The 56401-nt window shown below is 70.1% G+C and carries 49 protein-coding genes (2 of these 49 only partly in view); 18 read left to right on the top strand and 31 right to left on the bottom strand.

Annotation, left to right across the window (positions count from 1 at the left end):
- The 5 genes from ABDW61_RS02515 to ABDW61_RS02495 all read right to left on the bottom strand — a co-directional run.
- Positions 1–489: the 5' portion of a hypothetical protein gene (locus ABDW61_RS02515; RefSeq protein ID WP_343635872.1), read on the bottom strand. It extends 204 nt beyond the left edge of the window; 489 of the gene's 693 nt are visible here — the first part of the coding sequence; it begins with the start codon at positions 487–489; the stop codon falls past the left edge of the window.
- Between the two features lie 59 nt (positions 490–548).
- A complete protein-coding gene (locus tag ABDW61_RS02510; protein WP_343635870.1) occupies positions 549–995 on the bottom strand; it encodes a methylglyoxal synthase in 447 nt (148 codons plus the stop codon).
- Positions 996–1030: 35 nt separating this feature from the next.
- On the bottom strand, positions 1031–2410 hold the full coding sequence (locus ABDW61_RS02505) for a glycoside hydrolase family 18 protein (protein ID WP_343635868.1): 1380 nt from the start codon (positions 2408–2410) through the stop codon (positions 1031–1033).
- A 109-nt stretch (positions 2411–2519) separates the two neighbouring features.
- On the bottom strand, positions 2520–3230 hold the full coding sequence (locus ABDW61_RS02500) for a hypothetical protein (protein ID WP_343635866.1): 711 nt from the start codon (positions 3228–3230) through the stop codon (positions 2520–2522).
- Positions 3231–3264: 34 nt separating this feature from the next.
- Positions 3265–4149: an EamA family transporter gene (locus ABDW61_RS02495; RefSeq protein WP_343635864.1), complete on the bottom strand. Its 885-nt coding sequence runs from the start codon at positions 4147–4149 to the stop codon at positions 3265–3267.
- 225 nt (positions 4150–4374) lie between these two features.
- Between ABDW61_RS02495 and ABDW61_RS02490 the strand changes: the two genes are divergently transcribed.
- A complete protein-coding gene (locus ABDW61_RS02490) occupies positions 4375–4560 on the top strand; it encodes a hypothetical protein (RefSeq protein WP_343635862.1) in 186 nt (61 codons plus the stop codon).
- A 5-nt stretch (positions 4561–4565) separates the two neighbouring features.
- Here the strand turns inward: ABDW61_RS02490 and ABDW61_RS02485 are convergent, their stop codons facing one another.
- On the bottom strand, positions 4566–5111 hold the full coding sequence (locus ABDW61_RS02485) for an Lrp/AsnC family transcriptional regulator (protein ID WP_343635860.1): 546 nt from the start codon (positions 5109–5111) through the stop codon (positions 4566–4568).
- A 242-nt stretch (positions 5112–5353) separates the two neighbouring features.
- Between ABDW61_RS02485 and ABDW61_RS02480 the strand changes: the two genes are divergently transcribed.
- From ABDW61_RS02480 to ABDW61_RS02470, 3 genes are all read left to right on the top strand, one after another.
- Positions 5354–8914, top strand: a complete 3561-nt coding sequence (locus ABDW61_RS02480) for an indolepyruvate ferredoxin oxidoreductase family protein (protein WP_343635858.1) — start codon at positions 5354–5356, stop codon at positions 8912–8914.
- Between the two features lie 205 nt (positions 8915–9119).
- A complete protein-coding gene (locus tag ABDW61_RS02475) occupies positions 9120–10034 on the top strand; it encodes a DUF2167 domain-containing protein (protein WP_343635856.1) in 915 nt (304 codons plus the stop codon).
- Between the two features lie 4 nt (positions 10035–10038).
- Positions 10039–10776 carry a site-2 protease family protein gene (locus tag ABDW61_RS02470; protein ID WP_343635854.1) on the top strand — a complete coding sequence of 246 codons (738 nt, stop codon included), beginning with the start codon at positions 10039–10041 and terminating at the stop codon, positions 10774–10776.
- A gap of 58 nt (positions 10777–10834) precedes the next feature.
- On the opposite strand, the gene ABDW61_RS02465 is transcribed toward ABDW61_RS02470, so the two are convergent.
- Together ABDW61_RS02465 and ABDW61_RS02460 are read right to left on the bottom strand one after the other, a co-directional pair.
- Complete coding sequence (locus ABDW61_RS02465; RefSeq protein ID WP_343635852.1) at positions 10835–11389, bottom strand: hypothetical protein; 555 nt, start codon at positions 11387–11389, stop codon at positions 10835–10837.
- Between the two features lie 95 nt (positions 11390–11484).
- On the bottom strand, positions 11485–13077 hold the full coding sequence (locus ABDW61_RS02460) for a CYTH domain-containing protein (RefSeq protein ID WP_343635850.1): 1593 nt from the start codon (positions 13075–13077) through the stop codon (positions 11485–11487).
- 133 nt (positions 13078–13210) lie between these two features.
- On the opposite strand from ABDW61_RS02460, the gene ABDW61_RS02455 reads away from it, so the two are divergent.
- Positions 13211–13396, top strand: coding sequence for a hypothetical protein (locus tag ABDW61_RS02455; protein ID WP_343635848.1), 186 nt, complete (start codon positions 13211–13213; stop codon positions 13394–13396).
- A 162-nt stretch (positions 13397–13558) separates the two neighbouring features.
- Here ABDW61_RS02455 and ABDW61_RS02450 read toward each other — a convergent pair whose 3' ends face one another.
- The 4 genes from ABDW61_RS02450 to ABDW61_RS02435 all read right to left on the bottom strand — a co-directional run bounded on the left by ABDW61_RS02450 (position 13559) and on the right by ABDW61_RS02435 (position 22026).
- Positions 13559–15256, bottom strand: coding sequence for an alkaline phosphatase D family protein (locus ABDW61_RS02450; protein ID WP_343635846.1), 1698 nt, complete (start codon positions 15254–15256; stop codon positions 13559–13561).
- Positions 15253–19194, bottom strand: coding sequence for an alpha/beta fold hydrolase (locus tag ABDW61_RS02445; RefSeq protein WP_343635844.1), 3942 nt, complete (start codon positions 19192–19194; stop codon positions 15253–15255). Before ABDW61_RS02445 ends, ABDW61_RS02450 begins: the two co-directional genes overlap by 4 nt.
- A gap of 67 nt (positions 19195–19261) precedes the next feature.
- A complete protein-coding gene (locus ABDW61_RS02440) occupies positions 19262–21076 on the bottom strand; it encodes a hybrid sensor histidine kinase/response regulator (protein ID WP_343635842.1) in 1815 nt (604 codons plus the stop codon).
- A gap of 371 nt (positions 21077–21447) precedes the next feature.
- A complete protein-coding gene (locus tag ABDW61_RS02435) occupies positions 21448–22026 on the bottom strand; it encodes an HD domain-containing protein (RefSeq protein WP_343635840.1) in 579 nt (192 codons plus the stop codon).
- Between the two features lie 306 nt (positions 22027–22332).
- Here ABDW61_RS02435 and ABDW61_RS02430 point away from each other — a divergent pair, with 306 nt between their 5' ends.
- The 6 genes from ABDW61_RS02430 to ABDW61_RS02405 all read left to right on the top strand — a co-directional run bounded on the left by ABDW61_RS02430 (position 22333) and on the right by ABDW61_RS02405 (position 27244).
- Positions 22333–22878 (top strand): cytochrome b, encoded by a 546-nt coding sequence (locus ABDW61_RS02430; RefSeq protein ID WP_343635975.1) that lies wholly within the window; start codon positions 22333–22335, stop codon positions 22876–22878.
- 61 nt (positions 22879–22939) lie between these two features.
- A complete protein-coding gene (locus ABDW61_RS02425; protein WP_343635838.1) occupies positions 22940–23569 on the top strand; it encodes a YceI family protein in 630 nt (209 codons plus the stop codon).
- Positions 23570–23665: 96 nt separating this feature from the next.
- Positions 23666–24235 (top strand): YceI family protein, encoded by a 570-nt coding sequence (locus ABDW61_RS02420; RefSeq protein WP_343635973.1) that lies wholly within the window; start codon positions 23666–23668, stop codon positions 24233–24235.
- A 186-nt stretch (positions 24236–24421) separates the two neighbouring features.
- Entirely contained in the window at positions 24422–25957 is a 1536-nt protein-coding gene (locus tag ABDW61_RS02415; protein WP_343635836.1) for a histidine kinase, read from the top strand.
- Positions 25954–26403 (top strand): hypothetical protein, encoded by a 450-nt coding sequence (locus tag ABDW61_RS02410; protein ID WP_343635834.1) that lies wholly within the window; start codon positions 25954–25956, stop codon positions 26401–26403. Before ABDW61_RS02415 ends, ABDW61_RS02410 begins: the two co-directional genes overlap by 4 nt.
- 16 nt (positions 26404–26419) lie before the next feature.
- Positions 26420–27244 (top strand): LytTR family DNA-binding domain-containing protein, encoded by an 825-nt coding sequence (locus ABDW61_RS02405; RefSeq protein ID WP_343635832.1) that lies wholly within the window; start codon positions 26420–26422, stop codon positions 27242–27244.
- A 100-nt stretch (positions 27245–27344) separates the two neighbouring features.
- On the opposite strand, the gene ABDW61_RS02400 is transcribed toward ABDW61_RS02405, so the two are convergent.
- The 4 genes from ABDW61_RS02400 to ABDW61_RS02385 form a co-directional block, all read right to left on the bottom strand.
- Positions 27345–29996, bottom strand: a complete 2652-nt coding sequence (locus tag ABDW61_RS02400) for a hypothetical protein (RefSeq protein WP_343635830.1) — start codon at positions 29994–29996, stop codon at positions 27345–27347.
- Positions 29993–30679, bottom strand: a complete 687-nt coding sequence (locus ABDW61_RS02395; protein ID WP_343635828.1) for a lysoplasmalogenase — start codon at positions 30677–30679, stop codon at positions 29993–29995. The genes ABDW61_RS02400 and ABDW61_RS02395 overlap by 4 nt, the downstream gene beginning before the upstream one ends.
- A 96-nt stretch (positions 30680–30775) precedes the next feature.
- On the bottom strand, positions 30776–31378 hold the full coding sequence (locus ABDW61_RS02390; protein WP_343635826.1) for an ImmA/IrrE family metallo-endopeptidase: 603 nt from the start codon (positions 31376–31378) through the stop codon (positions 30776–30778).
- A gap of 148 nt (positions 31379–31526) precedes the next feature.
- Complete coding sequence (locus ABDW61_RS02385; protein ID WP_343635824.1) at positions 31527–33593, bottom strand: UvrD-helicase domain-containing protein; 2067 nt, start codon at positions 33591–33593, stop codon at positions 31527–31529.
- 64 nt (positions 33594–33657) lie between these two features.
- On the opposite strand from ABDW61_RS02385, the gene ABDW61_RS02380 reads away from it, so the two are divergent.
- Positions 33658–34023, top strand: coding sequence for a DUF1304 domain-containing protein (locus ABDW61_RS02380; RefSeq protein WP_343635822.1), 366 nt, complete (start codon positions 33658–33660; stop codon positions 34021–34023).
- A gap of 7 nt (positions 34024–34030) precedes the next feature.
- Here ABDW61_RS02380 and ABDW61_RS02375 read toward each other — a convergent pair whose 3' ends face one another.
- From ABDW61_RS02375 to ABDW61_RS02365, 3 genes are all read right to left on the bottom strand, one after another.
- Positions 34031–34852, bottom strand: coding sequence for a transporter substrate-binding domain-containing protein (locus ABDW61_RS02375; protein WP_343635819.1), 822 nt, complete (start codon positions 34850–34852; stop codon positions 34031–34033).
- Between the two features lie 68 nt (positions 34853–34920).
- On the bottom strand, positions 34921–35400 hold the full coding sequence (locus tag ABDW61_RS02370) for a hypothetical protein (RefSeq protein ID WP_343635817.1): 480 nt from the start codon (positions 35398–35400) through the stop codon (positions 34921–34923).
- A gap of 242 nt (positions 35401–35642) precedes the next feature.
- Positions 35643–36764 (bottom strand): hypothetical protein, encoded by a 1122-nt coding sequence (locus ABDW61_RS02365; RefSeq protein ID WP_343635815.1) that lies wholly within the window; start codon positions 36762–36764, stop codon positions 35643–35645.
- A gap of 35 nt (positions 36765–36799) precedes the next feature.
- Between ABDW61_RS02365 and ABDW61_RS02360 the strand changes: the two genes are divergently transcribed.
- The gene (locus tag ABDW61_RS02360) at positions 36800–39250 is read left to right on the top strand and encodes a prolyl oligopeptidase family serine peptidase (protein WP_343635813.1); all 2451 of its coding nucleotides are present in this window, start codon (positions 36800–36802) and stop codon (positions 39248–39250) included.
- A 180-nt stretch (positions 39251–39430) separates the two neighbouring features.
- Here the strand turns inward: ABDW61_RS02360 and ABDW61_RS02355 are convergent, their stop codons facing one another.
- The 3 genes from ABDW61_RS02355 to ABDW61_RS02345 form a co-directional block, all read right to left on the bottom strand.
- On the bottom strand, positions 39431–40321 hold the full coding sequence (locus ABDW61_RS02355; protein ID WP_343635811.1) for a neutral zinc metallopeptidase: 891 nt from the start codon (positions 40319–40321) through the stop codon (positions 39431–39433).
- An 85-nt stretch (positions 40322–40406) separates the two neighbouring features.
- On the bottom strand, positions 40407–42578 hold the full coding sequence (locus ABDW61_RS02350) for an ATP-binding protein (RefSeq protein ID WP_343635809.1): 2172 nt from the start codon (positions 42576–42578) through the stop codon (positions 40407–40409).
- Positions 42579–42593: 15 nt separating this feature from the next.
- Positions 42594–43295 carry an ABC transporter substrate-binding protein gene (locus ABDW61_RS02345; RefSeq protein ID WP_343635971.1) on the bottom strand — a complete coding sequence of 234 codons (702 nt, stop codon included), beginning with the start codon at positions 43293–43295 and terminating at the stop codon, positions 42594–42596.
- 330 nt (positions 43296–43625) lie between these two features.
- Here ABDW61_RS02345 and ABDW61_RS02340 point away from each other — a divergent pair, with 330 nt between their 5' ends.
- Together ABDW61_RS02340 and ABDW61_RS02335 are read left to right on the top strand one after the other, a co-directional pair.
- Entirely contained in the window at positions 43626–44243 is a 618-nt protein-coding gene (locus ABDW61_RS02340; RefSeq protein WP_343635807.1) for a helix-turn-helix domain-containing protein, read from the top strand.
- A gap of 16 nt (positions 44244–44259) precedes the next feature.
- Positions 44260–44979 (top strand): response regulator, encoded by a 720-nt coding sequence (locus tag ABDW61_RS02335; protein ID WP_343635805.1) that lies wholly within the window; start codon positions 44260–44262, stop codon positions 44977–44979.
- A 12-nt stretch (positions 44980–44991) separates the two neighbouring features.
- Here the strand turns inward: ABDW61_RS02335 and ABDW61_RS02330 are convergent, their stop codons facing one another.
- The gene (locus ABDW61_RS02330) at positions 44992–47097 is read right to left on the bottom strand and encodes a primosomal protein N' (RefSeq protein WP_343635969.1); all 2106 of its coding nucleotides are present in this window, start codon (positions 47095–47097) and stop codon (positions 44992–44994) included.
- A gap of 362 nt (positions 47098–47459) precedes the next feature.
- A complete protein-coding gene (hemE, locus tag ABDW61_RS02325) occupies positions 47460–48566 on the bottom strand; it encodes a uroporphyrinogen decarboxylase (protein ID WP_343635803.1) in 1107 nt (368 codons plus the stop codon).
- 84 nt (positions 48567–48650) lie between these two features.
- Here hemE and ABDW61_RS02320 point away from each other — a divergent pair, with 84 nt between their 5' ends.
- From ABDW61_RS02320 to ABDW61_RS02310, 3 genes are read left to right on the top strand one after another with little or no spacing between them, the layout of a single operon-like run.
- A complete protein-coding gene (locus tag ABDW61_RS02320) occupies positions 48651–49337 on the top strand; it encodes a LemA family protein (RefSeq protein WP_343635801.1) in 687 nt (228 codons plus the stop codon).
- Positions 49338–49347: 10 nt separating this feature from the next.
- Positions 49348–50349: a TPM domain-containing protein gene (locus tag ABDW61_RS02315; protein ID WP_343635799.1), complete on the top strand. Its 1002-nt coding sequence runs from the start codon at positions 49348–49350 to the stop codon at positions 50347–50349.
- The gene (locus ABDW61_RS02310; RefSeq protein WP_343635797.1) at positions 50349–50897 is read left to right on the top strand and encodes a TPM domain-containing protein; all 549 of its coding nucleotides are present in this window, start codon (positions 50349–50351) and stop codon (positions 50895–50897) included. The genes ABDW61_RS02315 and ABDW61_RS02310 overlap by 1 nt, the downstream gene beginning before the upstream one ends.
- A gap of 6 nt (positions 50898–50903) precedes the next feature.
- Here the strand turns inward: ABDW61_RS02310 and ppk2 are convergent, their stop codons facing one another.
- The 7 genes from ppk2 to atpD all read right to left on the bottom strand — a co-directional run.
- Positions 50904–51791: a polyphosphate kinase 2 gene (ppk2, locus tag ABDW61_RS02305; protein ID WP_343635795.1), complete on the bottom strand. Its 888-nt coding sequence runs from the start codon at positions 51789–51791 to the stop codon at positions 50904–50906.
- A gap of 46 nt (positions 51792–51837) precedes the next feature.
- Entirely contained in the window at positions 51838–52683 is an 846-nt protein-coding gene (locus tag ABDW61_RS02300) for a D-hexose-6-phosphate mutarotase (RefSeq protein WP_343635793.1), read from the bottom strand.
- A gap of 98 nt (positions 52684–52781) precedes the next feature.
- A complete protein-coding gene (locus ABDW61_RS02295) occupies positions 52782–53444 on the bottom strand; it encodes a DUF799 domain-containing protein (RefSeq protein ID WP_343635791.1) in 663 nt (220 codons plus the stop codon).
- Between the two features lie 22 nt (positions 53445–53466).
- Positions 53467–53889: a DUF4810 domain-containing protein gene (locus ABDW61_RS02290; RefSeq protein ID WP_343635789.1), complete on the bottom strand. Its 423-nt coding sequence runs from the start codon at positions 53887–53889 to the stop codon at positions 53467–53469.
- Positions 53890–53903: 14 nt separating this feature from the next.
- Positions 53904–54590 carry a CsgG/HfaB family protein gene (locus ABDW61_RS02285; RefSeq protein WP_343635787.1) on the bottom strand — a complete coding sequence of 229 codons (687 nt, stop codon included), beginning with the start codon at positions 54588–54590 and terminating at the stop codon, positions 53904–53906.
- A 191-nt stretch (positions 54591–54781) separates the two neighbouring features.
- The gene (locus ABDW61_RS02280; protein WP_091728389.1) at positions 54782–55198 is read right to left on the bottom strand and encodes a F0F1 ATP synthase subunit epsilon; all 417 of its coding nucleotides are present in this window, start codon (positions 55196–55198) and stop codon (positions 54782–54784) included.
- Positions 55199–55350: 152 nt separating this feature from the next.
- On the bottom strand, positions 55351–56401 hold the 3' portion of the coding sequence (atpD, locus tag ABDW61_RS02275; RefSeq protein ID WP_343635785.1) for a F0F1 ATP synthase subunit beta. 362 nt of this gene lie beyond the right edge of the window; only the last 1051 of its 1413 coding nucleotides appear in the window; the start codon falls outside the window, past its right edge; the stop codon is at positions 55351–55353.

Raw genomic sequence — 56401 nt, 5'->3', positions numbered from 1 at the left:
CGGCACCGCGTCCTTGTCCTTGGGCTCGGCGCGGCTCAGCAGCACGATGCGGTTCTCCTCGATCCCGTCGGGATCGATCCCCGTGTGGTGCAGCGCCTGGTGCACCGTCGCCATCTGCGCGTTCACCGTCATGTAGCCCTCGCGCACGTACGCGTCGGGCTCGAAGTACTGCCTCAGGATCTGGCGGTTGGGCGCCTTGACGACCACGATGCCGCGCTTCTCCCGCGACGGATCGCGCAGCGGCCCGGCCGCGAAGAGCTTGCCTTCGGCGAACAGCCGCTTGAAGTTGTCGAGGTGGCCGCGCTGCATCGCCTCGACGGCGGCCTTGTCATCGGGCACCGGGCGGCCGGTCTCGAGGAAGATGAACCACATCTGCTCGGCCGCGAAGATCGTGGCCGGGGCGCCGCCGGCCTGGGCCCGCGCCGTCGGCGCGACGGTCGACAGCGCGCTCAGCGCCGCGGCCCCCGCGATCAGGGAACGTCGTTGCATCGGAGTCTCCTTGCCGTTCACCGGACGATCGACGGATCAACCGGTGTCGGCGGACGACTCTACTCCCGCGGCCGCGTGCCCGGGACCGCCGCCCGCAGCGAGTTCAGCATCAGCCGCGCGCTGGACAGGTTGGTGGCGCAGGCCACGTCGTGCACGTCGCAGGCGCGCACCAGCGCGTTGATGTCGGGTTCATGCGGCTGTGGCGTCATCGGATCGCGCAGGAAGACCACCGCGTCGACCAGACCCACCGCCAGCCGCGCGCCGATCTGCAGGTCGCCGCCCAGCGGGCCCGACAACATGCGCTCCACCGTCAATCCGACTTCCGCGGCCAGGCGCGTGCCGGTGGTGCCGGTGGCGATCAGCTCGCAGCCGCCGAGGAAGTCCGCGAACTCGGTCGCGAGCATCACCATCTCGTCCTTCTTGCCGTCGTGGGCGATCAGGGCGAGGCGCAGGCGCGCGGGCGCGGTGGTCGGCGCCGCGGCGCCGGTGGGAAGGGAGGCGGTCATGGGCGCGATCGTAGGTCCGCCAGACGGCGCGCGAGTTACCGGCGCGGTTCTTTCTGCGCGGGCGCCTTTGTTGTCGCCACCGCCGCAGCAGCCGCCGCTGCCGCTGCAGCCTTCGCCGGTGTTGCCGCGACGCCCGCCAGCGGCAGGTTGCCCACGCCGCGGTTCATCGCGTTGAGCAGGTCGCCGTTGTCCTGGCTCAGCTCCCACGCGAACACGCCGGCGAGCCCGAGCTCACGCGCGTAGCGGCCCTTCGCCAGCACGGCGCGCGGATCGTCGTAGCCCATCCAGAGCTTGAGCGCCGGGTGGTACAGCGACCACGACTGCGTCACCGGATCCCAGACCGACTGGTAGCCCGCACGGCCCTTGCCCGCCGCATCGAGGATCCGCCCGGCGATCTCGCGATAGCCTTGCGCGCCCTCTCCGCCCGGATAGGCGCCGGTCTTGGCCGTGCCCGCCCGGGTCTCGCTCACCCCAGTGAAGCCGCGGCCATACATCGCGACGCCGGCCACCAGCTTCGCGCGCGGCACGCCGGCGGTCTCCAGGTTGCGCACGGCGCGCTCCAGGCTGTCGTCCGCCTCCGGCCTCGAGGCGCGCAGCGCCGTGTGATGGCCCGCCACCGGCGACCAGATCCCGTAGAAGTCGTAGCTCATCATGAAGACGAGATCGAGCGGCTTGGCCGCGTCCTTGAAGTTGATCCTGCCGACGATCGACGCCATCGGATTCACCGCCGTCGTCAGCAGATAGGGACGGCCGGTCTCGGCGGTGAGCGCGTCCAGCGCCTGGCGCAGGTCGGCCATCAGCTCCGCGTAGGACTGGCCGTCCCGTGGACTGCCGAGCTGCACGCCGTTCGCCGCGCCGTTGTTGCCCGGGTGCTCCCAGTCGATGTCGATGCCGTCGAAGGCCGGATGCTCGCGCAGGAAGCGCTGCGCCGAGGCGGCGAAGACGGCGCGCCTCGCCGGGTCGCCGGCCAGGTGGAAGATCGGATCGGACCCTCCCCAGCCGCCGACCGACGCGACGATCTTCAGATGCGGCGCGCGCTGCTTGTAGCGCAGGAAGGCGGCGTTGAAGCGCTCGTCGACGGGGCCGGTGCCGATCTCGAAGTCCTTCTTGCCGGCGCACTTCGCGGCGTCCTTCTCCAGTTGGCCGGGGCCGCACAGGCGCAGGAAGGCGTAAAGCACATGGGTCAGGTTCTGCGGGGGAACGCGCTCGATCAGCTCGACGGGCTCCCAATTCGGCACGTACACGCCGACGACCTTGCCTCCGGTGCGTTCGAACTCGACCGGCTTGCCGCCGAAGAGCGCGTAGCCCGGCGCGTCGGCCTTGGGCTCGGGCGCCGGCGCCGCGGCGACGGCGCCTGCCGCGATCAGCGCGGCGCTCAGGGGGATCAGGACGCGGGACAGGACTCGAGGGGACATGCGGGCCTCCAATGGACGCCGCAGCTTAGCGGATCGCGCGAGAAAATAACACCAGTCAAATACCAATTTGCCGAAACAAGGCGATTCGAAGAAACCTCCATGGAGCCAGTCAGGGCGCCACGTCGATGCGCAGCTGGAGCTCGCGCAGCTTCTGCACTTCCGCGTCGCGGGTGCTGTAGACGTTGCGGCTGGCGCTGGTCGCGACGCTGCCGGTGCGCGCGATCGTGACCCAGATGCCGAGCGGCGCCTGCACGGTGCTGAGGACATCGGTGCTGGGGCGCTGCTGCGCGTCGGGGAGTGAGCTGCCGTAGGCGCCCCCCTGCGGCATCTGCGCCTGGTCCGTCGCGCGGACCTCGACGCTGACGGGCCCTCGACCGCCCGGCCAGCTCGGCTTGACCACGATGCCCCGTACCCGCTCCGCCATCCCCTGGCGCGGAATGACGACCACGCGGTCACGCGGCTCGCCCTGCTGGCGGTCGAGCGCCACGTCGACCCACTGGATCGGCGTCGACTCGGTCATCGTGAACGAGGCCTGCGAGCCGTTGAGCACCGTCAGCCGCGGAAAGAGCTGCTGGCGCTGCTCGCGGTTCTCGGTGGAGAGCGTCACGCCGCCGCGCGGTGACACGCTGCCGCCGGTGCTGACGACCGTGCTGCCATCGCGGATGCCTGCGACCGTGGAGCCGCTGAGCTCCGATTCAACCCAGCGCAGCTCGACCTGCAGGTTCTGTTGCGAGCCCGGCGCGGCGCGGGCGGGCAGGCCCATGGCGAAGGCGAGCGCGTTGAGCGCGGCGAGGGCAGCGAGGCGGCGATGCGGGTTCATCGGGCCAGCATACGCCCGCGCGGCGTCAGCATCGTCAGGCGGCCTTGAGCACGCCACGCACGCGCGGCCAGAGCAGGTTGACGGCCAGGCCGCTGATCACGAGCGCGGCAGCCATCAGCTTCCATGGCGGCAGGCCTTCGCCGAGCAGCAGCGCGGAGCAGCTCATGCCGAACACCGGCACGAGCAGCGCCATCGGCACGATGGTCGCGGCGGGGTGGCGCGAGAGCAGCCAGCTCCAGGCCCCGTAGCCGAACAGCGTGTTGCCCACCGATTGCCAGAGCACAGCGGCCCAGGCGCCGAGGCCGGCGTGGGCCAGGGCCTGGCCGATCTGGGCGGGGCCCTCGACCACCAGCGACAGCGCGAACAGCGGCGGCGCGGCGAAGGCGCTGCTCCAGATGACATAGGCCAGCATGTTCACGGCGCCGGCGCGCTTGCCGACGATGTTGCCGCTGGACCAGCTGAAGGCCGCGACCAGCACCATCGCCAGGCCGAGCACGGTGGTCGAGCCATCGGTATGCGAGGCGATGACGCCGATGCCCGCGGCGGCCATCGCCAGCGCGACCCACTGGAAGCCCTGGACGCGTTCGCCGCTCATGCGCATCGCGAGCAGCAGGGTGAAGAACACCTGGGTCTGGATGACGAGCGAGGCGAGCCCCGGCGAGATCTGGGAGCGCATCGCCAGATAGAGCAGCCCGAACTGCCCCACGCCGACGAAGGCGCCATAGGCGGCGAGGTTGCGCCAGCCGACCTTGGGACGAGGGAGCAGGAACATCGCCGGCACGGCGGCGAGCGTGAAACGCAGCGCAGCAAACAGCAGCGGCGGGAACGCGTTCAGGCCCCAGCGGATCACGACGAAATTGCTTCCCCAGATGGCCACGACGGACAGCGCGAGCAGGAAATGGCGGAGCGGTAGCGTCATGGCGGCCGAGGCGAGCGAGCGGATCGCCGACTATGCCAGCGCGCTCTCCGGCCGATCCGGTACACGGACCCACGAATATGACCAGTACAGCCCACTTCGATAGGTCATCTCTTCTTCATCTTCAGCACATTTCCATGATCGAGATTCTCCCAATTAGAGAAATGGGCCAGGGTGATTAATGTTGACCCGTGGCTTTCGCCGCCCAGTCCCATCAGGAGTTAATCGATGTCCAAATCTTCGACCAGGGAATGGGTCATCTGCACCACCGTCCTGTCGGCGTTGCTCTGGCCCTCTCTCTATTGGAATTTCAGCGGAAACTGGCCCGAGCCCCGCGCCTGGCTCGTCTTCGGTCTCGTGCTCTTGCCGGTGCTGGCCGTGGCCGCGTGGATCTGTCGCCGTGACAGATCCTGAGAATCTCAGGTCTTGGGCCGAAGATGCCCCAGCGGCAACGCGCCCCCCGCCTTCACTTCCCCGAGCGAGAAACTCGTGTGGATATCCTTCACGTTCGGCAGGTTCAGCAGCGTGTCGATCGAGAACCGGCTGAACGCATCCAGGTCGGTGGCCATGACCTCCAGCTCGAAGGTGCCCGCACCGCTGATGTAGTGGCAGGCGATCACCTCCGGCAGTTGCCGGATCGCCTCCTCCAGCTCTTTCGTCGCGGCGCCGTTGTTGCGATCCGCATCCACCCGCACGAAGGCCAGCACCCCTAGTCCCAGCCGGCGCCGGTCGATCTCCGCGCGATAGCCGGTGATGAAGCCCTGCTCCTCCAGCCAGCGCACCCGCCGCCACGTCGGCGCCGGCGACAACCCGATGCGCGCCGCCAGCTCCGCGTTCGACAGCCGGGCCTCCCGCTGCAGCTCCCCCAGGATGGCCACGTGATACCGGTCCAGCTCCCCGCTCGCGGGGCCCCCCGGCGCTCCGGCGTCCTCGTGCTCCTCGGCGCCCGCGGACGCCGCCGTCATCCTCATGGTTTTCCCTGATGAGCCAGTTTTCGATGCCATACGAATCCCTTTCGCCATTTCGGGAAAGATTCTTGCTCAAGCAGCGCCTCACGGCGCAGAACGAGCAAACACTCGCCGGGCAATGTTTCCTACACTGATCGCTGCGTTTTGCGCACGCCAACATACTCGGCGTGACGGCAGCCCAGGCTCGCGGTCCGCCACAAGCGGGACCAAGGTCAGCCCCCCATCAGGAGACTCCCCCCATGAACGCCCCCTTGCCCGAACACATCCTGCGTGCGCTAGAAAAGGTCACGCTGGACGACAAGTACGCCCTCGATGAAGGGCGCGCCTTCATGAGCGGGGTCCAGGCCCTGGTCCGCCTGCCGATGCTGCAGCGCACCCGCGACGCCATCGCCGGCCTGAACACCGCCGGCTTCATCTCCGGCTACCGCGGCTCCCCGCTGGGCGGCTACGACCAGGCCCTGATGGCCGCCAAGAAGCACCTGGCCAAGCAGAACATCGTCTTCCAGCCCGGCGTCAACGAGGAACTCGGCGCCACCGCCGTCTGGGGCACCCAGCAGATGGCCCTGTTCCCCGAGAAGGCCAGGTTCGATGGCGTCTTCGGCATGTGGTACGGCAAGGGCCCCGGCGTCGACCGCTGCATCGACGTCTTCAAGCACGCCAACATGGCCGGCACTTCCGCGCATGGCGGCGTCATCGCCATCGCCGGCGACGACCACATCGCCAAGAGCTCCACCGCCGCCCACCAGAGCGACCACGTCTTCAAGGCCGTCGGCTTCCCCGTCTTCTTCCCGTCCAGCGTCCAGGACATCCTCGACATGGGTCTGCACGCGTTCGCCATGAGCCGCTTCTCGGGCCTGTGGTCGGGCATGAAGACGATCCAGGAGATCGTCGAGTCCTCCAGCAGCGTCAGCGTCGATCCCGACCGCGTCGAGATCCTGATGCCCGAGGACTTCCAGATGCCCCCGGGCGGCCTGCACATCCGCTGGCCCGATCCGCCGCTGGATCAGGAAGCCCGGATGATGGACTTCAAGTGGTACGCCGCCCTCGCCTACGTCCGCGCGAACAAGCTCAACCACAACGTCATCAGCACGCCCCATGACCGCATCGGCCTGATCGCCTCCGGCAAGGCCTGGAACGACACCCGCCAGGCGCTGCACGACCTGGGCCTGGACGACGACACCTGCCGCCGCCTGGGCATCCGGCTGCACAAGGTCAACGTCGTGTGGCCGCTGGAGGCCACCATCACCCGCGACTTCGCCACCGGCCTGCAGGAGATCCTCGTCATCGAGGAGAAGCGCCAGATGATCGAGTACCAGCTCAAGGAAGAGCTGTACAACTGGCGCCCGGACGTGCGCCCGAACGTGCTCGGCAAGTTCGACGAGACCGAAGGCGACATGAGCGGTGGCGAGTGGTCGCGCCCCAACCCCAGCAGCAACTGGCTGCTGCGCCCGCAGGCCGACCTGACGCCGGCCATCATTGCCCGCGCCATCGCCAAGCGCCTGAAGAAGCTGGGCGTGGACGCCGACACCGCCGCGCGCCTGGACACGCGCGTCGCGCTGATCGACGCCAAGGAGCAGTCGCTCAAAAGCGAGGAGAAGACCGCCGGCGGCGCCGACCGCACGCCCTGGTTCTGCTCCGGCTGCCCGCACAACACCAGCACCCGCGTGCCGGACGGCTCGCGCGCCGTCGGCGGCATCGGCTGCCACTACATGGTCACGTGGATGCCGGGCCGCAACACCGCGACCTTCACCCAGATGGGCGGCGAGGGCGTGCCCTGGGTCGGCCAGGCCCCGTTCACCGACGAGAAGCACATCTTCAGCAACCTCGGCGACGGCACCTACTTCCACAGCGGCATCCTGGCGATCCGCCAGTCCATCGCCGCCGGCGTGAACATCACCTACAAGGTGCTCTACAACGACGCCGTCGCCATGACCGGCGGCCAGCAGGTCGGCGAGCGCCCCGAGGGCCACAGCGTCACGCAGATCATGAACAGCCTGATCAGCGAAGGCGTCGCCAAGCTGGTCATCGTCACCGACGAGCCGGAGAAGTACGACGGCAAGCCGCTCGCCGCCGGCGTGACCGTGCATCACCGCGACGAACTCGACGCCATCCAGCGCCAGTTCCGCGAGATCCCCGGCACCACGGTCATCATCTACGACCAGACCTGCGCCACCGAGAAGCGCCGCCGCCGCAAGCGCGGCAAGCTGGCCGACCCGGCCAAGCGCACCGTCATCAACGAGCTCGTCTGCGAAGGCTGCGGCGACTGCTCGGTGCAATCGAACTGCCTGTCGGTCGAGCCGCTCGAGACCGAGTTCGGCCGCAAGCGCCAGATCAACCAGAACACCTGCAACAAGGACTTCTCCTGCGTGAAGGGTTTCTGCCCGAGCTTCGTCACCATCGAGGGCGGCGAGCTCAGGAAGCCGAAGAAGGACAAGCGCGTCAGCCCCTTCGACGCCTCGCTGCCGGCGATCCCGCAGCCGGTGGTGCCCAACGCGTCCGAGGCCTGGGGCATCGTCGTGGCCGGCGTCGGCGGCACCGGCGTGATCACCATCGGTCAACTGCTGGGCATGGCCGCGCACCTGGAGGGCAAGGGCGTCGTCACGCAGGACGCGGCCGGCCTGGCGCAGAAGGGCGGCGCGACCTGGAGCCACATCCAGATCGCCAACTCGCCGGACGCGATCTACTGCACGAAGGTCGGCACCGCCGAGGCCGACCTCGTCATCGCCTGCGATTCCATCGTCGCCGCCAACAAGACCACGCTGGCCGTGATGCGCGAGGGCCGCAGCTTCGTCGCGCTGAACACCCACGGCTCGCCCACCGCCACGCTGGTCAACAACGCGGACTGGTCCTTCCCCGGCGCGGCCTGCGAGGCCGCGGTGCAGAAGGCCGTCGGCGCGTCGCATCTGGGCATGTTCGACGCGGAAGAGGTCGCGGTGAAGCTGCTGGGCGACTCGCTCTACACCAATCCGCTGATGCTGGGCTATGCGTGGCAGAAGGGCCGCGTGCCGCTGAGCCACGCCGCGCTGATGCGCGCCATCGAGCTCAACGGCGTGCAGGTCGACAACAACAAGGCCGCCTTCGAATGGGGCCGCCGCTGCGCCCATGACCTGGCGGCGGTGCAATCACTGTTCGCGGCGCAGCAGGTGATCAATTTCGTCAAGCGCCAGGGCGTCGACGAGTTGATCGCCAAGCGCGTCGAGTTCCTGACCGACTACCAGAACGCCGCCTACGCCGAGCAGTACCGCGCCTTCGTCGAGAAGGTCCGTCAAGCGGAGCAGCCGGTGGGCGGCACGCGGTTGACCGAGGCCGTCGCGCGCTATCTGTTCAAGCTGATGGCCTACAAGGACGAGTACGAGGTCGCCCGCCTGCACATGGACACCAAGTTCCTGGACAAGATCCAGGCCCAGTTCGAGGGCGACTTCAAGGTCGTGCACCACCTCGCGCCGCCGATGCTCGCCAAGAAGAACGACAAGGGCGAGCTGCAGAAGCGCGCCTTCGGCGGCTGGGTGCGTCCGGCGATGGGCGTGCTGGCGAAGATGAAGGGCCTGCGCGGCACCGCCTTCGATCCGTTCGGTCACACCGAGGAACGCAAGATGGAGCGCCAGCTGATCGCCGACTACCGCGCCACGATCGAGGCCATCCTGGCCAAGGGCCTGACCGCCGAGCGCCTGCCGGTGGCCGTCGACCTGGCCCGCATCCCGGAGGACATCCGCGGCTACGGCCACGTCAAGGAGCGCCACGTCAAGGCCGCCCGCCTGAAGTGGGACCAGCTCAGCAAGCGCTGGCAGGAAGCGGCGTAAGGCTGCTGCACGCGCTTGGCGGACGCGGCCCGTCCGGGGAAACCCGGACGGGCCGCGTGTCTTTCGTCATCTTGGGCGTTTGGCGACGCCCTCTCATGGGGGAAGTGCGGTTTTACCGACAGGGAGCATCGATAGACTCGCACCCTTTCGGCCCGTCAGAGGCCATGCACTTTCCGGCCCGCGGGCCGTTTCGAGGGAGATTCCCATGACCACCCTGTCCCGCTGGATGCGGACCCTGGCCGGCGCCGTCGCGCTCGGCGCCTCTTTCCTCGCCACGTCGGCCGCCTCGGCGCAGACCGCTGAAAACGAGTTCGACCAGGTCTTCGCGGCCGCCCAGAAGGACATCGTTCAAGGTCCGAGGGACGTCAAGCTGTCCAGCCAGGCCGTGCTGCACCTGCCGGACGGCAAGCTCTACATCCCGCAGCCGTACGCCGCGAAGCTGATGCACGCGATGGGCAACCCGGGCGACTACAGCGACCTGGAAGGCGTGGTCTTCCAGCGCGGCGACGACGGCTGGTTCGCGACGCTGCGCTTCGAGAAGTCGGGCTACATCAAGGACGACGACGCCAAGCACTGGGACGCCGCCGACATGCTCAAGAGCTTCAAGGAAGGCACCGAGGCCAGCAACGAGGAGCGCAAGAAGATGGGCGGCCGCGCGCTGGAGATCACCGGCTGGGCGCAGGAGCCGACCTACGCGGCGGACACGCACCGGCTCGTGTGGGCGATGAAGTCCCGCGAGGTCGGCGCGCCGGCCAATGAGCCGCAGGGCGTCAACTACAACACCTATGCGCTGGGCCGCGAGGGCTACATGTCGCTGAACCTGGTCACCGGCCTGGACGACCTGCCCAAGTACAAGGGCGAGGCGCAGCAGTTGCTGGGCGCGCTCGAGTTCAACGACGGCAAGCGCTACGCCGACTTCAACAGCAGCACCGACAAGGTCGCCGAGTACGGCCTGGCCGCGCTGGTGCTGGGCGTGGGCGCGAAGAAGCTGGGCCTGCTGGCGGTGATCGGCGCGTTCTTCCTGAAGTTCGCCAAGATCATCCTGCTGGCGGTGGTCGGCTTCGGCGGCGCGATCATGAAGCTGTTCGGCCGCAAGAAGAGCGAGACCGCGGAGTCCTGATCCCATGACCAAGCTGCTCCTGCTGCTGTTCTCGGGCGCCAAGTTCGGCAAGCTGCTGCTCAGCGGCGGGACCATGCTGCTGTCGGTGCTGATGTACGCGTGGATCTATGGCTGGCGCTACGCGGTGGGCTTCATCGGCCTGCTGGTGGTGCACGAGATGGGCCACTACATCGCTGCGCGGCAGAAGGGGCTGGATGTCGGCCTGCCGACCTTCATCCCCTTCGTCGGCGCCTGGATCGAACTCAAGGACCTGCCGCACAACGCGCAGACCGAGGCCTATGTGGGCCTCGGCGGACCGCTGCTGGGCACGGTGGGCGCGACCGTCTGCTATCTGCTGGCGCGCAGCTGGAACCTGGACTGGCTGCTGGCCGTGTCCTACGCCGGCTTCTTCCTGAACCTGTTCAACCTGATCCCGCTGTCGCCGTTCGACGGCGGCCGCATCACGGCGGTGCTGTCGCCGCGGATCTGGTTCGCCGGCGTGCCGGTGCTGATCGCGCTGTTCCTGTACCGGCCCAGCCCGATGCTGCTGCTGATCGCGCTCATGGCGGGGCCGCAGCTGATCAAGGCGTGGAAGTACCGCGCCGACTCGGAAGAGGCGCTGACCTACTACGCGGTGCCGGCGCGCGTGAAGTGGGAGTACGCGGCGTACTACATCGGGCTCGCGGCCTTCCTCGCGGTCATGACGCACGACGTGCACGAGATGCTCGGCGCGGCGCGCCAAGTGGGCGGCAGAGCCGTCTGACGGCGCCGCGCGAACGGCGCGCCGGGGGCGCCTGGTGCGATCGGTCTCGCTGGCGCGCTCAGGCCGTCGGGTCGGGCGCGCGATAGAACATCGTCGTCGGCGTCTTGCCGCCCTGCCCGCTCGCCCAGCGGAAATGCGGGCTGGCGGCCTGGTTGTCGACGACGATCATCTCGTCCTCGTTCACCGCCCGCAGCACCAGATAGACATGGTCCTCGCCATGGTGCCGCTCCGCGCGGCAGGTGCTGCCGATGTCGCCGGCCCGCTGGCTGCCCGGTGTGACCTCGGCCCAGCCGCGGGCCAGCAGCATGGCTGGCACGTCCAGGGCCCAGAAGAGGTCGGGCACGTCGAACCCCGCCCCCTGCATCAACACGGACAAGGTGATCGCGCAGCCATCGGCGGGATAGACCGTCCCGTCCTCTCTGAGCAGCTTGCGCGCGGCCAGGGCCTGCGCGGCGCGCAGTTGTTCGGGATCGAGCGCATGCGCCAGCAGCGCGATGACCTTGTCGTGGTCCGGCGTCGCGTCGGCATCGGCGCCGGCGGGCTGGGCGCCGCTGGCGCCGCTCGCGGAGCGATCGGCGTTCGGGGAGGGGTGGGAAGAGAAGCTGGTGGACATGTCGGCCTCGAAGCAAGAGGAAGGGAAGGTCGTCCGCCAGCCCCGATCAGAGGCGGGCGGCGCCTGCTTCAGTGACCTCGGCCGACCGGCCCGCTTCAGCCGGCCTTGCCGCCCTTCGATGTCTTCGATGCCTTCGCCGGTTTCAGCGCCGGGATTGCGCGAGCGGCCTTGGCCGCCTTCTCCAACGCCTGCTTCTGGCGCGGCCGCAGCCAGCCGAGCGAGAACCCGGCTCTCGCGGCGGCCGGCACGTCGCTGCTGGCCATCGCCAGCGCCAGCTCCTCCCGGGCCTGGGACAGGCCGATCTCGAGATCGTTCAGGCTGCCGAGCTTCTGCGCCGCCTCGTGAACGCGCTCAAGGAACTTGCCGCGGGCCTCCAGCGCCTTCTTCGACAACCGGCGGCCCTCCGAGCCGCCCGGCACCGCGAAGGCGAGTTCCATCGCCAGCCGCAGACGGCGCAAGCGCCGGCGCAGGTGATGGCGGCCTTCGGCGTCGAGCCGGTCGAAGCGCTTGAGCTGCTTGTCCGCCGCGGCGCGCCACAGCGCGATGCGCTCATGCACGAGGGACAGGTCCTGCTCCGACTCGGGCGCGTGCTCCGGCTCCGGGCGCGCGAGCCAGCCGATGATCGCGAGCATCCAGCCCTGGACCTCGCGGGTGTGGATCAGGCCGGCCACGTCGACGCGCGGCGAGACGGCGGGCTCCGGAGCGGCGGACGGACGCTCGGCGCGCCAGGCGGCGAGCATCGCGGCGCGCCAGGGCGCCTGGGCCTGCGCGTCCGCGTCGCGCGCGGCGGTGAGGCGCCGCGACAACTGTCCCGCGCCATCGGCGAGCGCATGGAGTGCGACATCGTCCTCGCCGGCCAGCAGCCGCAGGCCGGTGCGCAGGCGGCGCAGGGCGACGCGGAGCTGGTGCAGATGTTCGGGCTGATGCCGCCCGCTGACGATCTGCGAAGCGTTGCCCAGGACGGGCTCCAAGCAGTCGCGCAGCAGCACGTGCAGCGCGTCGTCGCGGCTCATGTCGCCGGTCCAGTGGATGCCATGCGACTCGGCGACCGGCGCGCAGTCCAGGTTGCGCGCGAGCAGATCGCCGCGCAGTGCCTTCGTGCGCAGTTCCAGCGACAGCCCGAAACGTTCGACGGCCCACTGGCGCGCGACCTCCAGGACCGCGCGCGCCTGGCCGCTCTTGAGCTCGATCTCGAGTTCGGCCACGGCGGTCGAGCGCAGCGTCTCGCCCTCGCCGGCGAGCAGCGCGCCGCGGTCGAGCGCGAGTTCGACCAGCCCGTAACGCGTGCGCAGCGGCCGTGTCAGGCGGGTGATGTCGGTGCGGAACAGCGCCTGCAGCGCACCCTCGGGCAGCGTCGCGAGCAAGGCCTGGAGCGCCTGGCCGGCGGGGTGATCGGCATGCCGCGCGACATCCAGCGTGGGGGTCTCGGCGCCGAGCGGCACGTTGTGTTCGAGCCGGGTCATGCCATCGGGCGCGGCGCCCTTGAGCGTCTGCACCCAGACCTCGCCTTCCCGGCGCAGGCGCAGCGCGAAGCCGGCGCGCGCGAGGTCGCGCTCGGCGGTGTCGAAGTAGGCGGCCTGCAGGCGTTCCTCCGCGGCGGCGGCTGACTTGCCGGTCCCCGCGACCCAGCGGTGCACCGCGGTCCATTGCGATTCGGGGATCTGGAAACGGAGCTCGATTTCGGTCATGGGGCAGTGTCGCATGCGAGGGATGACAGCAAGGCGGGAGGCGGATGGCATCGGGGAGTCAGCCGACCTTGCAACGCTACTCGTCGGAGGTCGCCGCGACGCGACGCGACGCGACGCGGGGAGCAAGAACTGCTTGCCACCCCACTATGTGGTGTTCTTTGAGCTCAGCAGGGATACCAAGCGCAAGCGCCGCCTCGTGCTGAAGGTGCAGTCGGCCTATCTGAAGGAACCCTTTGATCCGGCGCTGTCCAAGGGGAGGAAAGTGAGCTTCGCCAAGCTGCTGAAAGCCACTTTCCTGCGGCACCGTCTTCGGGCCTGAAAAAACAGACGGCCACCCGAAGGTGACCGTCGCACGCAGAGCTCTCTATCGCGTCACCGCGAACTCCCATTCCAGCTGGGACCCGATCACTCGGGCGGCGCTACCTCTTTCACTCTGCAAACGGGTAGATCTTGAAGGCACGCAGTCTAGGCGCATGCCCGATCACGCGTCAAGATTTCCGCCCGACAACATCGCGATGGTCTCCTCGCCGGTTTGCCCGGCGCGATCGAACCACAGCTCGGTCCCCGCGCCGGTCACTCGCAGCACGGCGAAGCCGTCGCCGGGGTGGTCCACCCACGCGCCGACAACGCATCTCAGGCGTTGACCGTCCGGGCCGTCGAACTCGAAGGCTTCCGGTGCGGCGAGTTCCTCCTCGGCGGTGATCGCGAACGGCCACGGCGCGTACAGCGCCGAGCTGTGCACCGAATGCACATGCACCCGCGAGGAGTCATCGCCTCCAACCGCCGAGATCTCCACGCTCGCCCAGCCCGAGCGGTGCTCATCGCCCGACAGGAACACCAGCCCCGACGCGCGATGCCGCCACACCTGGCCGAGCAGCTCATGCAGGCTGTGCGGATAGCCATCCCAGGCGTCCGAGCGCAGGCAGCTGGATGCGTGCTCCGCCGTCATCCGCTTGCGCGGCAGCGGCAGCGAACCGCTCATCACGAAACGCGGCCGGCCCGCGCTGCGCGCCAGCCACTCGCCGAAGGCATCCCGCTGCGCGACGGACCAGATCCGCGCCGTCGACCAGTTCGCGACGCGCCGGGCCTCGCGCTCGCAGCGCGCATCGGCGATGAAGAACGCCGCTCCGCGCCAGTCGAAGTCGTGCCACAACAGCCCGGGTCCGCCCACGCGCGCTCCGGCTTCCCATCGATGCTCCCAGGCCGCCTGCCGGGCCACCTCGAACCACGGCCCGTGGCCGTCATGACTCGCACCCGGGCTCGGCTCCCAGTTGTCGACGATCTCGTGGTCATCGACGCCATGGACGACGCGCGCCACCGTCGGCGGCAGCAGCCGCGCGGGGCCCGCCTTGAATTCGCCATAGCCGCGCGCGTAGCGCTCGACGCCGCTGCGCGAATCCGCCAGGCCGCCGCTCGCATCCGCGTAGATCTGGTCGCCGGCGAAGAGCACGAGCGAGCACGCCCGCCCCCGCGCCGTCGAGCGCGTGAATCGATGCAGCCGCGCCAGCGACGCGAGCGCGGGCCCCGCTTGCGAGGCGTCGAGCTCCCAGCCGGGGCTCACATCGAGCAGGCCCGGCGGATATTGGCAGGCGGCCAGGGCGAAGCAGACGCCGCCCGTGTCGGCCGCCGCGGCCTGCGCCTCTCCTGGCGCGGGCACGAACCCATGGGCCCAGCGATGCGGCGGCAGGTCGAGCAGCTCGTCGAGCGCGCCTTCCACTTGCGCGCGCAGTTCCTCCTCGCCGAGTTCATGCATCACGCCGTGATGCTCGCCCTCCATCGCGAGCGCGCGCGGCTCCAGGTACAGCGCCAGCAGCAGCAGACCGTCCATCGCGATGGCGGGGAGGTCATCGCCCCCGTCCTCCGCGACCGGCATGCTCGCCGCCGGCGCGGGAAAGGCCTCCACCGCCTGCGAGCCTCGCCACGGCGCGCCGGGCTGGCCAACGCCCGGCGGCACGAATGCCTCGATGCGCCAGGGCAGCGGCAGGCGCTCGTAGTCCCATCCGCCGCGCCAGCGCATCGGCACCCACAGCAGCCAGTGCGGCCAGCCGCGTTCCGGTCTCAGCGCCGTCAGCACCGGCACGCGGTCGCCTTCGGGCGCGCCATGCTCGACACGATGACCCGGCGCCTCCGCGCTGATCAGCAGCGCGCTCGGCGCCAGCCTGCGGAAGATCGCGCTCATGGCTGCACCTCCTCGGCCAGGAAGGCCAGCACGTGCGGGAACACCTGCGTCGCGACATGGCGCCCGATCAGGCAGTCCTGATGGCCATGCCCCGCGATCACCCGGTAGCGGTAGCGCCCCGGCGCCGCCTGGTCGTAGTAGTCCTTCAGCAGCTCCGCGCTGTCGGCGCTGCACAGGCCGTTGTCCTCGCCGTGCAGCGACAACACCGGGAAGGCCTTCAGCAGCGCCAGGCTCTTGGCCAGGCTGTCCAGGTAGACGCTCGCGCCCTGCCAGTCGGTGATCTCGTGGCAGCGCGCGAAGTGGATCGCCTGCGCGACCGTGTCCATGTTCAGCGGCCCGAAGTGGTCGTCGATGAAGTCGAACACCGCCTGGTCCACATTGCCAATCGCGAAGTCGCGCCCGTAGAGCAGGTCCATCCGGTGCCGCGTCGCCGTCCACGGCGTGCGCCGCATGCGCCATGGCGGCCAGGGCGGCGGGTTTTCCAGGTCGAACTCGTCGTCCGGGTACGGCAGGCTCGACAGCAGCCGGTCCAGGAGCTGATCGGCCAGCGCCGGCGCGCCCGCGGGCCGGAAGCTGAAGTCGCTCATCGGCAGGTAGGGCCGCACGTATTGCATCAACACGCCGCGCAGGCTGTTCGTCGGCGACATCACCATCAGCGGCGTCACCTGCGAGATCACCAGCTTCTCGATGCGGTCGCGCAGCTTCGCGCGCAGCGCATAAAAGCGTTCCCATGGCTGCTCGCGCGGCTCCAGCAGCGCCATGTGCAGCATCACCGAGCCCATGCAGTGCGCGAACACGGCCAGCCGCTCGCGGCCGGTCTCGCGCAGCACGCGGTCCACGGCCAGCGGGATGTCGTTGAACGCCGCCTCCTCGAAGGTCCAGGGCAGCTTCGCGGTGGGCTGGCCGGCGCTGGTGCGCATGTCCACGATCCAGACGTCGTAGCCGGCATCCCACAGCAGCTTCGCCGGGCCCGGCCGCACCGAGTGATGCGCGAAGGTCGTGCCGCTGGCGCTGTAGCCATGGATCATCAGCACCGGCATGCCGCCCGGGCGCGCATAGCGCGTGAGCCGGATCAGCACCGGCTCGTCGTCGTCCGGGCGCGGCGGCCGGTCCAGGTCCTGGCGCTGCGCGCCGGCATCGCCCCAGCGCCCGGCGGCCATCTCCGTCACCGCCGGCTCCGGCAGCCCGGGCACGGCGCCGGGCAGGCGCGAGACGCGCCGCGCCGGCGCCTCGTCGGGCTTGCGGAAGGTCCAGGCATGCAGGCCCACCGTCATGCGCGCGATGTAGGCCATCAGCGCGCCGATGTCGCGCACCGCGGACGGGATGTCGCGCGCCTGCCGGATGCGCAGCAGCGGCAGGCGCTCGCGGGCCAGATGGTGCAGGTCCAGCGTCAGCGTGATGGCGCGCTCGCCGGGCAGCGGCGCCAGCCCCGCCACCGGCTTCAGCATCATCCGGCTCAGCTGCGTCCAGGGGTTGCCGCGCCGCGTGTAGCTGATGCGCTTGCAACCTTCGAGGCCGTGCAGGCGCAAACCGGCCGCCCACTCCGGCAGCACGGCGTCCGGGTCGATGCGAACCCGGTAGCGCATCAGGCGCGCCTCGCCCGCATGGCCGGAAAGGTGCCAGGCATTGATGGCGCGCTCGCGCAGGCCCGAGCGCGCCGCGCCCGGCGCCTTCGGCGGCGTGCGGCCGGCGGCCCAGTCGGTCAGCCCCTGCCAGCAGTCGCGCACGCCGCGGTTGAGCGCCCAGGCCCACAGCCCGCGCGCATGCCGGCGCAGCGGGCCGGACGCCTCGCGCTGGAACAGCGTCAGCTCGCCCTCGGCCAGCGGCGCGGTGAACAGCGCCCGATCGTCGCCGCGCTCCTCATGCGACCACAGCCGGCCATCGCCGGGCTTGGGCCCGACCACCTCGAAGCGGCCGGAGCGGGTCTCGCGCGCCTCGAACACGCGCAGCCGGCTGCCTGGCGCGACGATCAGCCGCCGCTGCGGTCCTGGCCGCAGCAGCTCCACCACCGCCTTCGGGCGATAGGTCACGCACAACTCCAGGTACTTCACCGGCGATCCGGGCGCGCCCTCCCATCGCACGAAGCCGCCGAGGCGCTCGCGCACCTCGATCACCGTGGGCGACGCGGGGGAGCCGGGCGCGGCGTCGCGCGACACATCCCGGAACACCGGCCGTTCGCGCTCGCGCCTGAGCGCCACCGGTAACGGCTCGCCCACGCCCCAGGCCTGGACGAGCCGGTCCAGCGCCCGCAAGGCGAGCGCGCTGATCGTCAGCGCCGGGTTGATCGCGAGCGAGCTGGGCACGATCGCGCCGTCGAGCACGGCCAGTCCCTCATGCACCTGCGTGCCGTCGCCCGCGAAGACCTGTCCGATCGCATTGACGACGCCATCCGTGCCGCGGTCCCCCATCGCGCACCCGCCCAGCGGATGCACGCTGATCATCGGACCGCGCGCATCGTTGAGGAAGGCCATCTCCGCCGGCAGCAGCTGCCACAGGGGATTGCGCAGCAGCCGCGCGCCCTGGCCGCGCAGGCGGCGCTCCAGCGCCTCGTGGCGGCGCAGGATCGCGGGCTCGTCGCGCAGCCCGGGCCATTCGACCTGGAGCCCGCCCGATTCCTCGAAGCCCTCGCGCCGCACCAGCCGGCCCGTGCCGCTGTCGTGGCCGATGATCGCCAGCGGCAGGTAGCGATCCGTCACCGACGGACGCACCGCGAAGGGATCGGCGAAGTCGTCGCGCTCTTCATGCGGACCGGCGTTCGGGCGCGCGAGCGCATCGAGCGTCGCCGCCAGCGCGAAGCTCTCGTCGAACAGCGGCCGCAACGCGCCCGGCACCGCCAGATCCTCGATGACGTGATCCGGTCCCGCGTCGAGGACGCCGGTGATCGTCGGTCCGACCTGCCGCGCGGCGGCGGGCTGGTCCTCGTCGGCGACGGCGTGGACGGCGCGCGGCCCGTCATGACCGACCGCGATCACGTCGCCATTGGCCGAAAAGCCCTGCCCCAGCATCCGCGACACGGTCAGGCCGCGCGCGCGGGAGCGCATCAGGACCTCGGTCGATCCCAGGCTGCCTGCCGCGAGGATCACGCGCCGCGCGAGCACCTCGAAAGGCTCGCCCTGGCGGCCGCGCAGCAGTTCGTCGGTGTGCTGGACCCAGACGCGCCAGCCGACACCCGGGACCGGTTCGAGCCACTCGACGCTCGCGCCGCAGACCAGTTCCGCGCCCTGCCGCCACGCCTGCAGCAGCAGGCCGGTGTCGAGCGACTGCTTGGCCTCGTGGTTGCAGCCGGTCGCGCAGTCGCCACAAGCGATGCAGGCCCGGTGCCGCCACGCCGCCGCGCCGCGCGGCCCGTCCTCCATCGCGACCTGGATCCGCGCCGCGCGCGTGCGCGACCCGTCGAGCGCCTTCAGCGCCTCGAGCCGGCGTGGCTTGAATTGCGGCGCGCGAGCGCGCAGGCGCTCGATGGTGTTGTCGCCCGCCTCGTCCCGCACGCCGAGCAGGCGCTCGGCGCGCTCGAACCAGGGCGTCATGTCCTCGTCGAGGAAGTCCTGCGGCCAGCCCGGCGCGCGCAGCACCGAGGGATCGGGCCGCTCCATCACGCCCGCATTGATCAGCGAGCCGCCGCCCAGTCCGTTGGCCAGCGCGACGCACACGTCCGGCCCCAGCCGCAGATCGAAAAGGCCCTCGCGCCGCCCGCTCGGCGCATCCGCGCCGCTGCGCGCCAGACGCACGTGGCCCGGCAGGTCGGCGAAGCGGCTGGGGAACGCGCCGGGCAGGTACTCGCGGCCGCGCTCCAGCACGACCACCTCGAGCCGGCGTCCCTGCGCACTCCGCCGCCCGGCCAGCGCATGCGCCGCCGCGGCACCGCCATAGCCGCTGCCCACGATCAGCACGTCCACGGCGGACGGACCCGGCTCGGGCGTTCCAAGCCGCGCGGCCATCCAGTCCTCCAGGGGCCGCGACAACCAGCGCGTGCCCCGCGGGCGCTCCCGGGCCGGGCCAGCGGCGTCAGGCGGGACTGGCGGCGCCTCCGCGAATGGACGTGACATCGGAACCCTCCCTGCGCTGGTCGGCCAGCGCGGCTTGCATCGCGTGGATGAGCAGGTCTTCGGTGACCGGCTTGTGAAGCAGCGTGAGTCCGGCTTCGTGAGCTTCGCGCAGCCGTTCGGGCGCGGTGTCGCCGCTGATGATCAGGGCCGGCAGGCCCGGGAAGGCGCTGCGCAGCGAGCGCACGGCGCTGATGCCGTCCTCGCCGCCGCGCAGCCGCAGGTCGGTCAGCAGCAGGTCCGGCTGCTGGCCCATGCTCTTGAGCAGGCCTTCGCGCGTGCTGCCGGCCAGCAGCACCTGGCAGCCATGCGCGCTCAGCAGCGCGTGCATCGCCACGCGCACCGGCTCCTCGTCGTCGATCACCAGCACTCGCACCGGCGGCAGCGCCGGCCCGCGGCGCGGCGCGGCATCCGGTTGCACCTGCGCGATGTCCGCGGCGGTCACGTTCAGCATGAAGCTCGACCCATGCCCGGGCGCCGAGCGCAGCGCCAGGTGCAGGTCCAGCAGGTCGACCAGGCGCGTGACGATCGACAGCCCCAGGCCCAGGCCCTTGGCGCGATCGCGCTCCGGATTCCCGACCTGATAGAACTCCTCGAAGATGCGCTGCTGCTCGTGCTCGGGAATGCCCATGCCGGTGTCGCGCACCGACAGCCGCCAGACCTCTTCGTCCTGGCCGCGGTGGACCTCGATGGCGACCTCGCCGCGCATCGTGTACTTGATCGCGTTGTCGATCAGGTTGCGCACGACACGCTCCAGCAGCACCGGGTCGCTCTCGACGCAGGCCTCCGGCGGGCAGTCCAGCCGCAACAGCAGATGCTTGCGCAGGGCCGCGGGCTGGAACTCCCGCTGCAGCCGCGCCAGCCAGGGCTGCAGCGCGAAGACCTGGTTGTTCACCGGCACGACGTTGGCGTCCAGCTTCGAGATGTCCAGCAGCGCGTCCATCTGCGACGACAGCGACTGCAGCGCCAGGTTCATCTGCGTCACGATGACGCGGCCCTCGTCGTCGAGCGTGCGCTTGTCCAGCGCCGCGCCGAACAGCGAGAGCGTGTGCATCGGCTGGCGCAGGTCGTGGCTGGCCGAGGCCAGGAAGCGCGTCTTGGCCGCCATCGCCGACTCCGCCTGCGACAGCGCCTGGCGCAGCTGCTGGTTGTTCTTCACCTGCTGCAGGCGGATCAGGACGGATTCGGCGAACACGCGGTAGGTGTCGCGCGCCAGACCGGTCAGGATCAGGCCGAAGAAGATGATCAGCGCCGACAGCACCCAGTCCAGCCAGCGATGCTGGGTCCCGGCCTGGTGGAACAGGCCCCAGGCCAGCGCGGTGGCGATCGTCACCGGCCACAGGAACACCTGCAGCACGACGCGGTGGCCGGCGGTCGTGGCGACCGCGCCGGCGCACAGGCCCAGCAGCACGATGGTCTGCACCATGCGCTGGAAATCGCTCAGGAAGGGCGCCGCGGCCAGCGAGGCGCTGAAGACCAGCCCGTTGATCAGACTCAGCCCGACCGCCCAGCGCAGGCGCTGCTCGAGCGGGCGCTCATGCATCTCCGGCAGGCGGCCCAGCACCGCCCAGCGCGCGGCCAGCACGGCATACACGACGGCGAGCCAGCCGTAGGCCAGCCAGGGCGACATCACGTTGGCCGCCATCACCGCCATCGCCAGCGCGGCGATGCTCACCGGATACGGGACGCGCCGGCCCTGCTTGCCGATCAGGCGGAGCAGTTCGAGCTCGACGCTGGCCTGCTCGGCGCTGCGCTCACCCGGCATGACCGCCGCCATGGCCGGTGGAGACAGCGCCTGGCCGCTGCCGCGAGGGGAGATGCATGAGAGGTGTAAAGCTTGTTCTGGCGCGGCAATATATCTTGCCGGTCCTCTCCTCCCAAGCGTGACGCCTAGGCGATGGCGCCCATTCGATAGGGGCGCGCGCGGCGCAGGGCCCGGAAGCGCAAAACCGCCCGCGGAATCGCTAAAAAGCGAAGCGCGCATAAAACTATGCCGACCACCGCCACCCTTTCGGGCTTTGGTAGGTCGGCATAGCACTCCTCCCCTTGATCACGACGCTGAGGTCCAGGCAGCGCGCGATCGGTGCCCAGTATGCAAAGCCATCGAGGCTGCCGATATCCCCCTCAAGAGGGAGTCACGCAACCATTTCAGGCCATGCGAAGACGCGCGGGCGCTTGTTCCTCGCGCAGCAACTCCTCGAGCAGCGCCAGGTAGTACCCCAGCGGCGGCGTGCGCATGCCCGGCCGCTTGGCGAGATCGTCCCAGCGGCGCAGCTGCAGCGAGGCGCTCGCATGCGGATGCGCCATGAACACCAGCCGCTCCTGCGCGTTCATCGGGCCGCCCTGCAGCGTCAGGCTGTGGCGCGATGCGTCCGACAGCGCCGGCCCATAGGCCGGATCGGTGGCGACCAGGTAGCGTTTGGCCGCGACATGCAGCCGGATCGGCTCCAGCACATCGGGCCCCAGCCCGCCGGCGCGCAGCAGCGGCAAGGCGGTCAGTTCATGCTCGTCGTCCCGCAGAGGGGCCGAGGAAGCGCCGTCCATCAGTTGCCCGATGTCATGGAGCAGCGCAGCGGCTACAAGGCTATGCTCCGCGTGCGCCCACTCGGCCAGCTGCGCGCATTGCAGCGCATGCTCCAGGGCCGTGACGGGTTCCCGGCGCTCGTCGCCGTACTGCAGGTGACCGCGGCGGTTGAACACCGCTTCGATCTTGGCGATCAGGTCCATGACGAATCCTCGACGTCGCTCCCAATTCGGAGCGCTCGCAGTCTCGACCCGGCCGATGACGGATCTATGAAGCGTCGCCGGGGTCCGCATTCAAATCGACTGAACAGTGGCCTCAGTTCCGATGAATCGACGACGCAAGCCGCACACGGACACTTCGAACCGAACCGGACGCGCTGGCGTCCGCCGGTGCCTTCCCAGGACGCCCCAGGACGCGAACCCGCCATGACCACGCTGAACGACAACGCCCACGATCCCGACGCCGCGCCGACCATGCCGGCCGAGGCCGACATCGCCGCGCCCGCCCCCATGCCGATGCCGGTGCTCAAGACCCGTTACGACGGCGTGGCGATGGCCTTCCACTGGGTGCTGGCGATCGCGATCATCGGCACCTTCTCGGTGGGCTGGTACATGGCCGACCTGCCGTTCTCGATGACGCGCCTGAAGCTCTTCAACTGGCACAAGTGGGCTGGCGTGACGATCCTGGCGCTGTCGGCGCTGCGGCTGCTGTGGCGCTTGGCCCACCGCCCGCCGGCGGACCTGCCGATGCCGGCCTGGCAGAAGCTGGCCGCGCACGCGGTGCACTGGCTGTTGTATGCCGCCTTCTTCGCGGTGCCGCTGAGCGGCTGGGCCTATAGCTCGGCGGCCGGCTTCCCGATCGTGTGGTTCGGCGTGCTGCCGCTGCCCGACTTCGTCGGCAAGGACAAGGCGCTGGCGGAGACGCTGAAGGAAGTGCACGGCTTTTTCGCCTACGGCCTGGGCCTGCTGGTGCTTGCCCACCTTGGCGCCGTGGTCAAGCACGTCGTCCTCGACAAGGATGGCCTGTTGCGCCGCATGCTCCCGGGCCGCGGCTGAGCGCCGACGCCCCGATCGAACAACACCTGACCCCATCGCTCCCGACTCCGCAGAGGACCCCATGACCGCACGACTGGCCACTCATCTCTCGATCACCGCCCTGTCGGTGCTGAGCGCCGCCTTCATCCTGGCCGCGCCGGCGATGGCGCAGACCAAGCCCGCCGCAGCCGCGGCGGCCGCCCCGGCCGGCGCCGCGAAGCTGGTGCCGGCGCAGAGCGACATCGCCTTCACCTTCCGCCAGATGGGCGTGCCGGTGGAGGGCCACTTCAAGAAATTCGACGCCCAGCTCGCCTTCGATCCGAAGAACGCGGCCGCGGGCAAGGTGTCGCTGGCGATCGAACTGGCCAGCGCCACCATCGGCGACGCCGCCACCGATGCCGAACTGGTGAAGCCGGAATGGTTCGACACCAAGAAGATCCCCACGGCGACCTTCCAGAGCACGTCGATCAAGACGCTGGGCGGCGGCAAGTTCGAGGTGGCCGGCAAGCTCACGATCAAGGGCCAGGTGCATGACACCGTGGTGCCGGTGGCGCTGACGCAGGCCGGCGGCACGACGACCGCGACCGGCGCGTTCGCGATGAAGCGCCTGGACTTCAAGATCGGCGAAGGCGAGTGGAAGGACACCTCCATCGTCGCCAACGACGTGCAGGTCAAGTTCAAGCTGGCCATCGCCGGCATGGCGCCGCTGTGAGCCGGCTGCCGCGCTGACGGAGATTTCCGACTTTTTCCAACCGGTCCGGGTCCTCGCCCGGTTCCATTCCTCACTGTTCGACAGGACCCCACCATGATGAAGAAAGCCCTGCTGCTGGCCTCCCTGATCGCCGTCGCCGGCCTGGCGCAAGCCGAGACCGCGACCTACGCGATCGATCCGACGCACACCTACGCGACCTTCGAGATGCGCCATTTCGGCACCTCGACCAATCGCGGCCGCTTCGACAAGAAGGAAGGCTCGGTGCAGCTGGACAAGGCGGCCAAGACCGGCAAGGTCGAGATCACCATCGACATGGACAGCATCGACACCGGCTTCTCCAAGTTCGACAGCCACCTGAAGAGCGCGGAGATCTTCGACGCGGCGAAGTTCCCGACGGCCAAGTTCGTGAGCTCGAAGTTCAACTTCACGGGCGACAAGGTGTCGTCGATCGACGGCGAGCTGACGCTCAAGGGCAAGACCGCCCCGATCACGCTGAAGGCGGTGAACTTCAACTGCTACGACAACCCGATGCTCAAGCGTGAAGTGTGCGGCGGCGACTTCGAGACGACCTTCGACCGCACCCAGTTCGGCGCCGACTACGGCGTGGCCTACGGCTTCCCCAAGGACGTGAAGGTCGTGATCCAGGTCGAGGCGATCAAGCAGTAATCCCTCCGGGAAGACGTCACGCCCCATGCCGGAAGGCCCGCGAAAGCGGGCCTTCCGCGTTTCCGGGACGCCCCGGCCTGTCGCCGGACGATGCAGTCCATCCCGCCGTCCGCACGGCGCGTCGCCCGGCGCCCTGGCGCGGGAAGGGACTTGCGTACAGTGCGCTCCATACGACAGGTCCCCCTCATGAACGCGCCGTCCCCCGCCTCCCCCACCCCGCGCCAGCGCTGGAACAGCTTCCTGCGCACCGCCGAGCAGGGCTTCCACGCCTACGGCAGCTGGCTGGTGTCGATCACCTGGAAGCGCTTCGCGCTGCTCTCGGTGATGCTCATCATCGGCGCCAACATCCTCCAGACCCTCCCGCCCTTCTCCTTCAGCTGGCAACTGCCCGTCGAGACCACCGAGACCGTCCACTCCCCCAAGGACCTGCGCCGCGAGCGCGAACGGGCCGCGGAGAAGGCCGAGAAGGCCAAGGCGGAAAAAGCGCAGAGGGCCGAGAAGGCGCGCAGGGAGCGCGAGAACAGCGTCGCCAAGTCCTCCGAGGCCGAAGGCGCCGACACGGAGCGCGCCGCGGCCAGCGGCATCCAGGCGGACGACCTGGAGGGCCTGCGCTACGAAGTCCAGATCAACAAGAACGGCGTGCGCATCGTGCCGCGCAAGCCGGCCTCCGCGGCCAGCGCCGCCGCCAGCGGCCACGCCGCGTCCGAAGCCGAGGTCACCGATCCGAACCTGCCTTCCGTCGACATCCGCATCCCCAACGAGAAGCAGCGCGAGGCCGTCCGCGAGGCGGTGCGCGTGGCCGTCGACGACGCCAAGCGCGCCCTCGAGGACGCCGCCGAGGAGGCCCGCCAGGCCAAGGCCGACGCCGAGGAGGCTCGCGACGAGCTCGAGCAGGCCCAGCGCGAGACCTCCCGCAAGACCCGCTACCGCACCGTCCACCTGGGCGACTTCCTCGACAAGCTCGCGGTGCTGGTGGTGTTCGCCTCGGCGCTGCTGAAGGCGACCTACAAGGGCCGGCTGCAGGCCGAGGTCAAGGCCGCCAAGGCGACCGAGACCGCCGAGGCCGAATCGCTGCGCCGCCAGGTCGTCGAGGCCCGCATGGCCGCGATGCAGGCCCAGGTCGAACCCCACTTCCTGTTCAACACGCTGGCCTCCATCGATCACCTGATCGAGACCGATCCGCCGCGCGCCTCGCAGATGCAGAAGAACCTCATCGCGCTGCTGCGGGCCTCGATGCCCACCATGCGCGAGGCCAACGCCAACGGCGGCGTGCGCGACCTGGGCCGCGAGATGGCCGTCATCCGTCCCTATCTGGAGATCCTGCAGGTCCGCATGGAAGAGCGGCTCCAGACCCGCATCGACGTGCCCGACGGCCTGCTCTCGGCCGAGTTCCCGCCGATGATGATCCAGAGCCTGGTCGAGAACGCCATCAAGCACGGCCTGGAGCCCAAGGCCGAAGGCGGCAGCCTCACCCTCAAGGCCGAGATCGTCCACGGCAAGCTGCAGGTCGTCGTCGCCGACACCGGCCTGGGCTTCGGCCGCGCCGCGACCTCCGGCACCGGCGTCGGCCTGGCCAACATCCGCGAACGCCTGTCGCTGCTCTACGGCAAGGCCGCCAGCCTGACCGTGGCCGAGAACCAGCCCAGCGGTACCGTCGTCACCATCACCGTCCCCTACCGGACGTCCGCGCACCACGCGCAAGAGCCAGGAGCACACGCATGAAAACGCTGTTCAAGACCCTCCTCGTCCTCGGCCTCGTGCTGGTCCTGGGCGCGATCCTGCTCGGCTGGGGCGTGCTGCACCTGCTCGGCGACGTCCCCGGCGTGCACCTGACCATCGACGGCGACGAGGTGATCTGGTCCGGCATCGGCATGGCCGACGCCTTCGGCGCGGGGCTGGGCATGATCATCGCGATCGGCGTGATGTGCCTGGTCGTGCCGCTGGTGCTGCTGCTCGGCCTGGGCCTGCCGCTGCTGATCCTGGGCGCGCTCGCGCTGGCCGGCATCGCCGCGCTGCTGGGCGTGGGCGTGGTCGCCGGATCGCCGCTGCTGCTGATCGGCTTCATCGTCTGGCTGCTGGTGCGCGACCGGCGTCCCCGCGCCGTCACGCCGGCGCCCGCCGCGCCGCCCGCCCCCGCCGCGCCGAGCGAACCCGCCCTGCACGCCTGACCTAACATCGGCCCCCATGAGCGACACCACTTCCTCCCCCCGCGCCGTCCTGGCCGACGACGAGCGGCTGATGCGCGAGCAGCTGCGCAGCCGCATCGCCGAGGTCTGGCCCGACCTGCAGATCGTCGCCGAGGCCAAGAACGGCCTGGAGGCGGTTGAACTGGTCAAGCAGCACAAGCCGGACCTGGTCTTCCTGGACATCCGCATGCCGGGCCTGACCGGCGTCGAGGCCGCCAAGCAGATCGCGCAGCTCCCCGACGACGAGGACTGGACGCTGCCCGAGATCGTCTTCATCACCGCCTACGACCAGTACGCGGTCGAGGCCTTCGAGCAGGGCGTGTGCGACTACGTCCTCAAGCCGGCCGAGCGCGACCGTCTGCAGGTCACCGTCGAGCGCATCAAGAAGCGCCTGGCGCAGCGCAGCGGCGAGGTCGAGCCCGACGGTCCGAGCAACGGCACGCTGCAGCAGTTGCTGCACTCGCTGGCCGCGCGGGTCAATCCGTCGGGCGCGCCCAAATACCTGCAGTGGATCCAGGCCTCGGTCGGCCAGACCATCCAGATGATCCCGGTCGACGACGTGCTGTTCTTCATCAGCGACGAGAAGTACACGCGCGTGCAGACACCCACCGTCGAGGCACTGATCCGCAAGCCGATCAAGGAACTGGTCGAGGAGCTCGATCCGCAGGTGTTCTGGCAGATCCACCGCTCGACGCTGGTCAACGTCAAGGCCATCAACGGCATCAGCCGCGATTTCCGCGGCCGCCAACTGGTCGGCGTCCGCGGCCTCGACGAAAAGCTCGAGGTCAGCCGCAGCTACACCCATCTTTTCAAAGGCATGTGACGCGGCCGCGAATCGGGCGCTGCGCGTCGTTGCAAATCCTCGCCATAGCGCTGCTATCGCTGCGGTTTGCGCCTAGCGCAGCACCCGATTCGCGGCCGCCTCAGCGCAATGGGCCTTTGAGCTTCACGCCGGCTGCTGCCATCGCGCGGCGGACTTCGGGCGCGTCCTCGAAGTCGGAATCGAGCTCGGGCAGCACGGTCTCCAGGTCAAGCACCGATTCGCCATCACGCGGCTTGCGCGATGGCATCCGCACGCCCAGGCCCAGCGCCATCAGCGCGTAGAACAGGAAGGCGATCCGCGGCGCGTCGATCAGGCTGTCGAACAGGCCGACGATGACGAAGCCCGCGACACCGCCCACGATCGCCGGCGACAGCGGATGCTGCCGCCCCGCGCCGAAAGTGCAGCGCCACAGCACCGTCACCACCAGGCTCGCCCACAGCGCCAGGCCGAACACGCCCTGCTCGAACAGCACATGCGCCGGCAGGCTCTTCATGTGGAAAGGCATGTGGTACCGGTCGCTGGTGAAGAACCAGCGCGCCAGGCCCTCGCTGAAGTCGCCGTTGCTCAGCAGCGGGCCGTGCACGCTGTCGGCCATCGACACCGACGCCAGCTCCACCACGCCGCCGCGCCAGTTCTGCGTCACCGAGGCCACCAGCCGCCTCGGCGCCCACGACGGACCGCCGAAGTCCGCCGGCGCGTTGCCCAGCTTCAGTTGCAGCGTCTGCCACGCGCCGCCCAGCGGCAGGACCTCGGTCTCGCGATCGACGCAGCGCAGCGGATAGAGCAGGAACTTCTCGCAGATCTCCAGGCGCAGACGCGTCTTGAACTGGGTGCGCAGCACCACCGTCGCGGCGACCTCGCCCGCCACCGCCGGCACGCGCTGGCTCAGGCGGAACATCTCTCCATTCCCCATCTCATGCAGGCCGCTGGTCAGCGTCACGGTCGGACGCGGCGACGGCGCCAGGCCCGGCAGGCCGGAGGCGGCCGGTTCGGTGCCGCCGGGATTCAGGTGGTAATCGCCGACGCGCTGGTCGAACGGGCCGCCATTGGCGAAGCTCGCCGGGAAGCGTCCGCTGCCCTTGCCCAGCAGCCATTCATCCATCGACTTGAGCAGACCCAGGCCGGTGCGCCAGTGCTCGAGGCGGCCCTCGAAGTCCTGCTGGCCGGTCGACATGCGCTGGCCGATGTAGGCGCCGCCGCCCAGCGCCGCGACCACCGCGCAGGCGAGCAGGCAAGCCGTCCAGACCAGGCCCCGGACGCGCCAGCCGGCGCCGCGCAGATCGGCGCCGACGCGCGGGGACCACTGCGTCGCGATCCACGCGATCGCCAGCGCTGCCAGCACGAGGGCGACGGGCGCCATCGCCCTGCCACCGCCCCAATGCGCGGCGACCAGGCCCGCGCCGGCCAGCGAGGCCATCCACACCACGGCCAGCGCGAAGGCCTGCGGCGGCTGCGTGAGCCCGCCGCGCCAGTGCCAGCCCAGCGCCAGGCCGAGCAGCACCACTGCGGCGTCGATCAGGTAGGCGCCCTTGGGCAGCAGATCGATCAGCAGGCCGCCGCCGAGCGCCAGCAGCAAGCCGGGCAGCGGCGCCATCAGCAGCAGCGCCCGTTGCTGGCCGCGCGGCCAGGCGGCGCGCGAGGCCGGCATCGCCAGCAGCACGGCGACGCTGCCGGCCAGCGCCAGCAGCGCGCGGTAGCCGCCAGCGCCGAACAGCACCCAGGCCGCCACCGCCGTGCCAGCGATGACACCAGCGGACCAGCCGAGCGGAATCGCGCCGCTCGTGCCGGGTGCCGCGGCGGCAGCGGCGGATTCCGGCGCCAGCACGGCCAGCGCCTCGCGGCGCTGCACGGCCCACAGCAGCGCGCACAGCGTCAGCCCGGCGGGCACGGCCAGATAGACACCGCGCGAGAAGGTCGTCAGCGAGGCGTAGAACGCCAGCAGCAGCACCGCCAGCGCGGCCGCGAAGCGCAGCGGGCGCCGCTCCCCCATCGCCCAGACCAGCGCGAAAGGCAGGCTCAGCGCGAGCGCCCCGTCCAGCGACGCGCCGCCAACATTCATCTCCCAATAGAAGGAGGTCGTGCGGTAGTCCGTCGAGAAATCGAGCAGGCCGGTATAGATCCAGCGCTCCCACAGCGCCCCCAGCGAGGTCAGCAGCAGCACCAGCACCCAGGCCGCCCGCCCGAGCCGCTGCACCGCCGACGGCCGCAGGTCCGAGGCCTTCTGCCACAGCGGCAGCAGCAACAGCACCAGCGCGAAGCTCTTGCCCGCGCGCAGGCTGTTCATCGGCTCCTGAAAGCCTTGCCAGTACCCGAACTGCACGCCGCCGGCCTGCTCGAAGCCGCGCCACACCGCGATGCCGACCGACAGCGCGAACACCGCCATCAGCACCCGCACCGCGGCGCGCCAGCGCAGCGTGCGGTAGCGCCAGGGCACCGGCTTCTTCGACGGCACCGTCAGCGCGAGCGCCGCGTAGCCGCCCGCCGCGACGGCCAGCACCAACAGGTCCAGTTCCTCGAAGGTGATCCAGCCGGTCCACGGCGCGAAGCCGACCACCGGCACCAGGGCCGGCACCAGCAGCGGCAGCACGCGCCATCCGAAGAAGGACGCGACCGCGATCGCGGTCCACAGCGCCAGGGCGGCGAGCGGCTCGACCGGGTAATGCCGCACCAGCCAGAGCCCGAGCGCGGCACTGGCCACGGCGGTGGCCAGCAAGGCGAAGGACGAGGGGCGCCGGGGCAGGACGAATTTCATGCGCGGGACCGTCCCAGGCTGCTGGCGATGCACCACTGCGCCGGCCAGTAGCTGGCGAGCACCCAGAAGCTGGCCATGTCCAGCGGGCCGGCGAACTTGTTGATCGCCAGCATCGCGTCGGAGAGCACGAACAGCGTGCCGCCCCATGCGGCCCAGCGCGCCAGCGGCTCGTCCGCGTGACCGACGCTGCGGCGCCACCACGCCCAGGCCTGCGCGGCCATCGCCGCCAGGCACACCACGTAGACAACCACCGGCCCCTGCAGCGCCCCGGGGATGCTGGGCCAGAGCCGGCCCAGCACCGCCGCCGCGATGACGCCGAACATCAGGAAGGGCCAGCGCACCGCGCCCAGACGCTGGCGGGTGCAGAAGCCGGCGATGTAGCAGACATGCGCGATCAGGAAGCTGATCAGACCGGGCAGGAAGCCGGCCTCGGGCCAGAGCAGCGCGATGTCGCCCGCCAGCGACCACGCCAGGCCGGCGCGCAGCCAGCGCGCCAGGCGCGGCTCGCTCGCGCCTCGGTGCCAGGCGTGCAGGAGGATGAGGACGGTCGTCAGCGGCTTGAAGACGAAGCCCAGCGCGGGCGGCAGCTGGGCGGGCTGGGACAGCGCGAGGATGGCGACGGCGGCGCTGAGCAGGGTCAGGAGGGGCAGCGCGACAGCGGTCTTGGCGGCGGAGACGGTCATAGCGCCCGCATTCTGCCGTTTGCCGGCGGCGCCCATCGACCCCGTCCCGGTGACATGGCAGACCTTACAGGTTCGAAACGAAGTCGCCACCCCGGCTCAGAGATAGCCGCACTTGCGGTCCAGCGTCTGCAGGCGTTCATGCAGGACGTCCTCGGGCACGTGGAAGCGCTCGGCGAGCCGGCGCGCGCTGACCATGCCCTGGTTCATCAGCCGGTAGATCGCGACATCCGGCATCAGCAGCTCCAGCGCGAAGTGATGCGCCTCCTGTTCGATGCGGCGCGGACATTGCGTCGAGAGGTGGGGCCGGGTCTCGGGCGGCACCGGGCCATGGCCTAGCACGTGATGGCCCATCGCGTGCGCCAGCACGATGCGCCGGCGCCGCGGCTCCTCGCCAATGTTCAGTTCGATCACGGGGCGGTCGTCCAGGTACAGCAACCGGCCGCGGTACGGATAGGTCGGCTCCTGCGGCCCGCCGCGGGCGCGCACCTCGATGCCGGCGCCCTCCGCCAGGTCGCGCACGCTCACGGGCAGGTGGTCCGGATCCCCGTGTTCCCGCCGCAGCTCATCGGCGACGGCGTCGATCTCGCGATAGCGGCTGATGGGCAGGGCGGCTGGGGCGGTGAGGGGGGCGGGCTCGCGCGATGGCGGGAGCGATTCCGCAGCGGCGGGAACGGAGGGAACGGCGGGAACGGCGGACATGGGCGGTCTCCTCGGCGGGCGCAGAGGGACCGGATGCTAGGAAGCCGAGGCGGCCCGCGAAATGACTCGAACCAGTAAGAAACGTTCGTCCACCCCCGCCATCCGCTGTTCGGGTGACAGGTCTTGCCAATGAACCGCTGCGGCCCGCTCAGCGGTCGTCCCTGGCCGCCTGAGCCTGCTTCTCGGCCGTCGCGGCGGCCTTGGCGGCGAGCTGCTCGCGCATGCGCTTGAGCTTCTCGCGCGGGTCCTCCTTGAGGCCGCCTTCGTCGAGCTTCATCTCCGCGATGAAACGCGAGGGCACGCCCACCACCGTCTCGCGGTTCTTCTTGCGCCGGCGCAGCGTGGACACCGCCAGCGTGCGCCGGGCCCGCGTGATGCCGACGTACATCAGCCGGCGCTCCTCCTCGACGCGCTGCGGCGTGAGGTCCTCGTTCTCGGCCTTGAAGGGCAGCAGGCCCTCGTTGACGCCGGCCAGCAGCACGTGCGGCCATTCCAGACCCTTGGAGGCATGCAGCGTCGTCAGCACGACCTGATCCTGCTCCTCCTGGCGCTCGGCCAGCGACAGGATCACGCTGATCGTCTGCGCCACCTCGAGCAGCGACTGGCGCGGGCTCTCCGTGGTGATGCCGCCGTCGGTGGTGATCTCGCCGCCGCAGCGCCTGGCGACCCAGTCGACGAAGTCCAGCACGTTGCCCCAGCGGGCCTGCGCCACCTTCTCGTTGTCCTCCTGGTCGACCAGGTACTGCTCGTAGCCGATGTCCTTGAGCCACTCCATCATCAGCGCCTTGCCCTCCTCGCCGCCGACGGCGTGACGGGCGCGGTACTCCAGGTCGACGACATAGCGGCCGAATTCATGCAGCCCGTGCAGCGCCTTGCTCGACAGCGTCGCCTTGAGCGACTCCGCGAACAGCGACTCGAACATCGACAGCTTCCACTTCGCCGAGAAGTCGCTCAGGTGGCCCAGCGTCTGATGGCCGATGCCGCGCTTGGGCGTGGTCACGGCGCGCAGGAACGCGGGGTCGTCGTCCTGGTTGACGAGCAGCCGGAGCCAGGCGCACAGGTCCTTGATCTCGGTGCGGTCGAAGAAGCTCTGGCCGCCGGAGACCTTGTACGGGATCTCGGCGCGGCGCAGCGCCTGCTCGAAGATGCGCGCCTGGTGGTTGGCGCGGTACAGGATGGCGAAATCGGAGAACTTCGTCGTCGGATGATTGGCACGGATCGACTGGATGCGCGCCACGGCGCGCTCGGCCTCGTGCTCCTCGCCGTCGGCCTCGATCAGCGTGATGGGGTCGCCCTCGCCGAACTCGCTCCACAGCGTCTTCGGGAACAGCTTCGGATTGCTGCCGATCACGTTGTTGGCCGCGCGCAGGATGGCGCTGGTGGAGCGGTAGTTCTGCTCCAGCGGAATGATCTTGAGCTGCGGGAAATCGACCGGCAGCTTCTTCAGGTTCTCGATGGTGGCGCCGCGCCAGCCGTAGATGGACTGGTCGTCGTCGCCGACGGCGGTGAACATCGCGCGCTCGCCGACCAGGCATTTCAGCAGCTCGTACTGGACCGCGTTGGTGTCCTGGTACTCGTCGACCAGCACGTAGCGCAGCGTCTCCTGCCACTTGCCGCGGGCCTCCTCGTTGGTCTGCAGCAGCTTCAGCGGCAGGCCGATCAGGTCGTCGAAGTCCACGGCCTGGTAGGCGGTCAGCCGCTCCTGGTAGCGCTGCATGACGACGGCGGCGGCGCGCTCCATGTCGTCCTTCGCGTAGGCCAGCGCTTGCTGCGCGCTCAGGTTCTGGTTCTTCCAGAGCGAGATCGTCCACTGCCAGGACTTGGCCGTCGCCGCGTCGGTCGTGCCGCCCGCGTCGCGCAGCACCGACAGCACGTCGTCCGAGTCCAGGATCGAGAACTGCTCCTTGAGCCCGAGGTGCCGCCCGTCCTCGCGCAGGATGCGCACGCCCAGCGAGTGGAAGGTCGAGATCACCAGCTCCGAGCCCGCCTTGCTGCCCACCAGGTGGCGGGCGCGCTCGCGCATTTCCTGCGAGGCCTTGTTGGTGAAGGTGATGGCCGCGATGTTCTTGGGGCGGTAGCCCTCGGCCATCAGCTTGGCGATCTTCTGCGTGATCACGCTGGTCTTGCCCGAGCCGGCGCCCGCGATCACCAGGCAGGGACCCGCGAGGTGATGCACGGCCGCGAGCTGGGCCGGATTGAGCGTGGTCTTGGACATGGAACGTGCGGGACAGGGAACTGCGGGGCGGCCGGGGATGATAGCGGGACGTACAGTGCGAACCATGAACACCACCGCCCTCGCCGCCAACCTCGTCACCGCGCTCGTCGCGCTGATCCACGTCTACATCCTGATCCTGGAGATGTTCCTCTGGACCACGCCCAAGGGCCGCAAGGCCTTCGGGCTGACGCCCGAGTTCGCCCAGGCCAGCAAGGTGCTCGCCGCCAACCAGGGGCTGTACAACGGCTTCCTCGCGGCCGGGCTGATCTGGGGGCTGGCGCTGGGCGCCGCCGGGGGACCGGTGAAGATCTTCTTCCTGGCCTGCGTGCTGGTCGCCGGGCTCTATGGCGCCGCCACCGCGAGCCGCAAGATCCTGTTCATCCAGGCGATCCCGGCCGCCATCGGCCTGGTGCTCGTGCTGCTGAGCTGATCCGCGTTCAGTCCGGCAGCGCCACGCCGCGCCGGGCGGCCATCTGCTGAAGCTCGCCACTGGCGCGCAGGCGCTGCATGCCGGCGTCGATCAGGGCGGCCCAGGGCTCGCCCGACGCGTCGCGGCTGAAGGCGAAATGACCCTTGAGCTGCGCGAACGGCGGGGTGCACAGGGCGACCTGCTCGGCCAGGCCGAACTCCTGGATCACCGGTTCCGAATTGCGCTGGTTGGCCGCGATCAGGTCCAGCCGGCCGAGCTGCAGCATCCGCAGCCCGGTGACCAGGTCGCGCACCGGCGTCACGTTGAGCGCGGCGCGCGCCTGCTCGAAGCGCTCGCCGTAGACCCAGCCCTGCACGGCGCCGATGCGCAGCGGCTGCAGCGCCTGGAAGTCGCCCCACCACAGGCCCTCCTCGCGGCGGCGCGCGTAGAACACCAGCGCGTCCTCGTAGAAGGGCTGGCGCGAGAAGTGCATCTGGCGCTCCCGCTCCGGCGTCCGGTACGGGCCGACGAGGATCTGCGCGGGGCCATGCTCGATCATCGACTGGGCCCGCAGCCAGGGATAGAACTCGTAGCGCGGCTGGTGGCCGGCCGGCACGAGGATCGCGTCGAGCAGGTCCACGGCCAGTCCGCGTGGCCGGCCGCCATCGGGCGCGGCTTCGAAGAGCCGGGCGAAGGTCGTGCCGGCGATCAGCACCTGCGCGGCGCGCGGGCGTCCGGCACCGGCGGCCGGATCCGGCGGCGACGCCTGAGCCATCGCGCGCTGCGTCACGCCGAAGGCCACGGCGCCAAGCGCGGCATGGCGGAGCAGGTGGCGGCGAAGGGCATTCATGTGAGCGCCGATGATAGGCGCGCGCCCTCGCGCTGACAGCCCCGCGACGCGGGGTGGCGAGCGCGCCGTCAGAGGCTGCGGGTCTCGGCGGCGAGGTGCTCGGGCATCAGCGCGCCGGGGATGAAGACCGGCACCCGGATCGGATCGCGGCCGATGTCCTCGGCATAGGAGCCGTGGATCGCAAAGGCCGCGCCCAGCACCGCATGCACCTGCGCCATCGAGTCGCAGGACGGCGAGGAGCCGCCCGCGAAGAACACCTTCGGATCGCCGATCCCCAAGCCGCAAAGGCCATAGAGCCGGTCGCCAACGCGGGCGCAGAACTGGTCCGTGATCTGCCGTCCGATCAGCGACGGCAGGCGCACCAGGTAGTCGCCGGTCGCGGGATCGACGGCCCAGCGCACGGACAGGCGGATCCAGTGCGCGTTCTTCTCGTCGATGCAGCTCTCCAGCACGCCGCGCAGCCAGGACGAGCACTCGGGGTCGGTCACCGCGTCCCGCCAGCAGCTGCGCCAGTCCGCGACGGACATCGGCCGAATTTCGAAACTCACGCACATCTCCTCGCGCCGCCATCCGTGGCGGCAGACGAAGATCGTAGGCATCGCACCCACGGCCGGACAACCCGCCTGGATCGGCCTGCGCATGACTTGTCGAGGTCGATCGGCGCCACGAAGTTGTCGATTCGCCAGGGCGATTTCCCGCCCGGCCGAGCGCCCTGTGAGAGCGAACTAGCTCATCGAGGCTGGACAGCGACACATCGCCGCCGGCGCTCACGCAGCCCGCGGCGAGGCGCTCAGGCGCGCAGCAGGAGCCAGGCCGCCACCGCCGCCAGCGCCAGCACGAACGCGAATCCGGCCAGCCGCTCCAGCAGCGGCGTGCCGGGGGGCACGGGCCGATCGTCGGCGCGCGCCTCCAGCGGCGGCGGCGGGAACGGCACCGGGGCCGGGCCTTGCGCCGGCGAAGGCGCGGCCTTCGCCGCGGCGGACGGCTCCGCCTCGATCCAGTCGCGCACCGCCTGCGCCAGCAACCGGCGATCGGTGAACGAGCGGCCGTCCATCATGGCGCGGTCCAGCAGCTGGTCCAGGCTCTCGCGCTGCGCGGCGGTCAGCGTCAGCCACGATTGGAGCGAGGCCACCGGCGTCGCGCCGGGCTCGGCCTCTTCCTCGACGCCTTCCTCGGCGGCATCGCGGCGCGGCAGCCGGCCATTGACCAGCAGGCCCAGCAGACGGCCCAGCGCATGGGTCTCGCTGTTGGCGTCGGGCCGCCCGCCAGCGCGCTGGCGCGCGTTGGCGAGCGGCTCGGCGGCGCGCACCAGCGCCGCGGGCGCGTGGCTGTCGCGCGGCGTCAGCCCCTGCCCCAGCCAGTGCAGCTGCTGCGCAGGGCTCAGCCACAGGGTGCCGGGGTCGAGTTCGTGCAGCACCAGGCCCTGCTCATGGGCGGCGTCGAGCATCTCGATCAGGTCGAGCAGCAGCTGCATGCGGCGCTTGAGCGGCAGCGCCATCGCCACGCGCAGCAGCGGCGCGCCGTCCATCGCCGGAACGACGAGGTAGGGCAGGCCGGTAGGACTGAGCCCGCTGTCCAGCGGCGCGCCGTAGGTCGGGCAGGCAAAGCGCGACAGCGCTTCCGAGTCCTCCGCGAAGCGCATCAGCACGGCCTGCGCGTCCGACTCGTTGCGGTAGACCAGCGCCAGTCCGGTCTGCGCGGCGGCCTTGCCGTGCTCGACGCGGAACCAGAAGCCGGATGCGCATTCGAACAGCGCGGCCGCGACGCGCCACACCCCCAGGCGCTCGCCCACGGCGGGCAGCGCGGCAGGCGCGCGGGCCATGCCGCTGGCGCCGGCACCGCCGCCCTGCGGGGCATGCGGGTCGTGCGGGGCCCGGGAGTCGGGCGCGTGCGGCGCGGGCGGCTCGATCATGGGCGCGAATCCTAGCGCAGCGATACTTCGACCCCATGTCCTCGCGCGTCCCCTCCGTCGGCCTGATCCGCCCGCCCGTCGCCGCCCTCGCGGCGATCCTCGCGACCGCAGCCGCCACCGCGATGGCGGCGCTGACCGCCCTGCCGGCACCCGCGGGCGCGGCGCCCTCGTCGTACCGCCAGCCTTCGCCCGCGATCCGCGATCTGCTCGACGCGCCGATCCTGCCCCGCCTGCTGCCGTCGCCGGACCGCCAGTCGCTGGCGCTGGTCGAGCAGCGCCGCTACACGCCGCTGGAGGAACTCTCCCGCCCCGGCCTGCGCCTGGCCGGCGCGCGCTTCGATCCCCGCAACGCCAGCCAGCAGAACCTGGTCGCCGTGCAGCGCGTGCGGCTGCGCCCGCTGCTCGAGCCGGACGCGACCGAGCGCGAGGTCGAGCTGCCGGCCGGCGGCACCTGGCACAACTTCGTCTGGGCGCCGGACGGACAGCGCTTCCTACTCTCGCGCCGCACCGACACGGCCGACGAGCTGTGGGCGGGCGCGACCGCCAATGGTCAGCTCTGGCGCATCTACAACGTGCGGCTCAACAACGCCGTCGATGCCGACGACATCGCCTGGCTGAATCCGCGCGAGGCCGTCGTGCTCACCGTGCCCGATGGCCGCGGCCCCGCGCCCAGCCGCCATCAGGCCGGGCCGGCGATCCAGGAGACGCATGGCAAGGCCTCGCCCGAGCGCACCTATCCGGACCTGCTGCGAAATCCGCGCGACGAGGACCTGTTCGAGTACCACGCCCGCTCGCAGCTGACGCTGATCGACATCGCCAGCGGCCAGAGCAAGGACATCGGCACGCCGGGCCTGTTCACCAGCGTGTCCAGCGTCGGCAACGGGCAGGCGCTGCTCACGGAAAGGCTGGTCCGGCCCTTCAGCTACAACCTGACCTTCGACGATTTCCCGACCGTGGTCGAAGTCCGCCAGCGTGACGGCAAGGTCATCCGCGAGCTGGCCAAGATGCCGCTCAAGCAGGGCGTGGCCATCGACGGCGCGCTGCCCGGGCCGCGGGTGTTCTACCCGTCGCCGACCAAGGATGCGGCGATCTACTGGGTCGAGGCGCTCGATGGCGGCAATCCGGCCGCGCGCGCCTCGTTCCGCGACCGCGTCATGCGGCTCGATCCTCCCTACACCGGTGATCCCTTCGAGGTCCAGCGCATGCCTTACCGCTTCACGCGGCTGCGCTTCCTCGACGACGGCGTCCATGCGCTGCTGACCGAGGAGGACCGCAACCGCGGCTGGACGCGGACCTATCTGCTGCCGCTGCGCGGCACGCAGAGCCGGCCGCTGTTCGAGCACTCGGTGCGCGAGCGCTATCGTCACCCCGGCTTCCCGTTCATGCGCACGCTGCCCAACGGGCATCAGGTCGCGCAGACCTTGAACGGGGACCTGCTGCTGTCGGGCCAGGGTGCGGCCCCCAAGGGCGACCGGCCCTTCCTGGACAAGATGTCGCTGAGGGACCTGAGCGTGCAGCGGCTGTTCCAGTCGGCCGAGGGTGTCTACGAGGCGCCGGTGGCGCTGCTCGAGGACCGGCGCCTGGTCACGCAGCGCGAGACCGAGCATGAGCCGCCCAACCTGGCGCTGCGCGAGAACGGCAAGGTCACCGCGCTGACGCGGCTGAAGGATCCGACGCCGCAGCTGAAGGCGGTGCGGCGTGAGCTGGTGTCCTTCAAGCGGGCCGATGGGGTCGAGATGTCGTTCTGGATGTACCTGCCGCCGGACCTGCGCGACGGCGAAAAGCGTCCGGCGCTGGTGTGGGCGTATCCGCTGGAGTTCAACGACGCATCGATCGCGGGACAACTGAGCGGTTCGCCGGGGCGCTTCATGAGTTTTTCGGGAATCAGTCCGCTCAACCTGTTGATGGATGGGTATGTGGTGCTGATGGACGCGACGATGCCGGTGGTGGGGGACTCACGCAACCTGAACGACAGCTTCGTCGAGCAACTGGCCGCGAATGCGCGGGCGATCGTGGACAAGGCGGAGGACCTGGGCACGGTGGACCCGAAGCGGATTGCCATTGGCGGGCACAGTTACGGTGCTTTCATGGCGGTGAACCTGATGGCGCACACGAAGTTGTTCCGTTGTGGCATTGCGCGCAGCGGTGCCTACAACCGGACGCTGACGCCGTTTGGATTCCAGAGTGAGCGCCGTTCGCTCTGGGACGCGAAGGATGTTTATCTGAAGCTGTCGCCGTTCCTCTTCGCGAACCAGATCAAGGATCCGTTGTTGCTGATTCACGGCGAGGCGGACAACAACTCGGGCACTTTCCCGATGCAGAGTGAGCGCCTGTACCAGGCGTTGGCGGGTCTGGGCGGCACTGCGAGGTATGTGCTGCTGCCCTTCGAGGCGCATGGCTACACCGCGCGCGAGTCTGCGGGCCAAGTGCAATGGGAGATGAGCCAGTGGTTGAAGTCGTGCCTTGGCGACCCGCACGCGCCGTAACGGGGAGCGATGCGCTCGGTCAATCGGCCTTCGCTTGGCCGGGGCCGCCGGCGCCGCCGAAGTCCGGGACTGACTGGGCGCGTTCTGTCTGAGAGCAGCGAGCCGAAGGCGAGCGGATCGAGTTGAGCGCCAACTTCGGCGGCGCCGGCGGCCCCGGCCAAGCGAAGGCGTGCTCGGTCTTCAGAGTGGTTTCGCCGAAAACGTATCGCAGTCCCGCAGGTCCCCCTGTGCCATGCCTCGCCTGAACCAGCGCTGCCGCTGCTCGCTGCTCCCATGTGTGAAGCTTTCCGGCACGACTGCTCGTCCCGCGTTGCGCTGAAGTGTGTCGTCTCCGATCTGTGCTGCGGCATTGAGTGCTTCGTCAATGTCGCCGGCCTCAAGCCATCCCTTGCCTTGCTGGGAGTGGTGTGCCCAAACCCCGGCGAAGCAATCGGCCTGGAGTTCCACGCGCACGCTGGTGGCGTTGGCGGCTTGTTCGGACTGACGGCGGCGGGCGGCGTCGACTTTCTCGGTGATGCCCAGGAGATGCTGGACGTGATGGCCGACCTCATGGGCGATCACGTAGGCCTGGGCGAAGTCGCCGGGCGCGCCGAGACGGTCGCGCAGGGTTTGATAGAAGCTGAGGTCGATGTAGACCTTGGAGTCGCCGGGGCAATAGAACGGTCCCATGGCGGACTGGCCCATGCCGCAGGCTGTGGGTTCGCGCCCGGTGAAGAGCCGGAGCTTGGGGGCTTGATAGGTCTTGCCGGCGGCCTGGAAGAGTTGGCTCCAGACGTCTTCGGTGTCGGCCAGGACGACGCTGACGAACTTGGCGGGCTCGTCCTGCGGATGGGTGGGGGCGACGGGGCGCTGCGGGTTGCCGGAGCCGGTCTGGACGGTGCTGCCGTCGAGCACGCTGAGGACGGTGAGCGGGTTGATGCCGAAGGCCCATGAGGCGAGCAGGGCGATCACGATGCCGCCGATGCCGATGCCGCGTCCCCCGAGCATCGGCAAGCCGCCACCGCCGCCTCCACCGCCGCCGTCGCGTGCGTCCTCGACGTTGTCGCTCTCGCGCTGGCCTTCCCATTTCATGATGTGCTCCTGATGCCGGGCAGTCCGGCTCGACGATGCGCCAAGGATGGCACAGCGCGCGTGGGGATGGTGTCGGACGGCGCCCCTAATCCGCGGCTTGGGCCTGGTCTGCGGGCGCGTCGCCGGGGGGGAGGATGAGGTGGAATTCGGCGCCGCCTCCGGCGCGGTTGGTGGCGTAGAGACGGCCGCCATGCATCTCGACGATGCGACGGCTGATCGGCAGGCCCAGGCCGGTGCCGCCGGAGCCGTCCTTGGTCGCCGTCGACTGGACGAAGGGGTCGAAGATGCGCTCGAGCTCGTCGACCGGGATGCCGGGGCCGCGGTCCGCGACGCACAGGTGGAGCGAGCCGTCGGGCGAGCGGTCGCCGAGCAGCTCGATCGTGCCGCCGGCCGGTGCGAACTTGATCGCGTTGGCCAACACGTTGCGCACCGCCTGCTGGATGCGCAGCGGATCCAGGCGTGCCGGCATCGAGGCGGGCAGCTCGGCGCTGATCATGAGCTGGCGCTTGGCGACCAGCGGCGCGAGCTCGCGCAGCACCGCGCCGACCGGCTCGCGCAGGTCCTGGTCGCGCAGGTCCAGCGCGCCGACGGTGCTCTCGAGCTTGGCGGCGTCCAGCAGGTCGTTGACCAGCGCCAGCATGCGCTGCCCGGATCCATGGATGTCCGCGAACATCGCATGCAGCCGCTCCTGCGCGCCGCTGCGCATCATGCCGAGCTCGGAGAAGCCGAGGATGGACTGCAGCGGCGTGCGCAGCTCGTGGCTGATGTTGGCGAGGAATTCGGTCTTGGCGCGCGAGGCCTCTTCCGCCGCGTCGCGCGCCTGGCGCGTCAGGCGCTCGGCGGCGGCCCGTTCGGTGATGTCGACGGCGCTGCCCGCGTAGCCGAGCAGCTCACCATCGCGGCGCAGCGGCACCGTCGCGATCTGGTAGCGGCGCGGCGCGCCTTCGCCGTTGCGGATCGTCGCCTCGACGCTGCGCACGCCGTCCTCGCCATCGAACAGGCTGGCGACCGCCTCGCGGTCGGCCGGCTCGGCGAGGTCGGCGAGCCGCCGTCCCACCGCCTCGTCGGGGCGGCCGCGATGCAGCGTGGTCCAGCGCGCGTTCACGAAGGTCAGCGTTCCGGCCGGGTTGGTGCGGAAGATCACCTCCTGCACGCTCTTGAGCAGCACGCGCATGTCGCGCTCGCGGTCGGCGAGCTGTTCGTGCGCGCCTTCCAGCGCCTCCATCGCCTCGGCGCGCGCCTGCAGGCTGCGCCGCACCGTCGCGGTCGCCAGCGCGATCAAGGCCAGCGCCAGCGCGCCGATCAGCAGCAGCCAGCGCAGACCGGCGTGCCAGCGCGCGAGCACCTCCTCCACCGGCTGCTCGACGCCCACGATCAGCGGCCTGCGCGTCGCCGCCCGATAGGCGACGATGACCTCGCCCGGCAAGGCGCCCGCGCCGATGTAGGCGCCATGCTCGCGCCCGCGGCGCAGCGCGTCGAAGACCGGATGGCCATCGAGCCGCTGGCCCGGCAGTTGATTGAGCGACTCCATCGCGGCGAGCAGTTGCCCGTCGGTCGACGCCAGCCAAGCCGCGCTGTGCCCCGAGGGCAGCGCGCGCTGCTGGACCTGGGTCAGCGCGTCGGGATTGATCAGCGCCAGCAGCCAGCGCGGATCGCTGTCGCGCAAGGTCCTGGCTGCCGGCGCCGACGCGCCGCCGTCCGGCGCGTCCGGGCCCGTGGGCAGCTGCAGCAGCAACGGCAGCATGCCCACCGGCGAGCCCCGCGCGCCGCGGTTTCTCGTCAGGTCCGCCAGCCCGCGCCCCGGTCGCAGCGGCATCAGCATGTCGCGGTCCGGTCCCGGCAGGCGGCCGAAATCGTCGAGCGGGATTTCCAGCCCGACCTCGTCCCCGTTCGTGCTGATCAGCACCCGCCCGCGCGCGTCCAGCAGCGACACGCTGCGGATGAAGGGCAGCCCCACCAGCACGTGGCTGAAGTGCTCGCCCAGGTGTTCCACCTCATCGTCGTGGCCGATCGAACGGGTCAGCCCGTCGCCGATCGCATGCAGCGACAGCGAGGCGGTCTCGATCGTGCGGCTCGCGTCGTTCTCGAGCACCTGCGCCAGCAGCTCGCCCCGGGCGCGCGCCTCGTCGATGGCCTCCTGCCGGCCGACCCAGGCCGGACCGATCAGGCCCGCCACCGTGCCGGCGGCCACGGTGACGCCCGCCCACAGCGCCGCGCGGCGCAGGCGCTGGAGGGATCGGACGGCCGGACCGAGCATCGCCGCGTCTCCCCTTCAGGGCACCACGATCGCGCCGAGGCCGTGGCGCTCGGCGGCGGCGCGCAGCCGCCCGTCGCGCTTGATCCGCGCGACGAAGTCGTCCAGCCGCGCGAGCCACGCGTCGTCGCCGCGCTTGATCGCGTAGGCATACGGCAGGATGTGGAAGGGCCGCGGCGGCGCGATCAGCTGCGCCCAGTCCGCGTTGTCCAGCAAGCGGCGGCTGTAGGGATAGTCGGTCATGAAGACATCGGCGCGGCCGGACTCCAGCTCCCGCTCGCGCGTGGCCGGCGGCTCCACCACGCGCAGCCGGGCGCGCTTGAGCGCTTCGCGCATCACCGGCTCCATCGAGGTCCCCGCCTGCACCGCCACCACCACGCCGGGCTGGTCGATGTCCTCCCAGCGTTTGACGACGCGGCTGGCGCGGCTGGCGATCGCGTAGATGTCGCTCTGCAGGTAGGGCTGGGTGAAGGACAGCGTCTCGCGGCGCTGCGGCACCACGGCGACGGCGAACATCGCCACGTCGCAGCGCTCCGCCACGAGGTCGCCGATCAGGCGCTGGAACGAGGACTCGACATAGCGCAGCCGCACGCCCAGGTCCTTGGCCAATTCATTCGAGAGGTCGATGTCCAGGCCGCTCAGCGTCTCGTCGCGCGGGTGGCGATAGGTGATGCCGTAGTAGTCCGGCCAGATGCACACCCGCAGCACGCCGCTGCCCATCACGCGCTGCAGCGCCGGACTGGCCGCCGCCTGCGCGGACGCGGCGGCCGGCGCGCCCCAGGCAGGCGCCGCCAGCACGGGCAAGAGCGCCAGCCATGCGGCAGCCGCGGCCCGGGCGGCGCGTCCGGTCATTCGCTTCGTCATCGCATCTCCTCGGACCCGGATTGCACCAGAGTTCGCACCGTCCCACGGCCAGGGATGCCCCGAGCCCCACCGAAGTCACATCGAATATCAGTTTTATCGCTTATAAGTGGGGATATTGCCCACCTAAAGAATTAGGAAATTCGGCAAAATCGACTTATGACTGCCATTGCCCGAACCCCTGACGACATGCAAGAGGATTTCAGCACGCGCGAAGTCGCGCAGCGCCTCGGCATGGCCGTCCGATCGGTTCAGCTGATGGTGGACCGCGGCGAGCTGCAGGCCTGGCGCACGCCGGGCGGCCACCGCCGGATCCTGCGCAGCTCGCTGGATGCCTGGCTCACCGGGCGGGGTCTGGCGCCGACCAAGCCCGCCGACCTGTCGCCCGCCGACGGCACGCCCCAGCGGCTCAAGGCGCTGCTGATCGAGGACTCGGTCCACTACCAGAACCTGGTGATGCTGCTGGCGCAGCAGGAATTCCCCGACCTGGACCTGCACACCGCCAACGACGGCATCGGCGGTCTGGTGATGTACGGACAGCTGCAGCCCGAGATCCTGCTGGTGGACATCCTGCTGCCCGGCATTGACGGGGCGGCGCTGGTGACCAGCCTGCGCTCGCAGCCGCAGTTCGCGAGCAGCGAGCTGATCTTCGTCACCGCGCTCGACGAGCAGCAGCGCGCGCCCTATGCGTTCGCGCTCGCCGGTCTGCCGCTGGTGCACAAGCCGCGGCTGGTGACCGACCTGCCGCCGCTGCTGGCCGCCGCCGTGCAGCGCATCCGGGCCCGGCAGCCGCAATTCGCCGGCTGATCGCGGGCGGCTGAGGATGGTGACCCGCGTCCGGGTCCTCCTGGTGGAGGACGATCCGACCCTGCAACGTTTCGTCGCCATGGCCCTGGAGGACGACGAGGTGCGCCTGCAGGCCTGCATCTCCGTCGACGAGGCGCTGCTGGCGCTGGCCACGCAGAACTTCGACCTGGTCATCAGCGATCTGATGCTGCCGGGCCGGCATGGGCTGGACCTGCTGCAGACGCTGAAGCAGCGGCCCGAACTGCGCGGCAACGCGAGGCTGGCCGTGTTCAGCGCCGGACTCAATCCGGCGGTGCGCGAGCAGCTCGAGGCGCTGGGCGTCACGCGCTTCCTCTCCAAGCCCTGCTCGCTGGCGGACCTGCAGTCCTGCCTGGATGGCCTGCGCGACGCGCCGGCGCCCGCCACGATGCCCTCGATCCATCAGGCCGCCATCGAGCAGTACTTTGGCGGCAATGCGGCGCTGTACCAGGCCTTCCTGGCGCGCTGCCGGATGCAGTTCCCGCTCGACATCGCCGCCGGCCGCAGCGCCTGCGAGCGCGGTGATCACGTCAAGGTGCGACACCTCGCCCACAGCCTCAAGAGCGTGCTGCTGACCCTCGGACATGCCGAGGCCGCCGGCGTCGCGCGCCAGCTGGAACAGGACGCGCAGGAAGCCGCCACCGGCTCGGAGGACGCGCTGGCCGCCGTGCGCGCGGCCTGGCCGGTGCTCGAGGACGCGCTCGCGCGCCTGCTCTGAACCGCCGCGGCGTCAGATCGCCAGCGGATCCACGTCGACCGCCCAGCGCGTCAGGCCCTTCTGACGACGCTTGAGCGCATGCAGCTCGGGCAGCCAGGCACGCAGGAAGCGCTGCAACTGAGCCCGGCTGCCCGCCTCGATCAGCATCTGGAAGCGCTCCACATCGGCCACCCGCGCCACCGCCATCGGCACCGGCGGATACAGCAGCAGCCCCAGCGACAGCGGCAGCGCGCGCGCCGCTTCCTGCGCCGCGGTCAGGAAGTCGCGCGCGGCCTCGACCGTCCGGCCCTCGGCCCGCACCAGCGCCAGATGCGCGAAGGGCGGCAGGTTCGCCGTGGTCCGCTCATGCAACTGGCTCGCGGCGAAGGCCTCGTAATCGTGCTTCTGCAGCGACTGGTACAGCGCATGCTCCGGATACCAGGTCTGGACCCACATCTCGCTCGCCGCGGCCTGCGCGGCGTCGCGCCCGGCGCGGCCACCGGCCTGCATCAGCAGGGAGAACAGCCGCTCCGGCGCGCGGAAGTCGCTGCTGAACAGCGCGCCGTCCGGGTTCACCGCGGCGACCAGCGTGATGCGCCGGAAGTCGTGCCCCTTCGCCACCATCTGCGTGCCGACGAGGATGTCCACGTCCCCCTCATGCACCGCCGCGAGCTGCGATTCCAGGCTGCCCTTGAGCCGCGTCGTGTCCGCGTCGATACGCGCCACGCGCGCGCCGGGCAGCGCTTGCGCGAGCTGCTCCTCGAGCCGCTCCGTGCCGCGGCCCAGCGGCGCGATGTCCGGGTTGCCACAGGACGGGCAGGCGCGCGGCACACGCGTCGACACGCCGCAGTGGTGGCAGCGCAGCGTGCGGTCCTCCTTGTGGAAGACCTGATGCGCGCTGCAATGCGGGCAGTCGCTCTTCCAGTTGCACTGGTCGCAATGCAGCACCGGCGCATAGCCGCGGCGGTTCAGGAAGACCAGGCTCTGCTCGCCGCGATCGAGCCGTTTGCGCAGCGCGTCCAGCAGCGGCACCGACAGCGCGGTGGTCACGCCCTTCTTGCGCTCGAGCCGGTTCATGTCGAAGAGCCGCACCTTGGGCAGCGCCCCGCCGCCGATGCGCTCGGTCAGGTCGATGCGCTGGTAGCGCCCGCCAAGCGCGTGCTGCCAGCTCTCCAGTGAAGGCGTGGCCGAGCCCAGCACGACGGGGATCTTCTCGAGATGGCCGCGGTAGACCGCGAGATCGCGCGCCGAGTAGCGCGCGCCGTCCTGCTGCTTGTAGGAGGGATCGTGTTCCTCGTCGACGACGATCAGACCCAGCCGCGGCATCGACGCGAACACCGCGAGCCGCGTGCCCAGCACCAGCTGGGCGCGCCCCAGGTGCGCCGACAGCCAGTGGCGCAGGCGCCGGGCCGGCGTCAGCGCGCTGTGCAGCGACACGATCGCGCGGCCGGCGAAGCGCTCGGCGAAACGCGCCTCGAGCTGCGGCGTCAGGTTGATCTCGGGCACCAGCACTAGCACCTGCTGGCCGCGTTCGAGCGCGGCTTGCGCGGCGCGCAGGTAGATCTCGGTCTTGCCGCTGCCGGTCAGGCCCCACAGCAGCGCGGGCGGCGGCGCCTCGCGCCCGGCCAGCGCGAGGAGGGCGTCCAGCGCCGTCTGCTGCTGCGCGGTCAGCATCGGAAGCGCCACGAGCGCGGACGGCGCCTCGGCCGCGGCCTTCGCGCTCTCGGCGTCGGCCTTGTCGAGCTTCTTCAGCCGCGCCTGCAGTTGCTTGGCGTCGAGTTCGCGCAATTGCGGCGGCAGCACCGAGAGTGCCAGTTCGCCGACGCTGCGCTGGTAGTATCCCGCCGCGAAATCGACCAGCCGCCGCCAGCGGTCCGACAGCGGCGGCAGCGCATCGAGCGCCTCGCCCACCGGGCGCAGTCCGGATTCCGGCAGGCGATCCTCGCCGGGCAAGTCCTGGCCCTCGGGCAGGTCGTCCCAGACCAGTCCCATGACGTCGCGCCGGCCCAGCGTGACGTGAACCAGCGTGCCCGGGGTCAAGTCTTGCGGGCCAAGGTAGTCCAGCGGGCCCGTCAGCCCGCTGTGCTGCGGGGCCTCGACCGCCACGCGGACGCGACGCGGCGATGACGCGTCGTTCATCTCGGCGCCCTGCCCCGTGCCCGAACGGCGCCCGGCGAGCGTTTCACGGCCTCCATCGGCCATGAGGAAAGCGCGCCAAGTGCCTGATTTCCAACGGTGTTCACAACGGGGTCGAAAGCCTGTGGATAACTTTGTGGGAAACGGATCGGGTTTCCGGGACCGGGCGGGATTGCCGCCCGGAGCGGCCGTCGGCGTCAAATTCGAGGGGAATTCGCCACTCCCTTTGAAATCAATGACTTAGACGCCCATCGGGGAAAGCCCTAGCAGCGGGCCGGCGCATGTGCTGCGTTTGGGTGACATGCACGATTTTGGGGATAACTGGGGCGCCGGCCACGCCGTGGAAGCCCTTTCCCGGGCCCTGTTCAGGCCGGTTTCGACAGGCCGGCGGCGCGCAGCGCGCGCGAATGCCGATGCACCTCGTCGACGAGTTCGGCCACGCTCTGCGGCGGCGTGAATTGGCTGATGCCATGACCGAGGTTGAAGACGTGACCGCCCCAGCCGCCATCGGCGCGCTGCGGCACGCCGAAACTGTCGAGCACCGCGCGCGCCTGCTCGCGCACCGCGGCCGGCGGGGCGAACAGCACGTTCGGATCGAGGTTGCCCTGCAGCGCGACGCGGTCCTGCACTTGCGCGCGGGCGCGGCCCAGGTTCACCGTCCAGTCCAGGCCGACGACATCGGCGCCGGACGCGGCGATCTCGTCCAGCCACGGGCCACCGCCTTTGGTGAACAGCAGCTTGGGAATGCGGTGGCCGCCGTGCTCGCCCTTGACCTGCGCCAGCACGCGGCGCGAGTACGCCAGGCTGAACTGCTGGAACTGTCCGTCGGCCAGCACGCCGCCCCAGGAGTCGAACACCATCACCGCCTGCGCACCGGCCTCGATCTGCGCGTTCAGATAAGCGGCAACCGCGTCGGCGTTGATCTCGAGGATGCGGTGCATCAGGTCCGGACGCGCGTACATCAGGCTCTTGACGTGGCGGTAGTCGTCGGAGCCGCCGCCCTCGACCATGTAGCAGGCCAGCGTCCATGGGCTGCCCGAAAAGCCGATCAGCGGCACGCGGCCATTCAGCGCGCGGCGGATCGAACTCACCGCATCGAAGACGTATCGCAGCTTGTCGAGGTCGGGCACAGCCAGCGCGGCGACGGCAGCCTCGTCACGGACGACCTTCGCGAACTTCGGGCCCTCGCCCTGCGCGAACGACAGGCCCAGGCCCATCGCGTCGGGCACGGTCAGGATGTCGCTGAACAGGATCGCCGCATCGAGCGGGTAACGCTCCAGCGGCTGCAGCGTGACTTCGGTGGCGTAGTCCGTGCTCGTGGCCAGGCCCATGAAACTTCCGGCCTTGGCGCGGGTCTCGCGGTACTCCGGCAGGTAGCGGCCGGCCTGACGCATGAGCCAGACCGGGGTGTACTCGGTGGGTTGGCGCAGACAGGCGCGCAGGAAGACGTCGTTCTGAAGGGGGGCGCTCATGGGAGGGCGATTATCCTCGGGGCTCGCTGCTCTTGAATTCCGCGGGGCGGCCCTCGATATGCCGCCGCACAGGAGGATCTCCCGATGACACCGTCCCCGTCCCGTCTGCTCGCCACGGTCCGCGCCACCGCGGCTGCCACGCTGATCGCCGCGGCGCCGCTGGCGCTCACCGGCTGCGGCTACAACGAATTCCAGAGCCTGGACGAGCAGGTCAACGCCAGTTGGTCCGAGGTGCTGAGCCAGTACCAGCGCCGCAGCGACCTCATCCCCAACATCGTCAATACGGTCAAGGGCGAAGCGAGCTTCGAGCAGGACACGCTGACCAAGGTCGTCGAGGCGCGCGCCAAGGCCACCAGCATCCAGGTCACGCCGGAGCTGGCCCGCGACCCGGCCGCGCTGCAGAAGTTCCAGGCCGCGCAGGGCGAGCTGTCCAGCGCGCTGAGCCGGCTGATGGTCGTCAGCGAGCGCTACCCGCAGCTGCAGGCCAACCAGGGCTTCCGCGACCTGCGCGTGCAGCTCGAGGGCACCGAGAACCGCATCACCGTCGCCCGCAACCGCTACATCAAGGCGGTGCAGGAGTACAACGTGCTGGCCCGCCGCTTCCCGACCAACCTGACGGCCAAGGTCTTCGGCTACGAGGTCAAGCCCAACTTCACCGTGCAGAACGAGGCCGCGATCTCCGCGCCGCCGACGGTGAACTTCGACAAGCCCGCCGCGCCAGTGGCGACCACGCCCGCGCCGACACTGGCGGCCTCGCCAGCGTCGAACTGAGGCACCGCGCATGCGGGCCGCCTGGACGGTGGTGCGTGGCGGGGGGCTCTGGCGCGTCGCCGCGCTGGCGCTGCTGGGCCTCTTGATGAGCCTGGGTCTGCCGCCGCGGGCGCGGGCGCAGGACCTGCTGCCCGTGCCCGCGCTGAGCGGGCGCGTCGTCGACCAGACCGGCACGCTGAGCGAGGCGCAGCGCCAGGCGATCGACGCCAAGCTCGCCGCCTTCGAGCGCGAGGCCGGCCCGCAGATCGTGATCCTGATGGTGCGCACCACCGCGCCCGAGGACATCGCCGCCTACGCGCAGCGCATCGGCGATCAATGGAAGATCGGCCGCCGCGAGGTCGGCGACGGGCTGCTGATCGTCGTCGCCAAGGGCGACCGGCGCGTCAACATCCAGACGGCCAAGGCGCTCGAGGGCGCGGTGCCGGATCTCGCCGCGCGGCAGATCATCGAGCGCGACATCGCGCCCGCCTTCAAGGCCGGCGACTACGCCGGCGGCCTGAACCGCGCGATCGATTCGCTGCAGGCGCGCATCCGCGGCGAGCATCTGCCGGCGCCCACGCCTGGACGGGGCGGCGGCGTTTCCTCCTCGTCCGGCCACAACATCGATCTTGGCGAGATCGCGATGATCGCGTTCCTCGGCGTGCCGCTCGCAGGGATCTTTCTCACGTCCCTCTTCGGCCGCAAGGCCGGCAGCCTGTTCACCGGTGCCGGCGCGGGCGCCGTCGGCTGGGGCCTCAGCGGCAGCCTGCTGCTGGGCGCGGGCGCGGCGATCGGATCGATGATCCTCGTCGGGCTGCTGGGCATCGGCGCGGCCCGGCGGCGCAGCGCCGGCTCGTCCTACAGCGGCTACCGGCGCAGCGCGCATGGGACCGGCGGCATCTCGCCGCCCATCATCTGGGGCGGCGGCGGTGGCGATGGCGGCAGCAGCTGGAGCGGGGGCAGCGACGGCGGCGGCTTCTCGTCCGGCGGCGGCGGCGACTTTGGCGGCGGTGGTGCCTCGGGGGACTGGTGATGACGCAGAGCACCGATCGCGACGCGCGGCATGCCGGTGACACGAGCCGGCTCGGGCGCTTCTTCCGGCACCGCCTCTGGGACGAGGCCGACGTGCGCCGTGTGCTGCCGGCGGCGGCGCTGGCGCGGCTGTCGGCGCGGGTCACCGAGAGCGAGCTCCGGCACGGCGGCGAGATCCGTCTGTGCGTCGAGGCGAGCCTGCCCATCAGCTACCTGTGGCGCGGGCTGTCCGCGCGGCAGCGCGCACTGGCGCTGTTTGGAAAACTGCGCGTGTGGGACACCGAGCACAACAACGGCGTGCTCATCTACCTGCTGCTGGCGGAGCGCGCCATCGAGATCGTCGCGGACCGCGGCCTGAGCCGGCGCGTGAGCGCGGCGCAGTGGCAGCCCATCGTCGAAGGGCTGCGCCAGTCGCTGCGGGATGGCCAGTTCGAGCAGGGGCTCAATGACGCGATCCGGGCGGTCGAGGCGCTGCTCGCCGAGCACTTCCCGTCCCAGGCCGGCACGCCGCCCCGCAACGAGTTGCCCGACGCCGTCGTCGTGCTCTGAGCGCGCTCAGTCCAGACTGGACGGCTTGATCGGCTTGAGCTTCCAGTCGAAGCGCTCCTGCTTCGGACCGCTCTTGAGCGGCGGGAACTTGAGCGGCTTCTCCGGCACCGATACATCGGGAACGTGATCGAGCAGGTGGCGGATCAGCGTGAGCCGGCCGCGGCGCTGATCATTGAAATCGACCAGCGTCCAGGGCGCGTGCTTGGTATGGGTGTGCTCGAGCATGCGATCGCGCGCGCGGCCGTAGTCCTCGTAATGCTGGCGCGCTTCGAGGTCGATCGGCGACAGCTTCCACTGCTTGAGCGGGTCCTGCGCCCGCTCGGCGAAGCGCTCTTCCTGGTGCTTCTGATCGACGGTGAGCCAGTACTTGAAGAGCAGCAGGCCGTCCTCGACGAGCAGCCGCTCCAGGATCGGCGCCTGGTGCAGGAACTGGTCCGTCTGCTGGGGCGTGCAGAAGCCCATCACCGCCTCGACGCCGGCGCGGTTGTACCAGCTGCGATCGAAGAGCACGATCTCGCCAGCGGCCGGCAGATGGGTCATGTAGCGCTGGAAGTACCACTCGCCCTGCTCGCGCTCGCTGGGCTTGCCCAACGCGACGGTGCGGCACTGGCGCGGGTTCAGCGTTTCGGAGATCGCGTTGATGACGCCGCCCTTGCCGGCGGTGTCGCGGCCTTCGACGATCACCAGCAACCGCTTGCGGCTGTGCTGCAGCCAGCGCGCCAGGTTGTTGAGCTCGACCTGCATCGGCTGCAGGTGCTCGAGGTAGTCGGACTTGGACAGCTTGCCACCGCCATGGCCCTTGCCGTCCGCCTTGCCGTCCGCCTTGCCATTGGCCTTGGCTTTGGCGTCGCGCTTCCCGCTCTTGTCGCCGTTCCCGGACTTCTTGTCGCCCATGCTGGCTCCGTTCGATGAAGGACGGGCCAGCTTACCTCGCGGGGGCTCAGAGCAACTCGAGCGTCTGCATGCCGGCCCAGGTCTCGCCCGGAGCCAGTTCGATGGGGCGCAGCACCTGCGCGGCCTCGACACACAGCATCTGCTTCCAGCCCCCTTCGGGCATGTCGGCCAGCGCGTCGCCCTTCTCCTCGCCCGGATTCCAGACCACGGCGTCGGCGAAGCCCTGCTGCCGGATCACGACGCGGCGATCGGCGTCGCGCAGGGTCAGGTCGTGTTTGGCGTCCTGATAGATGCGGTCCATCTCGCCGTCCAGGCGCAGCAGGTCCTCGTGCTGCGTGCCGGCGCGCTCGGCGGCCGAATCCCAGTACGCCAGCCCCGACAGGCCTTGCAACGAGGCCGACATGATCTGCGTCAGCCGCAGGTAGGTGTGCAGCGCCGCCGTGAAGGACAGCGGCGTGTCGCCCTTGTTCTCGCACGCGAGCTCGATCTGCAGCACGCGGCCGGCGATGCGCAGGCTGATCTCGGTCTCGAAGGCGTGCGGCCAGACCATGCGGGTGGCGCCGTCGTCGGTCAGGCGCAGCACGGCCAGCGCATCGTCCTTGCCCGTCTCGGCGCTCACCAGTTGCCAGGGCTTGCCCCGCGCGAAGCCGTGACGCTGCAGCGGGCCACGGGTCGCGAACTGCGGAAAGATCACCGGCACGCCGCCGCGGATCGCCTGGCCGGTCGCGAAGGCGCTCTTCGGCGACAGGTAGAGCTGCTCGTCGCCGCCGGCCGGGACCCAGGACACGAGATGCGCCCCGTGCAACAGCAGCGTCGCACGGGCGCCGTCCGGGGCGCGGAGTTCGATGGCCTCGAGGCCCTGATGGCGGGTGATGGAGATCGGAGTGCTCATGCTCGACAGAAAAAAGAAAACCCACCGGCGCGAACCGGTGGGTGCAGGTCCGGCCAGCCCTCGACGGGCCGGCGCGGGCCGGGTTCGTGGCGAAGCCCTTAGTTTTTCACAGGCACGCGCGCACGGGGACCCGGCAGCAGGCCATTGGGGGCGTTCACCAGACGATTGCTGGTCATGCCCGCGATCTGGTAGCTGCGATCGGTCAGGTTGCTGGCGATCTGGTCGACCAGCGCCTTGACCAGCAGGCCCACCAGGCCGCCTTGGCTGCTGTTGTTCTGCTCGGCGCTCGACGCGGTCGCCTTGCCGTCCCACAGCATCGTGCCGGTGCGCAGGTCCACCAGCTTGGCCTGCACCTCGACGACGGTCTCGCTCGAGATCACCTTGTAGACCGAGCCGTACTGCTTCACCTCGACATACAGCGCCGCGTCGGCACCGAAGATCTGGCGCAGCTTGGCCGGCTCGATGCTCTGCGCGTCAGCCGGCGTGGTCACGCCATTGGTGCGCAGCGTCTCGTCGACCAGGGTCACCGGCAGCACGTAGTAGCCAGCCTCGCCCAGCGGCATCGACAGCGTGGACAGCACGCCGTAGGTGGCGTTCACGTCCGGCGTGCTGTTCACCGGCGGCAGCACCAGCAGCGACGCCGGCTTGGCTTCCTTGAACGCGGTGTAGTCGTAGGGCTTGGTCGGCGATGCGCAGGCGGTCAGCGCGGCCAGCACGGCCACGGCGCCGACACGGCGGATCAGGGACATCAGGGTCATCATGGGGTCGGTTCCTCGATCGGTCTCAGACGCCGCTCGCCGCCTTGGCGGGAGCAGCCGGCGTGGCGGCGGCCTGCATGGCGGCCGACTTCTCGGCCGGCTTCTTCAGCAGGAAGTCCACGTAGGCGGCGGACTCGGGGAACAGCGCGCGTTCGGCTTCCAGGTGTGCACGCGCGGCGTCGTCGTTGCCGACCTTCGCGTACAGCAGCGCCAGGTGACCGTGCAGGCCGGGCGGCGTCGCCTCGTTGGCGGCCTTGTTCTTGATGAGCTGCGACTCCAGTTGCGTGATCTGGTCGCCAGGCATCTCGCCGTTGGTCTTGAAGTACTGGTACATGCTGCTCTGATAGCCACCCCATTGGTAGAGCGGCTTCTGCGGCGTGCCGCAGGCGGTCAGCAGGGCGGCCACGGCGGTCAGCGCGACAGCGCGGATCACAGGGATCATGGTCATGGTCGGGCTCCCGTTCAGCGGCTGGCTTGCGGCTTCCAGGCGCCGCTGTCGATGCCGGCGACCATCGTGTTGACGGCCTCCTTGATGGCCAGGTCCAGGACCTTGCCGTTCAGCGTCGCGTCATAGCTGGCGGTGCCGCCGAAGCCGACCACCTCGCGGGTCGAGAGCTCGTACTCGCCAGCGCCCTGCGCCGAATACACGACCTCGGAGGTCTGGCTGTTCACCACGTTCAGCGTCACCTTGGCGTAGGCGATCTGCTTCTTGCCGCGGCCGAGCACGCCGAACAGCTGCTGGTCGCCGACTTCCTTGCGGCCGAACTCGGTCACCGCGCCCGTCACGAGGTAGTCCGCGCCCTTGATGGTCAGGCTGCTGTTCTTGAACTTGGCCTCCTGCTGCGCCTCTTCGAGGTTGTCGCGGTCCAGCACGCTGAAACGGTTGGTCTGCTGCAGGTGGGCGATCAGGATCGACTTGGACTGGTTGCCCAGGCGGTCGATGGCGTCGGCGAACATGCCGCGCATGAAGCTGGAGCGGTTCTCGAACTTGCCGACCGCGATCGGCGCGCGCTGGCCCTGGTACTGGGCGGGCGGCGGCGTGACCGCGCGGGGGACTTCGATGGTGCGGGACTGCTCGGTGGCGCAGCCGAACAGGGCCGTCAGCGCGAGCGCAAGCGTGGCGCGGCGCGCCAGAACGTGGATGGACATGGGAACTCCCTCAAAAAAGACAGCCGGCTTTCGCGCCGGCTCCCCCGGTTGATCCGGGTGTTGGCAGTGTGCGCTATCCGACATAGCGCGAAAAAAAGAACATCGGCAGGAGTGCGCGTTTTTCGCAGTCCTGCCGATGCAGTGTGGTGTCCTCGCCGCACCGGCGTCCCGGTGCGCGAGGAGATGGGGGCTCAGCGCTTGGCGCGGAACTTGCGCAGCGCGGCGATCTGCGCGGCCATGGCCGCGAACTCGCTTTGCGCCTTGGCGAAGTCGATGTCGCTCTTGGCGTTCTTCATCGCTTCCTCGGCGGCCTTCTTCGCGGCCTCGGCGCGGGCCTCGTCGAGGTCCTTGCCGCGGATCGCGGTGTCGGCCAGCACGGTCACGACGTCCGGCTGCACTTCCAGCAGGCCGCCGGCGACGAAGACGAACTCTTCATCGCCATTGGGACGCTGGATACGCACCGCGCCCGGCTTGATGCGGGTGATCAGCGGGGTGTGCTTGGGCAGGATGCCCAGCTCGCCGCCTTCGCCCGGCAGCGCCACGAATTTCGCCTCGCCCGAGAAGATCTGCTCTTCCGCCGAGACCACGTTCACGTGGAGGGTTGCCATTGCGTTTCCTTAGGTTTGACCCGCGAGGCCTAGGCCGCCGCGGGAAGAAGATTCAGTAAGCGAGCAGACGGTGGGCTGGCTAGGCGCCGCGCGGAGCCGGACTGGGAGTCCGGCGAGCACGGCAACGACGCCAGCGCGCCGTCTGCGAAGTCTTACTGGATCTTCTTGGCCTTTTCGAAGGCTTCGTCGATGGTGCCAACCATGTAGAACGCTTGTTCCGGCAGGTGGTCGCATTCGCCGTTGACGATCATCTTGAAGCCGCGGATCGTTTCCTTCAGCGGAACGTACTTGCCGGGCGCGCCGGTGAACACTTCCGCGACGTGGAACGGCTGCGACAGGAAACGCTGGATCTTGCGGGCACGGGCCACGGCCAGCTTGTCTTCAGGAGACAGCTCGTCCATGCCCAGGATCGCGATGATGTCGCGCAGTTCCTTGTAGCGCTGCAGCACCGACTGCACCGCGCGGGTCGTCGTGTAGTGCTCTTCGCCGATGACGTTCGGGTCGATCTGACGCGAGGTCGAGTCCAGCGGGTCCACCGCGGGGTAGATGCCCAGCGACGCGATGTCACGCGACAGCACGACGGTGGCGTCCAAGTGGGCGAAGGTCGTGGCGGGCGACGGGTCGGTCAGGTCGTCCGCGGGGACGTACACGGCCTGGATCGAGGTGATCGAGCCGACCTTGGTCGACGTGATCCGCTCCTGCAGGCGGCCCATTTCCTCGGCCAGCGTCGGCTGGTAACCCACCGCGGACGGCATGCGGCCCAGCAGCGCGGACACTTCCGTGCCGGCCAGCGTGTAGCGGTAGATGTTGTCCACGAAGAACAGCACGTCACGGCCTTCATCGCGGAAGGACTCGGCCATCGTCAGACCGGTCAGCGCGACGCGCAGACGGTTGCCCGGGGGCTCGTTCATCTGGCCATAGACCATCGCGACCTTCGACTTGCTCAGGTCCTCCTGGTTCACGACGCCAGCGTCCGACATCTCGTGATAGAAGTCGTTGCCCTCACGGGTACGCTCGCCGACACCCGCGAACACCGACAGACCCGAGTGAGCCTTGGCGATGTTGTTGATCAGCTCCATCATGTTGACGGTCTTGCCGACACCGGCGCCGCCGAACAGACCCACCTTGCCGCCCTTGGCGAACGGGCAGATCAGGTCGATGACCTTGATGCCGGTTTCCAGCAGTTCCTGCGACGGGCTCAGC

Source organism: Roseateles sp., from assembly GCF_039595595.1.
GTDB lineage: Bacteria > Pseudomonadota > Gammaproteobacteria > Burkholderiales > Burkholderiaceae_C > Roseateles.
This window is presented reverse-complemented; position numbering and strand designations above follow the sequence as displayed.

Coding starts and splice junctions, on each gene's coding strand:
- ABDW61_RS02355 (WP_343635811.1), bottom strand. CDS start 40,321: ATGAAATGGGAAGGCCAGCGCGAGAGCGACAACGTCGAGGACGCACGC.
- ABDW61_RS02495 (WP_343635864.1), bottom strand. CDS start 4,149: ATGACGCTACCGCTCCGCCATTTCCTGCTCGCGCTGTCCGTCGTGGCC.
- ABDW61_RS02450 (WP_343635846.1), bottom strand. CDS start 15,256: ATGAGCGCGATCTTCCGCAGGCTGGCGCCGAGCGCGCTGCTGATCAGC.
- ABDW61_RS02365 (WP_343635815.1), bottom strand. CDS start 36,764: ATGATCGAGCCGCCCGCGCCGCACGCGCCCGACTCCCGGGCCCCGCAC.
- ABDW61_RS02505 (WP_343635868.1), bottom strand. CDS start 2,410: ATGTCCCCTCGAGTCCTGTCCCGCGTCCTGATCCCCCTGAGCGCCGCG.
- ABDW61_RS02420 (WP_343635973.1), top strand. CDS start 23,666: ATGAAGAAAGCCCTGCTGCTGGCCTCCCTGATCGCCGTCGCCGGCCTG.
- ABDW61_RS02490 (WP_343635862.1), top strand. CDS start 4,375: ATGTCCAAATCTTCGACCAGGGAATGGGTCATCTGCACCACCGTCCTG.
- ABDW61_RS02310 (WP_343635797.1), top strand. CDS start 50,349: ATGACGCAGAGCACCGATCGCGACGCGCGGCATGCCGGTGACACGAGC.
- ABDW61_RS02380 (WP_343635822.1), top strand. CDS start 33,658: ATGAACACCACCGCCCTCGCCGCCAACCTCGTCACCGCGCTCGTCGCG.
- ABDW61_RS02415 (WP_343635836.1), top strand. CDS start 24,422: ATGAACGCGCCGTCCCCCGCCTCCCCCACCCCGCGCCAGCGCTGGAAC.
- ABDW61_RS02300 (WP_343635793.1), bottom strand. CDS start 52,683: ATGAGCACTCCGATCTCCATCACCCGCCATCAGGGCCTCGAGGCCATC.
- ABDW61_RS02335 (WP_343635805.1), top strand. CDS start 44,260: ATGGTGACCCGCGTCCGGGTCCTCCTGGTGGAGGACGATCCGACCCTG.
- ABDW61_RS02395 (WP_343635828.1), bottom strand. CDS start 30,679: ATGACCGTCTCCGCCGCCAAGACCGCTGTCGCGCTGCCCCTCCTGACC.
- ABDW61_RS02345 (WP_343635971.1), bottom strand. CDS start 43,295: ATGGGCAGCGGCGTGCTGCGGGTGTGCATCTGGCCGGACTACTACGGC.
- ABDW61_RS02510 (WP_343635870.1), bottom strand. CDS start 995: ATGACCGCCTCCCTTCCCACCGGCGCCGCGGCGCCGACCACCGCGCCC.
- ABDW61_RS02470 (WP_343635854.1), top strand. CDS start 10,039: ATGACCAAGCTGCTCCTGCTGCTGTTCTCGGGCGCCAAGTTCGGCAAG.
- ABDW61_RS02340 (WP_343635807.1), top strand. CDS start 43,626: ATGCAAGAGGATTTCAGCACGCGCGAAGTCGCGCAGCGCCTCGGCATG.
- ABDW61_RS02375 (WP_343635819.1), bottom strand. CDS start 34,852: ATGAATGCCCTTCGCCGCCACCTGCTCCGCCATGCCGCGCTTGGCGCC.
- ppk2 (WP_343635795.1), bottom strand. CDS start 51,791: ATGGGCGACAAGAAGTCCGGGAACGGCGACAAGAGCGGGAAGCGCGAC.
- ABDW61_RS02385 (WP_343635824.1), bottom strand. CDS start 33,593: ATGTCCAAGACCACGCTCAATCCGGCCCAGCTCGCGGCCGTGCATCAC.
- ABDW61_RS02320 (WP_343635801.1), top strand. CDS start 48,651: ATGACACCGTCCCCGTCCCGTCTGCTCGCCACGGTCCGCGCCACCGCG.
- ABDW61_RS02400 (WP_343635830.1), bottom strand. CDS start 29,996: ATGAAATTCGTCCTGCCCCGGCGCCCCTCGTCCTTCGCCTTGCTGGCC.
- ABDW61_RS02410 (WP_343635834.1), top strand. CDS start 25,954: ATGAAAACGCTGTTCAAGACCCTCCTCGTCCTCGGCCTCGTGCTGGTC.
- ABDW61_RS02285 (WP_343635787.1), bottom strand. CDS start 54,590: ATGTCCATCCACGTTCTGGCGCGCCGCGCCACGCTTGCGCTCGCGCTG.
- ABDW61_RS02425 (WP_343635838.1), top strand. CDS start 22,940: ATGACCGCACGACTGGCCACTCATCTCTCGATCACCGCCCTGTCGGTG.
- ABDW61_RS02390 (WP_343635826.1), bottom strand. CDS start 31,378: ATGTCCGCCGTTCCCGCCGTTCCCTCCGTTCCCGCCGCTGCGGAATCG.
- ABDW61_RS02295 (WP_343635791.1), bottom strand. CDS start 53,444: ATGATGACCCTGATGTCCCTGATCCGCCGTGTCGGCGCCGTGGCCGTG.
- ABDW61_RS02405 (WP_343635832.1), top strand. CDS start 26,420: ATGAGCGACACCACTTCCTCCCCCCGCGCCGTCCTGGCCGACGACGAG.
- ABDW61_RS02445 (WP_343635844.1), bottom strand. CDS start 19,194: ATGGCCGCGCGGCTTGGAACGCCCGAGCCGGGTCCGTCCGCCGTGGAC.
- ABDW61_RS02430 (WP_343635975.1), top strand. CDS start 22,333: ATGCCGATGCCGGTGCTCAAGACCCGTTACGACGGCGTGGCGATGGCC.
- ABDW61_RS02280 (WP_091728389.1), bottom strand. CDS start 55,198: ATGGCAACCCTCCACGTGAACGTGGTCTCGGCGGAAGAGCAGATCTTC.
- hemE (WP_343635803.1), bottom strand. CDS start 48,566: ATGAGCGCCCCCCTTCAGAACGACGTCTTCCTGCGCGCCTGTCTGCGC.
- ABDW61_RS02475 (WP_343635856.1), top strand. CDS start 9,120: ATGACCACCCTGTCCCGCTGGATGCGGACCCTGGCCGGCGCCGTCGCG.
- ABDW61_RS02435 (WP_343635840.1), bottom strand. CDS start 22,026: ATGGACCTGATCGCCAAGATCGAAGCGGTGTTCAACCGCCGCGGTCAC.
- ABDW61_RS02500 (WP_343635866.1), bottom strand. CDS start 3,230: ATGAACCCGCATCGCCGCCTCGCTGCCCTCGCCGCGCTCAACGCGCTC.
- ABDW61_RS02480 (WP_343635858.1), top strand. CDS start 5,354: ATGAACGCCCCCTTGCCCGAACACATCCTGCGTGCGCTAGAAAAGGTC.
- ABDW61_RS02465 (WP_343635852.1), bottom strand. CDS start 11,389: ATGTCCACCAGCTTCTCTTCCCACCCCTCCCCGAACGCCGATCGCTCC.
- ABDW61_RS02460 (WP_343635850.1), bottom strand. CDS start 13,077: ATGACCGAAATCGAGCTCCGTTTCCAGATCCCCGAATCGCAATGGACC.
- ABDW61_RS02360 (WP_343635813.1), top strand. CDS start 36,800: ATGTCCTCGCGCGTCCCCTCCGTCGGCCTGATCCGCCCGCCCGTCGCC.
- ABDW61_RS02485 (WP_343635860.1), bottom strand. CDS start 5,111: ATGACGGCGGCGTCCGCGGGCGCCGAGGAGCACGAGGACGCCGGAGCG.
- ABDW61_RS02290 (WP_343635789.1), bottom strand. CDS start 53,889: ATGACCATGATCCCTGTGATCCGCGCTGTCGCGCTGACCGCCGTGGCC.
- ABDW61_RS02315 (WP_343635799.1), top strand. CDS start 49,348: ATGCGGGCCGCCTGGACGGTGGTGCGTGGCGGGGGGCTCTGGCGCGTC.
- ABDW61_RS02330 (WP_343635969.1), bottom strand. CDS start 47,097: ATGAACGACGCGTCATCGCCGCGTCGCGTCCGCGTGGCGGTCGAGGCC.
- ABDW61_RS02350 (WP_343635809.1), bottom strand. CDS start 42,578: ATGCTCGGTCCGGCCGTCCGATCCCTCCAGCGCCTGCGCCGCGCGGCG.
- ABDW61_RS02440 (WP_343635842.1), bottom strand. CDS start 21,076: ATGGCGGCGGTCATGCCGGGTGAGCGCAGCGCCGAGCAGGCCAGCGTC.